General features: G+C 34.6%; 51 protein-coding genes and 1 tRNA gene (1 of these 52 only partly in view). 24 read left to right on the forward strand and 28 right to left on the reverse strand.

All coding sequences use genetic code 11. The features are described 5' to 3' along the window. From IRZ78_RS09630 to IRZ78_RS09660, 7 genes are all read left to right on the forward strand, one after another. Positions 1-573, forward strand: the 3' portion of a protein-coding gene (locus IRZ78_RS09630) for a sulfite exporter TauE/SafE family protein (RefSeq protein WP_194616332.1). 186 nt of this gene lie to the left of the window's left edge; 573 of the gene's 759 nt are visible here — the last part of the coding sequence; its start codon lies off the left edge, out of view; the stop codon is at positions 571-573. A 17-nt stretch (positions 574-590) separates the two neighbouring features. After that, on the forward strand, positions 591-1574 hold the full coding sequence (locus tag IRZ78_RS09635) for a glyceraldehyde 3-phosphate dehydrogenase NAD-binding domain-containing protein (RefSeq protein ID WP_194616333.1): 984 nt from the start codon (positions 591-593) through the stop codon (positions 1572-1574). 23 nt (positions 1575-1597) lie between these two features. After that, positions 1598-2212: a pyridoxamine 5'-phosphate oxidase family protein gene (locus IRZ78_RS09640; protein WP_194616334.1), complete on the forward strand. Its 615-nt coding sequence runs from the start codon at positions 1598-1600 to the stop codon at positions 2210-2212. A 132-nt stretch (positions 2213-2344) separates the two neighbouring features. Further along, a complete protein-coding gene (locus IRZ78_RS09645) occupies positions 2345-3283 on the forward strand; it encodes a ring-cleaving dioxygenase (RefSeq protein WP_194616335.1) in 939 nt (312 codons plus the stop codon). Between the two features lie 42 nt (positions 3284-3325). After that, positions 3326-4372 carry a proline iminopeptidase-family hydrolase gene (locus tag IRZ78_RS09650; protein ID WP_194616336.1) on the forward strand — a complete coding sequence of 349 codons (1047 nt, stop codon included), beginning with the start codon at positions 3326-3328 and terminating at the stop codon, positions 4370-4372. A 69-nt stretch (positions 4373-4441) separates the two neighbouring features. Then, positions 4442-4807, forward strand: a complete 366-nt coding sequence (locus tag IRZ78_RS09655) for a transposase family protein (protein ID WP_194616337.1) — start codon at positions 4442-4444, stop codon at positions 4805-4807. A 43-nt stretch (positions 4808-4850) separates the two neighbouring features. Beyond that, positions 4851-5771, forward strand: a complete 921-nt coding sequence (locus IRZ78_RS09660; protein ID WP_228520434.1) for a transposase — start codon at positions 4851-4853, stop codon at positions 5769-5771. 198 nt (positions 5772-5969) lie between these two features. Here IRZ78_RS09660 and IRZ78_RS09665 read toward each other — a convergent pair. The 16 genes from IRZ78_RS09665 to IRZ78_RS09740 form a co-directional block, all read right to left on the reverse strand. Then, positions 5970-6054 (reverse strand) — tRNA-Ser (locus IRZ78_RS09665). Between the two features lie 140 nt (positions 6055-6194). Further along, positions 6195-6593 (reverse strand): acyl-CoA thioesterase, encoded by a 399-nt coding sequence (locus IRZ78_RS09670; protein ID WP_065450764.1) that lies wholly within the window; start codon positions 6591-6593, stop codon positions 6195-6197. 3 nt (positions 6594-6596) lie between these two features. Then, positions 6597-7730 (reverse strand): 3,4-dihydroxy-2-butanone-4-phosphate synthase, encoded by a 1134-nt coding sequence (gene ribB, locus IRZ78_RS09675; protein ID WP_194616338.1) that lies wholly within the window; start codon positions 7728-7730, stop codon positions 6597-6599. 2 nt (positions 7731-7732) lie between these two features. Next, entirely contained in the window at positions 7733-9187 is a 1455-nt protein-coding gene (locus tag IRZ78_RS09680) for an LptF/LptG family permease (protein WP_194616339.1), read from the reverse strand. 8 nt (positions 9188-9195) lie between these two features. Then, complete coding sequence (locus IRZ78_RS09685; RefSeq protein WP_228520426.1) at positions 9196-9888, reverse strand: outer membrane lipoprotein carrier protein LolA; 693 nt, start codon at positions 9886-9888, stop codon at positions 9196-9198. A 7-nt stretch (positions 9889-9895) separates the two neighbouring features. Next, positions 9896-12343, reverse strand: a complete 2448-nt coding sequence (locus tag IRZ78_RS09690) for a DNA translocase FtsK (protein WP_194616341.1) — start codon at positions 12341-12343, stop codon at positions 9896-9898. Between the two features lie 18 nt (positions 12344-12361). Next, positions 12362-12736: a diacylglycerol kinase family protein gene (locus IRZ78_RS09695; protein ID WP_194616342.1), complete on the reverse strand. Its 375-nt coding sequence runs from the start codon at positions 12734-12736 to the stop codon at positions 12362-12364. 9 nt (positions 12737-12745) lie between these two features. Further along, a complete protein-coding gene (gene tpx / locus IRZ78_RS09700; protein ID WP_194616343.1) occupies positions 12746-13243 on the reverse strand; it encodes a thiol peroxidase in 498 nt (165 codons plus the stop codon). Between the two features lie 297 nt (positions 13244-13540). Next, positions 13541-13798 carry a hypothetical protein gene (locus IRZ78_RS09705; protein ID WP_017495510.1) on the reverse strand — a complete coding sequence of 86 codons (258 nt, stop codon included), beginning with the start codon at positions 13796-13798 and terminating at the stop codon, positions 13541-13543. Positions 13799-13883: 85 nt separating this feature from the next. Next, positions 13884-14192 carry a thioredoxin family protein gene (locus IRZ78_RS09710; RefSeq protein ID WP_194616518.1) on the reverse strand — a complete coding sequence of 103 codons (309 nt, stop codon included), beginning with the start codon at positions 14190-14192 and terminating at the stop codon, positions 13884-13886. Positions 14193-14437: 245 nt separating this feature from the next. Beyond that, the gene (locus IRZ78_RS09715; RefSeq protein ID WP_065450690.1) at positions 14438-15076 is read right to left on the reverse strand and encodes a peroxiredoxin; all 639 of its coding nucleotides are present in this window, start codon (positions 15074-15076) and stop codon (positions 14438-14440) included. Between the two features lie 138 nt (positions 15077-15214). Beyond that, positions 15215-16828 carry a glycoside hydrolase family 3 protein gene (locus IRZ78_RS09720; RefSeq protein ID WP_194616344.1) on the reverse strand — a complete coding sequence of 538 codons (1614 nt, stop codon included), beginning with the start codon at positions 16826-16828 and terminating at the stop codon, positions 15215-15217. A 2-nt stretch (positions 16829-16830) separates the two neighbouring features. Beyond that, positions 16831-17280 (reverse strand): GNAT family N-acetyltransferase, encoded by a 450-nt coding sequence (locus tag IRZ78_RS09725; RefSeq protein ID WP_194616345.1) that lies wholly within the window; start codon positions 17278-17280, stop codon positions 16831-16833. A 25-nt stretch (positions 17281-17305) separates the two neighbouring features. Further along, positions 17306-17647 (reverse strand): hypothetical protein, encoded by a 342-nt coding sequence (locus tag IRZ78_RS09730; protein WP_194616346.1) that lies wholly within the window; start codon positions 17645-17647, stop codon positions 17306-17308. A 20-nt stretch (positions 17648-17667) separates the two neighbouring features. After that, complete coding sequence (locus IRZ78_RS09735; RefSeq protein ID WP_194616347.1) at positions 17668-18936, reverse strand: MFS transporter; 1269 nt, start codon at positions 18934-18936, stop codon at positions 17668-17670. Further along, positions 18923-20494, reverse strand: coding sequence for a family 10 glycosylhydrolase (locus tag IRZ78_RS09740; RefSeq protein ID WP_194616348.1), 1572 nt, complete (start codon positions 20492-20494; stop codon positions 18923-18925). Before IRZ78_RS09740 ends, IRZ78_RS09735 begins: the two co-directional genes overlap by 14 nt. 372 nt (positions 20495-20866) lie before the next feature. On the opposite strand from IRZ78_RS09740, the gene IRZ78_RS09745 reads away from it, so the two are divergent. The 4 genes from IRZ78_RS09745 (at position 20867) to IRZ78_RS09760 (ending at position 26443) form a co-directional block, all read left to right on the forward strand. Then, complete coding sequence (locus IRZ78_RS09745; RefSeq protein WP_194616349.1) at positions 20867-21424, forward strand: LemA family protein; 558 nt, start codon at positions 20867-20869, stop codon at positions 21422-21424. After that, the gene (locus tag IRZ78_RS09750) at positions 21424-22380 is read left to right on the forward strand and encodes a DUF3137 domain-containing protein (RefSeq protein ID WP_194616350.1); all 957 of its coding nucleotides are present in this window, start codon (positions 21424-21426) and stop codon (positions 22378-22380) included. Before IRZ78_RS09745 ends, IRZ78_RS09750 begins: the two co-directional genes overlap by 1 nt. A gap of 231 nt (positions 22381-22611) precedes the next feature. Then, positions 22612-25881, forward strand: a complete 3270-nt coding sequence (locus IRZ78_RS09755; RefSeq protein WP_194616351.1) for a DEAD/DEAH box helicase family protein — start codon at positions 22612-22614, stop codon at positions 25879-25881. A gap of 22 nt (positions 25882-25903) precedes the next feature. Then, positions 25904-26443 (forward strand): hypothetical protein, encoded by a 540-nt coding sequence (locus tag IRZ78_RS09760; RefSeq protein ID WP_194616352.1) that lies wholly within the window; start codon positions 25904-25906, stop codon positions 26441-26443. Positions 26444-26513: 70 nt separating this feature from the next. Here IRZ78_RS09760 and IRZ78_RS26410 read toward each other — a convergent pair whose 3' ends face one another. After that, positions 26514-26915 (reverse strand): hypothetical protein, encoded by a 402-nt coding sequence (locus tag IRZ78_RS26410; protein WP_347349821.1) that lies wholly within the window; start codon positions 26913-26915, stop codon positions 26514-26516. Positions 26916-26976: 61 nt separating this feature from the next. On the opposite strand from IRZ78_RS26410, the gene IRZ78_RS09770 reads away from it, so the two are divergent. The 3 genes from IRZ78_RS09770 (at position 26977) to IRZ78_RS09780 (ending at position 28192) form a co-directional block, all read left to right on the forward strand. Next, the gene (locus IRZ78_RS09770) at positions 26977-27117 is read left to right on the forward strand and encodes a hypothetical protein (RefSeq protein WP_194616353.1); all 141 of its coding nucleotides are present in this window, start codon (positions 26977-26979) and stop codon (positions 27115-27117) included. 195 nt (positions 27118-27312) lie between these two features. Beyond that, entirely contained in the window at positions 27313-27762 is a 450-nt protein-coding gene (locus tag IRZ78_RS09775) for a hypothetical protein (protein ID WP_194616354.1), read from the forward strand. A gap of 208 nt (positions 27763-27970) precedes the next feature. After that, the gene (locus IRZ78_RS09780) at positions 27971-28192 is read left to right on the forward strand and encodes a hypothetical protein (RefSeq protein ID WP_194616355.1); all 222 of its coding nucleotides are present in this window, start codon (positions 27971-27973) and stop codon (positions 28190-28192) included. Positions 28193-28545: 353 nt separating this feature from the next. On the opposite strand, the gene IRZ78_RS09785 is transcribed toward IRZ78_RS09780, so the two are convergent. Next, positions 28546-29193: a mechanosensitive ion channel domain-containing protein gene (locus IRZ78_RS09785; RefSeq protein WP_228520427.1), complete on the reverse strand. Its 648-nt coding sequence runs from the start codon at positions 29191-29193 to the stop codon at positions 28546-28548. Positions 29194-29557: 364 nt separating this feature from the next. On the opposite strand from IRZ78_RS09785, the gene IRZ78_RS09790 reads away from it, so the two are divergent. Both IRZ78_RS09790 and IRZ78_RS09795 read left to right on the forward strand, forming a co-directional pair. Then, complete coding sequence (locus IRZ78_RS09790; protein ID WP_194616357.1) at positions 29558-32464, forward strand: FAD-binding and (Fe-S)-binding domain-containing protein; 2907 nt, start codon at positions 29558-29560, stop codon at positions 32462-32464. 225 nt (positions 32465-32689) lie between these two features. Continuing rightward, on the forward strand, positions 32690-34624 hold the full coding sequence (locus IRZ78_RS09795) for an amino acid permease (protein ID WP_194616358.1): 1935 nt from the start codon (positions 32690-32692) through the stop codon (positions 34622-34624). Between the two features lie 199 nt (positions 34625-34823). Here the strand turns inward: IRZ78_RS09795 and IRZ78_RS09800 are convergent, their stop codons facing one another. Next, on the reverse strand, positions 34824-36026 hold the full coding sequence (locus tag IRZ78_RS09800) for an aminotransferase class I/II-fold pyridoxal phosphate-dependent enzyme (RefSeq protein ID WP_194616359.1): 1203 nt from the start codon (positions 36024-36026) through the stop codon (positions 34824-34826). Positions 36027-36382: 356 nt separating this feature from the next. Between IRZ78_RS09800 and IRZ78_RS09805 the strand changes: the two genes are divergently transcribed. The 3 genes from IRZ78_RS09805 to IRZ78_RS09815 all read left to right on the forward strand — a co-directional run bounded on the left by IRZ78_RS09805 (position 36383) and on the right by IRZ78_RS09815 (position 39219). Beyond that, positions 36383-36841 (forward strand): Lrp/AsnC family transcriptional regulator, encoded by a 459-nt coding sequence (locus IRZ78_RS09805; protein WP_194616360.1) that lies wholly within the window; start codon positions 36383-36385, stop codon positions 36839-36841. Between the two features lie 269 nt (positions 36842-37110). Next, a complete protein-coding gene (gene lpdA, locus IRZ78_RS09810; protein ID WP_194616361.1) occupies positions 37111-38514 on the forward strand; it encodes a dihydrolipoyl dehydrogenase in 1404 nt (467 codons plus the stop codon). Between the two features lie 162 nt (positions 38515-38676). Further along, positions 38677-39219: a lipocalin family protein gene (locus tag IRZ78_RS09815; RefSeq protein WP_194616362.1), complete on the forward strand. Its 543-nt coding sequence runs from the start codon at positions 38677-38679 to the stop codon at positions 39217-39219. Positions 39220-39310: 91 nt separating this feature from the next. Here the strand turns inward: IRZ78_RS09815 and IRZ78_RS09820 are convergent, their stop codons facing one another. Then, complete coding sequence (locus tag IRZ78_RS09820) at positions 39311-39685, reverse strand: DoxX family membrane protein (RefSeq protein ID WP_194616363.1); 375 nt, start codon at positions 39683-39685, stop codon at positions 39311-39313. 208 nt (positions 39686-39893) lie between these two features. After that, positions 39894-40790: a DUF4349 domain-containing protein gene (locus IRZ78_RS09825; RefSeq protein WP_194616364.1), complete on the reverse strand. Its 897-nt coding sequence runs from the start codon at positions 40788-40790 to the stop codon at positions 39894-39896. A gap of 186 nt (positions 40791-40976) precedes the next feature. Between IRZ78_RS09825 and IRZ78_RS09830 the strand changes: the two genes are divergently transcribed. The 3 genes from IRZ78_RS09830 (at position 40977) to IRZ78_RS09840 (ending at position 45959) form a co-directional block, all read left to right on the forward strand. Then, the gene (locus IRZ78_RS09830; RefSeq protein ID WP_194616365.1) at positions 40977-42275 is read left to right on the forward strand and encodes an anthranilate synthase component I family protein; all 1299 of its coding nucleotides are present in this window, start codon (positions 40977-40979) and stop codon (positions 42273-42275) included. Positions 42276-42553: 278 nt separating this feature from the next. Continuing rightward, the gene (tilS, locus tag IRZ78_RS09835) at positions 42554-43873 is read left to right on the forward strand and encodes a tRNA lysidine(34) synthetase TilS (RefSeq protein ID WP_194616366.1); all 1320 of its coding nucleotides are present in this window, start codon (positions 42554-42556) and stop codon (positions 43871-43873) included. Beyond that, positions 43863-45959 (forward strand): thioredoxin family protein, encoded by a 2097-nt coding sequence (locus IRZ78_RS09840; RefSeq protein WP_194616367.1) that lies wholly within the window; start codon positions 43863-43865, stop codon positions 45957-45959. The genes tilS and IRZ78_RS09840 overlap by 11 nt, the downstream gene beginning before the upstream one ends. Positions 45960-46232: 273 nt before the next feature. On the opposite strand, the gene IRZ78_RS09845 is transcribed toward IRZ78_RS09840, so the two are convergent. The 3 genes from IRZ78_RS09845 to IRZ78_RS09855 form a co-directional block, all read right to left on the reverse strand. Next, the gene (locus IRZ78_RS09845; RefSeq protein WP_065448139.1) at positions 46233-47549 is read right to left on the reverse strand and encodes an ammonium transporter; all 1317 of its coding nucleotides are present in this window, start codon (positions 47547-47549) and stop codon (positions 46233-46235) included. Between the two features lie 339 nt (positions 47550-47888). After that, on the reverse strand, positions 47889-49196 hold the full coding sequence (locus IRZ78_RS09850; protein ID WP_194616368.1) for an amidohydrolase family protein: 1308 nt from the start codon (positions 49194-49196) through the stop codon (positions 47889-47891). A gap of 39 nt (positions 49197-49235) precedes the next feature. Continuing rightward, a complete protein-coding gene (locus tag IRZ78_RS09855; RefSeq protein ID WP_194616369.1) occupies positions 49236-52226 on the reverse strand; it encodes an amidohydrolase family protein in 2991 nt (996 codons plus the stop codon). Between the two features lie 129 nt (positions 52227-52355). Between IRZ78_RS09855 and IRZ78_RS09860 the strand changes: the two genes are divergently transcribed. After that, complete coding sequence (locus IRZ78_RS09860; protein ID WP_194616370.1) at positions 52356-53333, forward strand: Gfo/Idh/MocA family oxidoreductase; 978 nt, start codon at positions 52356-52358, stop codon at positions 53331-53333. Between the two features lie 78 nt (positions 53334-53411). Next, complete coding sequence (locus IRZ78_RS09865) at positions 53412-53633, forward strand: hypothetical protein (protein ID WP_194616371.1); 222 nt, start codon at positions 53412-53414, stop codon at positions 53631-53633. A gap of 57 nt (positions 53634-53690) precedes the next feature. Here the strand turns inward: IRZ78_RS09865 and IRZ78_RS09870 are convergent, their stop codons facing one another. From IRZ78_RS09870 to IRZ78_RS09885, 4 genes are all read right to left on the reverse strand, one after another. Continuing rightward, positions 53691-54386 carry a DUF1963 domain-containing protein gene (locus tag IRZ78_RS09870; RefSeq protein ID WP_194616372.1) on the reverse strand — a complete coding sequence of 232 codons (696 nt, stop codon included), beginning with the start codon at positions 54384-54386 and terminating at the stop codon, positions 53691-53693. 144 nt (positions 54387-54530) lie between these two features. After that, positions 54531-55604 (reverse strand): alanine/ornithine racemase family PLP-dependent enzyme, encoded by a 1074-nt coding sequence (locus IRZ78_RS09875; protein ID WP_194616373.1) that lies wholly within the window; start codon positions 55602-55604, stop codon positions 54531-54533. 36 nt (positions 55605-55640) lie between these two features. Next, the gene (locus IRZ78_RS09880) at positions 55641-56075 is read right to left on the reverse strand and encodes a GNAT family N-acetyltransferase (RefSeq protein WP_194616374.1); all 435 of its coding nucleotides are present in this window, start codon (positions 56073-56075) and stop codon (positions 55641-55643) included. A 589-nt stretch (positions 56076-56664) separates the two neighbouring features. After that, the gene (locus IRZ78_RS09885) at positions 56665-57033 is read right to left on the reverse strand and encodes a nuclear transport factor 2 family protein (protein ID WP_194616375.1); all 369 of its coding nucleotides are present in this window, start codon (positions 57031-57033) and stop codon (positions 56665-56667) included. Positions 57034-57671: the final 638 nt, after the last annotated feature.

Raw genomic sequence — 57671 nt, forward strand, 5'->3', positions numbered from 1 at the left:
ACCATTATAAAAACAAGGGAGATTTCTAAGAGGCATTTCAATTATATGGTTTTATCCTGTACAATTGGAGGAGTTACTGGAGCCTTTCTGCTCATAACCTTTTCGCATAAGGTGTTTGAAAATATTGCACCTTATTTATTGTTGTGTTCCTGGATTCTTTTTACTTTTTATAATCAAATACAGAATTATTTTAATTTGAAGTTTGCACTCAGAAAAGAGTTTAAATACTCACATACAAAACTAGTTCCGATATTTTTACTAGGTATTTATGGAGGATATTTTGGAGCAGGCATGGGAATGATCATTTTTATCCTGTACAGTTTTTACGGAATCAAAAGAAATGACACTCTGGAAAGATTAGCGTTTTTTTTAGTTGGAGCCAGTAATGGAATAGCGATTATTATTTTTATTTGTTCGGGGTTGATTTTTTGGCCTTTTGCGCTGGTAATGATAAGTGGGGCTATTTTGGGAGGTTATTTAGGAAATGCATGCAAAGAAAAAATTAATATAGCAAGGGTAAAAAAAAATGCAATTGTTATTGGGGCAACAGTCACCCTATATTTCTTATTATAAATTAAATACACTATCACATGAAAAGAATTGCAATTAATGGTTTTGGCCGTATAGGCAGGGCCGCGTTAAAAATTATTACTGATACGCCAAGTCAGGAAGTAGTAGGAATTAATGATCTGATGAGCATTGAAAATGCTGTTTTTTTACTGAAAAGAGATAGTATTTATGGCAAATATGAAAAAGAAGTATCGTTTAGAGAAGATACTATATTTATTGAAGAAAAGGCAATTAAATATACAACAATAAAAGATCCTTCAGAACTTCCCTGGAAATCACTCGGTGTTGATGTTGTAATCGAAAGTACCGGTTTTTTTACCAATAAACCCGATGCAGAAAAGCATTTGCAGGCAGGTGCTAAATTTGTAGTTATTTCTGGTCCTACAAAGGATACTCCTACTATTGTACACGGTGTGAATACAGAGGAAGGTAAAGTAGAAATCTTTTCCTGCGGAAGCTGTACAACGAATAATATTGGCCCAATCATAGAAATATTGGGGCGCCGTGTAGGAATAAAAAAGGCAATTTTAAATACGACACATGCTTATACTGCTTCTCAGACTTTAGTCGATGCTCCCTCTAAAAAAGAACCAAGAATGGGACGTGCAGCAGGGCTTAATTCAGCACCAGCTGCCACTGGTGCAGCGGTAGCAGTTACAAAAGCATTACCTGAATTTGTTGGCAAATTTGATGGTATTGCCGTGCGTGTTCCAGTACCAATTGGTTCAATATCTGATATTACATTCGTAACGCAAAGAGCAACTACGGTAGAAGAAATTAATGCGATTTTAAGCGAAGAAGCGCAAACGCCTCGCTACAATAAAGTCGTCGAAGTTAGTTATGAACAATTGGTTTCGAGCGACATAATTAAAAGTACTTATGCTGCAACTGTGGATCTAGAAATGACAAGAGTGGTCGATGGAGATTTGGTGAAGGTTATGGCTTGGTACGATAACGAATGGGGATTTACAAACCAAATGGTCAGACAAATTCAGGAGCTTTAAATATAATAAAAAATAAATTTGCAATGAATTATCAAGAACTAGCTTTCAGCGATGCCATAAAAGAAATTCAGGAAAAAAAAGGAAGTCGTAACAGCTATGCCCGAATGGAAAAAATGTCATATACCGATGGTCTTACAGAACAGGAGATAGCATTTATAGAAAATCAAGATAGCTTTTATATGGCTTCTTATGGTGAAAATGAATTTCCCTACATACAGCATCGAGGCGGACCACAAGGATTTGTAAAAATTATAGATGCAAATACGATTGGAATTATTGATTTTGTTGGGAATCGTCAATATATTTCGGTAGGAAATATTGCAAAAAATCCTAAAGTAGCCATTATTATGGTTTCATATCCTCATAGAGCACGTTTAAAAATTTATGCAGAAGCCCAAATCTTAGATGTTGAAGACAACAGTGATTTATATGAAAAGCTAAAACCTGAAGATTATAAGTTTAAGCCAGAACAAATAATGGTTTTTAAAATTAAAGCTTATGATTGGAATTGTCCTCAGCATATTACACAACGATATACAGTTGCAGAAATCAAAGAAGTTTTTGATCTTCAAAATAAACGTATTACTGATCTTGAACTGCAAATTAAAGATTTAGAGGCGCTTCTTTCAAAAAAGTAAAATAATACTAAAAACTATTTAAGAATAATAGATGTAAAACGCAATTTTTATTTCTTAATCTAGATCAATGGATGTTCGGGAATGTTAGAAGTAAATTTGTAATGAAATTACAACAACTAATATATAAATACCATGGAAAATAAAATTTTAGGTTTACATCATATTACGGGAATTGCAGGTGATGCAAAACGCAACTTTAACTTTTACGCTAATATACTGGGATTACGTTTTATAAAGAAAACGGTTAATTTTGACGATCCCGGAACTTACCACTTTTATTTTGGTGATGAGGTAGGAAGTGCAGGAACTATCTTAACTTTTTTTCCTTGGGGAGAAGGAATTCAGCAAGGCAGAAAAGGTTCTGGAATGGCAACCGAAATTGGTTATTCTGTTTCAAAAGGAAGCCTTGATTTCTGGCAGAAACGTTTTGAGAAATACAACGTAATTTATAATAAACCAGCTGAAAAATTTGGAGAAAAATACCTTACTTTTCTTGATCCTGATGGTTTAAAATTAGAATTAATTGAATCTAAAACAGCTGATAATAGAAAACCCTGGGAAACCGATGAAGTAAAAGAGGATGTAGCGACAAAAGGTTTTCATAACATTACTTTGACTTTAAATAACATAAAAGCAACTGCTGCAATCTTAACAGAAATTTTTGGCTACAAATTGATTGATCAGGACGTAAACCGCTACCGTTATGCAACAACTGCTGTAGAAAATGCTTCCATTGTTGATTTAGTGGAGCTGACTGATGAAAAAAAGGGTATCGTTGCCAACGGATCTGTTCACCACGTTGCTTTCCGTGTACAAAATGATGAAATTTTAATGCACTTCCGTGAAAAAATTGAAGCATACGGATTGTCAATTACACCACAAATAGACAGACAATATTTCCATTCTTTATATTTTAGAGAACCGGGAGGAGTTTTATTTGAAATCGCAACAGATAATCCCGGATTTACAGTAGATGAAAGTTTAGAAGAATTAGGTCAAAACTTAAAGCTTCCTGAGCAGTACGAATCTCAAAGATCGAGTATTGAAAAACATTTGGTTACAATTAATTAAATTAAAATTTTAGATAAACATAAATAAATTAAAACATTGCCCATGATTGCTTACAAAAATATTTTTTTACTGGCCTTAGCAGCATTCTTTTTAAATGCATGTAATAAAGAAAATACCGTAGGAAATAAAAATACGGATTTTAGTATTTATCTGGCAGACAATACTTCTGGTATAAAAACGGGAGGCGTAAAGGTGCTGCAAATTAATACACCAAAAGGTAAATTTAATGTATGGACAAAGAGAATTGGAAATAACCCAAAGATTAAGTTATTATTACTTAACGGAGGACCGGGAGCAACGCACGAGTATTTTGAGTGTATGGAAAGTTTTTTACCGGCAGAAGGCATTGAGTTTATTTATTACGATCAGCTAGGAACCGGTAATTCTGATAACCCAAACGATCCGGCACTTTGGGATTTGCCGCGTTTTGTTGAAGAAGTAGAGCAGGTACGTCAGGCACTAAAACTGGATAAGGACAATTTTTATTTATTAGGACACTCATGGGGTGGAATTTTAGCGGCGCAATACGCCCTTAAATATCAACAAAATATAAAAGGGCTTATTATTTCAAATATGATGATGAGTGCTCCAGAATATGATAAGTATGCCAAAGAGGTACTGGCAAAGCAACTAGATCCAAAAGTTTTAGCCAGAATCAGGGAAATCGAAAAAAACAAGGATTTTGAAAATCCGAAATATATGGAATTGCTTGTGCCTAATTTTTATTCGAAACATATTTTACGTTTAGATGCAAGCTTGTGGCCGGAACCTGTTAATCGTGCTTTTAGTAAAATTAACCAATCACTTTATGTTACGATGCAGGGACCAAGTGAATTTGGTCTTTCAGGTAAACTTGAAAAATGGGATGTTACAAAAGAACTTCCTAAAATTACAGTACCAACATTATCAATTGGTGCAAAATACGACACAATGGATCCGGAACATATGAAATGGATAGCGACAGAGGTTAAAAATGGAACCTATTTGTATTGTGACAAAGGAAGTCATATGAGTATGTATGATGATCAGCAAACCTACATGAAAGGTTTAATTAAATTTTTAAAAGATACAGATCATAGTAATAATTGAAAATGGATCAATGCGTATTGTTGTGGGGAAATATTAAAATCTCGATATTTGTATTTTAAGATCCCCCTAATGCAAGATTCTTTTATCGACCTTCTGAAGTTATTATTACCTGAGATAATAGTAGATTACTTTGAACTTACTTCTTATAAAAAGGAAGGCGAAACCCTACATCTTTATTTAAAAGAGATTAATTCGATACCTAAAGAATACCGAGAATCAAAATTGAGCTCAAAAGGATTCTTTGAAGAGATAACGGTTCAGGATTTTCCTATCCGTGGACATCAGGTATATCTTCATATCACTCGCAGAAGATGGCTAAATGAAGATACTGGAAAGATCGTTTTTAGAGATTGGAATTTAGTAGCAGACGGAACTCGTGTAACCCAGGAGTTTGCGTCTTTTTTAAAAGAGATCAATCGATTCAAGTCCAAATGATTGTAATACCATTGCCTCTTTCTACGGAGTTTCTGGTAGAAATCTGCAATGTCAGTACAAAGATTTTCTAAGTGATTTCAAAGTTTGGGATCAAATATCACATGCTAAAAAATGGCTTCTCTTTCCACAAAATATTGGAAAGCGTTTATCAATAGATGAAACTTCTCTTTCAAATGGTGAACTCTATACTATTTTAACCAACAAATCCGGTAAAGGTAGAAAAGGAACTATAGTGGCTATGGTTGCAGGAACTAAAGCAGAAACAGTTATCTCAGTTATTGAAAAAATCGCTCTTAAACAACGAAATCTAGTCAAGGAAATCACTCTGGATATGGCGGGAAATATGGGATTGATAGCTAAAAAGTGTTTTCCTAATGCTACTCGCGTTACAGACCGATTCCATGTTCAAAAGCTAGCTACAGAGGCCCTGCAGGAAATAAGGATTAAACATCGTTGGGAAGTTATCGATCTGGAAAATGATGCTATTGAAAAAGCCAAAAAATCAAAAGTAAATTTCGAATCTATACTACTTTCAAATGGGGATACCCTTAAACAATTACTAGCCAGAAGCCGCTATTTCTTGTACAAAACCAAATCGAAATGGACTCAAAATCAAACAGAACGTGCTGCGTTACTATTTGAATTGTATCCTGATATTCAAAAAGGATACAATCTAACTCAAGAGCTCCGTAGCATCTTTGAGAATACAAAAGACAAAATCATAGGTTTTGCAAAATTAGCCAAATGGCATGAAAAAGTAAATCAATCTGGGTTTAAGTCTTTCGGTACAATCTCTCGTACCATTATGAATCATTATCAAACCATATTAAATTATTTTGACAACAGAAGCACTAATGCCTCTGCAGAATCATTCAATGCTAAAATAAAAGCATTCAGATCAAAATTCAGAGGTGTTAGAAATATAGAATACTTCCTTTTTAGGCTAACTAATATTTATGCTTAATTTTTAATGCTCCTCAGGTTTTCGTGTTGATCCTTGAAAATTTATCGATTGATCCGATTTTGTTCGATTTTATAAATATTGAAAAGTGGTATAAAAGAAAAAACCCTGCAAATGTTTGGATTTGCAGGGTTTACATCTTTTTTTAGGCTTTTTTGAAAACTTTGAAAATCTTCTTTTTCCTTTGTTTTCGGGCCTTTGCGGAGAAAGAGGGATTCGAACCCCCGGACCTGTTACAGTCAACAGTTTTCAAGACTGCCGCATTCGACCGCTCTGCCATTTCTCCAATATGTCGCTGTCATTTGATGATTGCGAGTGCAAATATAGTGCGCTTTTCCGATTATAAAAACTTTTTTAGTGCTTTTTTTTACTTAATTTTTAAGTGTCTAATTATCAGTATTTCTGTCAAAGAGATTTTCGAAAAAATTAGTCTAAGTCGTCTAAAATTGGCGTTGGTTTTTTGTTTTCATCTACTGCAACAAACGAAAAAGTTCCTGAAACTACTGTTTCACGAAGTTCTGAATACATTTGTTCCATAAAAATATCAACATGAATTTTACAGCTTGTTCTTCCAACGCTATCTACTTTTGCCACTAATTCAATTAAAGTACCTGCAGGAATTGCTTTTTTAAAGTCAATTTGACCTGTGGATATCGTCACTACTTTTTTACGGCTGAAACGCGTGGCGCAAATAAAGGCCACTTCGTCCATAAGATGAAGGGCTGTTCCTCCAAATAAGGTATCATAATGATTGGTAGTACTGGGAAAAACAGCTTTGAATATACGTGTCTCAGATTTTTTAATTCTTTCTTCTAATGTTCCCATGTGTTAATAGCTTACGTATTCTGTAATTTCAAGTCCGTATCCAATCATTCCTACACGTTTTGTTTGTTCTGTGTTGGATACGAGTCTAATTTTTGAAATATCAATATCATGCAGGATTTGAGCTCCAATTCCGTAATCTTTGCTGTCAATGATCACTTTTGGTGCCTTCATTGTGCCTTCAGACTGTAATGTTTTAAGCTCAGCAATTCTGTTTAGTAGGTTTACGGCGGTCATATCCTGATTAATGAATAATACGGCACCTTTACCATTTTCATTAATTACTTTAAACATATCGTCTAGCTGCTGTTCAGCATTATTAGTCAAAGTGCCTAATAAATCATTATTTACCTGTGAAGAATTAATTCTTGTCAAAATTGGTTCTCCAAGATTCCAAGTCCCTTTTGTAAGAGCGATATGAATTTGTTTATTTGTGGTTTGCTCGTAGGCCCTTAATCTAAAAGTTCCAAAACGGGTCTCGATATCAAAATCTTCCTTTTTAACGATAAGACTATCGTGTTGCATTCTATACGCTACTAAATCTTCAATCGAAACTAATTTCAAATTGAATTTCTTAGCCACTTTTACCAATTCAGGCAAACGAGACATAGTTCCGTCTTCATTTAGGATTTCACAAATCACACCAGCGGATTTAAATCCTGCCAATCTTGCAAAATCAATTGCGGCTTCTGTATGGCCAGTTCTTCTTAGTACGCCACCTTGTTTGGCTACCAAAGGAAAAATGTGTCCCGGTCTTGCCAGTTCGTGTGGTTTTACATTTGAATCTGTTAATGCTAATACTGTTTTGGATCTGTCAGCTGCAGAAATTCCTGTTGTTACACCATGTCCTTTTAAATCGACAGAAACTGTAAAGGCAGTTTCCATATGGTCTGTATTATTGGTAACCATTGGTCTTAAATCCAGTTCCTTACAACGGCTTTCTGTTAATGGAGCGCAAATCAGTCCACGTCCGTGAGTAGCCATAAAATTGATCATCTCAGGTGTTACTTTTTCGGCTGCAGCCAGAAAATCACCTTCGTTTTCACGATCTTCATCATCCACTACAATGATTACTTTACCTTGACGAATATCTTCTATAGCTTCTTCAATGGTATTGAGTTGTATTTTTGTTGTTGACATAATTATTTTTGATTTTGAGCTGGAAAAAACCGCTCTGAAATTTTTTGAAACAGTTGTGAAATTGGAGTAGTAATGGCGTCAAAGTTGATTAATCCGTTATCGTTTGTAGCGCGATAGGTTAATAGTATAGCCAATGGCGATAATACGAAAGAGGACATCCATGAGCCCATAAAAGGAGACATTCCGCCTTCCTGGGAGAGCCTTTTTCCAAAAGTATTTATAAAGTGAAAAGTAATGAAAATTAAAACCGCAAAGACAATTGGCAAACCAAGTCCTCCTTTTCGGATAATAGCCCCTAATGGAGCTCCAATGAAAAACATTAAAAAGCACGCAAAAGCAATTACAAACTTCTCATACAAAGCCGTTAGGTGTTTGTTGATGTCTCGCTGTTTGTCTTTTAGGTCTTTTTGAGTAGTTTCGATCGAATAGATATTACTGGTCACGTTACTGCCGGCCATCTTCAGGATATCTGATTTTTGTTTAGTGGTATACAAAGACAAAATATCATTTGGTAAGGGCTTTTTCTTTTTATCGACCTTAATGGCAATTGGAGATTTTCGAATACCAACGCGCTGGTTGATATTCTCTGAGAAAGAAAGAATCTCATTGTCCAGATTCTTATTCAAAGAATCCAAGGTGTAGCGCAATTCGTTTACATTTAGCATGGCGTTTGTACTACCTACGCTTTCTTTGTCTTCGTCGACCTTATTTAGCTCGGATAAATCTATATTGATCACCTGTTTTTTAAAAGCTGCTTTTACAAAAGGCAATTTGGCCCGATCTTCGTATTTTGTAGGTGTAACGTCCTGATAGTAATAACCATCGTTTAGCACCAGTTTTAAGATGCTGGACTTCTCGCTGCTTATTAGTTTACCATCTTTTGCCTTAATAACGGTTTTGTTCTCACCAACGTTATTGGGTTTCTCGTGGATGGTAACGCCGGTTAGGATATTTCCGTTTTCACCTGATTTTTTGTTCACTTTTATATTATAAAAACCAACATCGCTGAATTGACCCTCGGCAATAGCCATTGCGGGCTTGGCCTGTGCGATGTTTTTTCTAAAATTCATGAATTTATATTCAGCATAAGGAATCACATTATTGGCAAACCAAAATGCAACGATGCTTAAAACAAAAATAAAGACAATCAAACCCCTCATGGCTCTCTGCAGGGATATCCCGGAAGATTTCATGGCGGCAAACTCGTAGTTTTCGGCTAGATTTCCAAAGGTCATAATCGAGGCCAATAAAACCGATAGGGGTAAAACCAGCGGAATGATTCGGGGCATGGAGAACAACAGGAATTTTACAACTAGGATCAAATCCAGATCTTTACCTGCAAGCTCTGAGATAAAGAGCCAGACAGTTTGAAGTATGAATATAAAAAAAAGGATTACAAATACCGTAGTAAATGTAATCAGGAATGTTTTTAGTAAGTATTTGTCTAAAATTTTCAACCTTGTAATTAATCTAATTTGTTGATGTAGTATTTTGGATATTTGCTCGCTACAAATGTAAATTGATTTTTTGATAAAGGCTGATTGGTTTTAAAAGAATTAACGGTTAAAGTGGTTTTTGTTCCATTTTTCCCAGTTTCGATTAAATTGTAGATGTGTTTTGTCTGAACATCAATACCTAAAAGGATTTCTTTTCTTTGATCTTTTGCACTTGTCGGAGCTAATTTAATGTATTGAATTTTTCTTCCCTTTACATTTTGTACAATATCCATATTGTATTTATAGCCGGAATTAAAAAACGTAAGCATTTTTGAAGGAGTAATGGCCGCGTTATCTTTCTCGTTTACTTTAGATACCGTAACTTCTTCATCTTCTGGAACAATGGTGTAGGTTTTCTGGCCATCAAATATTTTGGTAACCCCCATAAAATTCAATACATATTGATTGCCTTTCATAGTTACATTTCCTTTACTGTCCTGGTTGATGTTTTCTTTAGCGTTATTCAAAGAATATTTAAAATCAATAACAATATTGTTGTAACTCTTTATTTTAGCGGTTACTTCGTTCAATAAATCTTTAGCTTTTTTATCCTGAGCCTGAATAGAAGTGAAGCTCAAAAGCAATATAGTTGCCATTTGAAAGCACTTTTTAGTCAACTTAGTAATAGAATTGTTTTGGATTTGCTGAATTTTTGTTTTCATGATTGGATTAATTTTGTTCATTATTAAAAAATTGATCAAGAGCACTCAAATCAGATATGTTCACACTTCTTGCTTTACTGCCTTCAAAGGGTCCAACAATTCCTGCTGCTTCCAGCTGATCGATCAAACGACCGGCTCTGTTGTAACCTAGTTTTAATTTTCTTTGCAATAATGAAGCGGAACCTTGTTGTGCATTGACAATGATCTCAGCAGCTTCTCTAAATAAGGTATCTCTTTCGGAGATATCCATATCAAGATTGATGCCAGTTTCTTCTCCAACAAACTCCGGAAGCAAATAAGCTGTAGCATATGCTTTTTGCGAACCAATAAAATCCGTAATTTTTTCAACCTCAGGAGTGTCAATAAATGCACATTGTACACGAACCACATCATTTCCGTTGGTGTATAATAAATCTCCACGACCAATTAACTGATCGGCTCCTTGTGTGTCAAGAATTGTTCTTGAGTCAATTTTTGAAGTTACCCTAAAGGCAATTCTTGCGGGGAAATTCGCTTTAATCAAACCTGTAATAACGTTTACAGATGGCCTTTGTGTAGCGATGATTAGGTGAATACCAATAGCACGCGCTAACTGGGCCAGACGCGCAATGGGAATTTCAACTTCTTTTCCAGCGGTCATAATCAAATCGGCGAACTCATCGACAACTAGTATAATATAAGGCAGAAATCTGTGTCCTGCTTCAGGATTTAATTTTCTGGCTCTGAATTTTTCGTTGTATTCTTTAATATTACGCACCATTGCATCTTTCAACAATGAATAACGATTATCCATTTCAACACAAAGTGAATTTAAGGTATTGACCACTTTTGCATTGTCGGTAATAATGGCGTCATCCGTATCGGGAAGCTTGGCTAGATAATGTCTTTCAATTTTATTGAATAAGGTAAGTTCCACTTTTTTAGGATCGACCAAGACGAATTTTACTTCGGCCGGATGTTTTTTATATAAAAGTGAAGTTAAAACAGCATTTAGTCCGACAGATTTTCCTTGTCCTGTAGCACCTGCCATTAGTAAGTGAGGCATTTTGGCTAAATCGACAACAAATGTTTCGTTCGAAATTGTTTTTCCTAAAGCAATTGGAAGCTCCATTTCGGCTTCCTGGAACTTGGCAGATCCAATCACGCTTTTCATGGAAACCATTGTTGGATTCTTGTTTGGGACCTCAATACCAATTGTTCCTTTTCCTGGAATTGGCGCGATGATACGAATTCCTAAGGCTGAAAGTGATAAGGCAATATCATCCTCTAAACTTTTAATTTTAGAAATTCTGATTCCTGCCTCCGGTACAATTTCATACAAAGTTACCGATGGACCAACGGTTGCTTTAATCTGGGCAATTTCTATTTTGTAGTTACGAAGTGTATCTACGATCTTGTTTTTGTTTTCTTCTAATTCTTCCTGATTAATTGTAATTCCACCAGTGGAGTATTCTTTTAATAAATCGATGGTTGGGAATTTATAATTCGAGAGGTCTAAAGTCGGATCAAATAATCCAAAATCAGCTACAAGGCGCGAAGCCAGATTCTCTTCTATAATATCCTCTTCTTCAGCTTTTTCAATAACAAATTCCTCTGTGTGAACAACAGGCGCAACTGTTGCGGGTTTTATATCCATTTGAAGAGGTTTCACAACCGGATTCAAATCAATTTCAGAAGAATGATTTATGGTAGGTTTTAAAGCTTCTTTGTTGATCTCGAATTGCGTAACATCAGATTTTAGGTGAATGTTATCTAGTTGGGGATCTTCTTCAATTGCAAACTCTTCCAGATTATAAGCGCTTTCTGCCTGTTGTGGCTTTAAAGAGCCTAGTTCTGACTTGAATTCTTTTTTAGTAGAATCAAAATAGGACTGGATTTTCTCTGGAGATAATTTAATTTTAAAAATCAGATAGATGATTAACCCGAAAAGCAAGGTTAGTAAAGTACCTGTTTTACCGATGTAATCCTGAAGAAATAAATTCAGTTCATAACCAATGGTTCCGCCTAGTTCAGGTGCTGATGTGGCGAAAAACCCAAATAGTACAGAAACAATAATAATGGCAAATAAATCCCAGAACCAAATGCTTTTGAGTCTTTTGGTAGACATCTCTAATGCCAGAAATAATCCGGTTAAGAAAAATAAACGAACCAGTACAAAAGAAGCAAGTCCAAAACCTCTGTAAACGATTAAGTCGGCAAGAAAAGCGCCGAATTTTCCCAGCCAGTTTTGTACCACTTCAGAGCGATCACCAAGCTCACTTACGGCGCTTTGATCAGTCTGCCATTGTCCATTTACATAAAAAGAAATAAATGCAACTAATAATGCGATAGAAAATAGTACCAAAAGGCAACCCAAAACAAAACGTTGCTGTTTGTTGGGTCTCCAAGATTTTAGGGTCTCGGTTTTTGGTGCGTTTTTTTTGTCTACAGTTTCCTTTTTTGTTGATTTTGCCATTCTTGCGTTTCCTGTTGCCTAGATAAATTTTGGGATATAAATGATCAATCCTATTGCGATTGCTGTCATTGCGGCAAAAAATACCGCTCCTGCAGCAATATCTTTAATAAAACCGATTCGTTTGCTGTAGTCAGGGTGAATAAAATCGGCAATTTTTTCCACTGCTGTATTCAGTCCTTCAACACTTAAAACTAAACCTATGGCTAAGGTTTGACATAGCCATTCGGTTTGTGAAATATGAAAATAGAACCCGGCAATGGTCATTAAAATTCCCAATGAGAATTGAACCATTACGCTGTGTTCTGTTTTAATCAATTTTACAGCTCCGTTAAATGCATAGGTCATGCTTTTTAAACGGCCAGTAACAAAAGTATTATCTTTTTGAAATTCCATTTATAGGTATTATAGTGCTGCTAAAGCTGCTTCGTAATTTGGCTCATTTGCGATTTCAGCAACTTGTTCCGTATGAGTAATTTTTCCGTTTTCATCAACAACAATAATTGCTCTTGAGTGTAAACCCGCTAGTGGTCCGTCTAGGATTTCCAGACCGTTTGCTTTACCAAAAGTTCCTGCTTGAAAATCAGATAAGTTCACTACATTTTCAAGTCCCTCAGCTCCACAAAAACGTTTTTGAGCAAATGGCAAATCTCTTGAGATGCATAATACAGTTGTGTTTTCTAAACCGCTTGCGCTTTCGTTGAATTTTCTAACAGATGTCGCGCAAGTTCCTGTATCAACACTTGGAAAAATGTTTAAAACTAATTTTTTTCCTGCAAAGTTACTCAACGAAGCAACAGATAAATCGTTTTGTACTAATTTGAAATCAGCTAGTTGAGAACCAACTGTTGGTAATTCACCTGAAGTATGGATAGGATTTCCTCCTAATGTTATTGAAGCCATGATGTTTGTTTAAATTAATGAGGTTCAAAAGTAAGGATTAATATTTGAATCTAAAAGTATTTGTTAGCTGTTGTCATGACAATTAAGCTAGTTATAAGATAACGAATAATATGTGTATTTATGTTACAAATGTTACGATTTATCTTTATGTATCTATGAAATGCGGATCATACTGATTGGCTTTGCGAAAACACGGATAGCTCGCCCAGATGATTGTGAAAACTGAAAACAAAAAAAAACGCTCCCTTGGAATGAAAGCGTTTCTTAAGTCATGTTTTTTTAATTTGTAGTGCTCAATTATTTATCGATAGAGCCTAAAACACGTTTCATGAACGCATTTAGAGCTTCTTTTTTATCTGTGCCCTGAACTACCATTTTGTGTACTTCGAGTGCACCATACATATTGGATATTAGTTCGCCAATTACATCTAATTCTTCATCTTTTAGAGAAGGAATTTCAGTCATTGCCTCCAGAACTTCGATCGTTTCAATGATATAATCCTGATCGTTTTCTTCAATAAATTGAGTTAACTGCTTTATTACGGGTAATTTCATTTTTTCTGGATTTTTAGATTACTCGATTATTGGATTTTTAGATAAGATTCAAAAAATCTAATAGTCTAAAAATCTAATGATCTGTTTATGCAATTGCGTTTACCAAGTCGATTAAAACTTCTTGTTTGTTGGTTTGAGTTTCTCCAACTAATTTTCCGTTTACAAAAGTGGCGAATGTTGGCAGGTTGCTTACATTGGCTAATTTTCTTGATTCCGGAGAATTCTCAGCATCAACCAAAACAAAAGGGATAGCTTCATTCTCTGTTGCTAATTTTTTGAATTTTGGTTTCATAATACGACAATTTCCACACCATGAAGCTGAATATTGTACTACTACTTTTTCGTTTTTAGCAACTAAATCTGCTAATGTATCTTCGTTTAAGTCGATTAACATATCTTTTAAATTTAAATTCCAAATTTTTGTAAATTCCAAATTCCAAATTTTAGGGTTGGAGCTGAAATTTTTAAATTTGAAGGTTATTTTTTTAATGAAATTCCAGGATTATAAATTTCAAATTCCAAATCGTAAGATTGAAACTTAAAAAAAAATAAGGTTTGAAATGTGATTGGATTGTTGTGAGAAAAAAACTCCAAATCCTCAGGGATTTGGAATTTTAAAAAAATGTGGTATTCTATTTCTTAGTTTGCACTTAAGTATTCAGCTGTACTGATTCTGTCTGCGCTCATTGCTTCTTTTCCAGCTTCCCAGTTTGCAGGACAAACTTCTCCTTTTTCCTGGATATGAGTATAAGCATCAACCATACGTAAGTATTCGTTTACGTTACGACCTAATGGCATATCGTTTACACTTTCGTGGAAGATTTTTCCAGTTTCGTCAATAAGGTAAGTAGCTCTATAAGTTACGTTTGAACCTTCGATGATCACTGAGTCAGTTTCTTCGCTGTATTCTGTAGAATCAATATCTAAAATTCCTAAAATGTTAGATAAGTTACGATTTGTATCTGCCAGGATTGGGTAAGTTACACCCTCGATTCCACCATTGTTTTTTGGAGTGTTCAACCAAGCAAAGTGCACTTCGTTTGTGTCGCATGAAGCTCCAATTACGATTGTATTTCTTTTTTCAAATTCTGGTAATGCAGCTTGAAAGGCGTGTAATTCAGTTGGGCATACAAAAGTAAAATCTTTTGGGTACCAGAACAATAATACTTTTTTGTTGTTGTTTACTGCTTCTTCAAAGATGTTGATTTTTAAATTATCGCCCATCTCTGAGATAGCATCTACTGCAATACTTGGGAATTTTTTTCCTACTAAAGACATATTTTTCGTTTTAACGTTAAAAAATTTATTTCTGGTGCAAAAGTAGGTTATAAGTGCATGTTGAAGCAATAAGAAGTGATTATAAATATTTATAGATTGATAGTATTTGACTATTGAACTGGGTTTTGGTTTTGTAACTTATTGCAGGTCAATATTTACAGGTAATTTTCCATTGCAAGTTAAATTTTCAAGAAATTGAATTGCTGCATTTTTTTGGAATTCATTAAAATCCTGATAGACCTGAATTAATCCTGAAGCCTTTGTTAAATAAGGAATAATAGGCAATACATACGGATTTCCGAAAACGTAAACGATACATTTTTTACCTTGCAATAAGCTTGAAAGCAATTCTAAAACTTCGTCGTCGATTTCGAAATTGTTCATAGGTTTTGCTTTTGGAACAAATAAGGAAATAATAATGGTTTGGAAATTCTCTAAACTAGCTGCAATTGATTTGGCATCTGAAGTTTCTAAGCTTTCAAAAGCAAATTCAGGAGATTCTAATTTTGAATTTAAGGTTTGAAAAAAAGTATTCTCTACTCCTTTATATAAACTCAATTTTGCTAATTGATTGTTTTTTTGTTCTTCGAAAGCTAATTGAGTATTCTGGTTATCGATAATTTTTGTGATCGAATATTGCGCAATTTCAAGATTTAATACTGATGTTTTCTCGAAATCTAATGCTCCTGAAGTAAAATTGTTATCAGAGAGGATTCCCACTTTTTCTTTGGCTTTCATGATTCTGTTAAAGCTCTCTTCGATACGCTGCGGTGAAGCATTTTTAAGGATAGCTTCAATTCCTTCGGGAACATTTTCTGCAAAACATAAAACATCATTTCCTGCGTTGAAAGCTTCCCATTCCAGTTCTCCTTTGGTCTGGTATAATTTAGAAACACTGTGCATGTTGAGCGCATCAGAAATTATCAGGCCGTCGTAACCCAATTGCTCGCGCAAAAGCGTCTCGATAATAGGTTTTGATAAGGTTGCCGATGTATTTTTTCCATCGTTTAAACTCGGAACGGCAAGATGGCCTATCATTATAGAATCGACATTATTTTGGATTCCTTTAATGAAAGGATACAATTCATTTTCTAGTAATTCTTCAAGGGTTTCATTTAAAACAGGTAGCCCCAAATGCGAATCGACATTGGTGTTTCCATGTCCTGGAAAGTGTTTCAGGCAGCCTAAAACGCCAGCTTCGGACATTCCGTTTAGATATTCTATCGAAAAATCAGCGACTTTTTCTTTGTTTTCACCAAAAGAACGATAACCAATAACAGGATTGTTGGGGTTATTGTTAATATCTGCCAAAGGCGATAAATTATAATGAATTCCGGCAGCTTTCAGGTCTAAACCAATTTGTTTTCCAACTTCATAAACTAAATTGGATTTACTCTCAGGCAAAGCGCCAAGCGTAATGGCGTACGGATACTGCGGTGTTTTTTCGATACGCATCGCCAATCCCCATTCGGCATCAATACTGATTAAAAGTGGAGTGGAAGCGGCTTTTTGGTAGCGAACAATCAGGTCCTTTATTTTTTGATAACTATCGTCGTTAAAAACTATTTTTTTCTTGCTTTCGTAATTTGTTGCAGCGCTGGCCCGGCTGTGAAAAAAGGTCAGTCCGCCAATGTTATGTGTTGCTATTAAACGTTCTGTTTGCTGAATGTTTTCTTCGGTATCGTTTATAAAGACTGCAGGGAAAAAGAATTGTCCCACTTTTTGTCTTAATGCTTGAGCTGTCATTTTCATTATTATAAAGTCTTTTTCATACAGACACTGTTATCCATGTTTTCATAAGGCGGATAATTTGGAATTATGGTATAATTTAGTTTTTGATATAAGTTGATGGCTTCGGGCTGGTTTTTTCCGGTTTCGAGAATAGTATAGGTGTAACCTACTTCTTTCGACCAAATTTCTAATGCTGCTAAAACTGCAGAAGCAATACCTCTTTTACGATGATCAGGATGCACATACATTCGTTTGATTTCGACGGTATCTTCTTTTTTCTCCCGAAAAGCGCCGCAACCCAAAGCAATATCATTTTCGTAAAAAACGATAACATGTTTTATCGCGTCAGTTTTATTAAACTGATTGTAAAAGGCGTGATCTTCTCCGTCTCTGATCGCTAAGTCCTTGTCTAATAAGACTACCAGATTTATAAAATCGATATCGTCAGAGTTGGTTCTTTTTAAGCTGGTCATGATAAAATGCGGTAAAAATTATTCTTTATTTCAGCTTGCTTTTCTTTTGTTTGGCAAGCTGGGTTTTGGTATGCAAGGCTTTTTCGAGTCGGTTTTTGAAACGGAAGAGTTTAGGCAAACCTTCTAACCGGTCCTCGAGAGTGATTTCTTCGTAAATGATAATGGCTTTTTCTAAAACCCTGATCTCATTGTCCAGATCAAGTTGTTTTTTGTAGATTGTTGCCAGTCGGTCATAAGGATGATTTCCTTTAAAACCTTCGCTAATATTTTCTTCGTATAACGCAATTGCTTTCTCAATTTCTCCTGCTTTTTCCAATTCAATTGCTTTCAGGTTTCGTTCAACCTGGATGTTTTCATTGATTTCCATGGGCGTTATAGGTATAGCTGTTATTGTGTTTTTTTACCGAAATCTTTTGGAAACTCTAAAAATCGGGAAAGAATTAAACCCGGTATTGTAGCCAGAAGAACCCAAATAAAGAAGTTATCATAGCCTAAATATTTCTGAATATAACCACTGAGCATTCCCGGAAGCATCATTCCTAATGCCATAAAACCAGTTGCAATTGCGTAGTGCGATGTTTTTGATTCGCCTTCAGCCACATGAATTAAATACATCATAAAAGCTGTAAAGCCAAAACCATAGCCAAATTGTTCTAAAATTACCACGGCATAAATATAATAAATGGATGTGGGATGGAAAAAAGCCAGCAGAATAAAACCAATAATAGGCAGGTGCATGGTAAGGAACATCGGAAGCATCCATTTGGTAAGACCTTGTCTGGAAATAGCGATTCCGCCTAAAATTCCGCCCAGGGTCAAAGCTCCAACGCCGAAAGTTCCGTAGATTATTCCAACAGCTTCGGTGTCTAATCCCATTCCGCCTAATTCTTTTGTGTCCAGTAAAAACGGACTGAGCATTTTAAGCAACTGAGATTCTCCTAATCTGAAAACAAGGATAAAAGCTAAAATTAATCCGATTCGTTTTTTCTTAAAAAAACTGATAAATACAGTAGCGAAGTTTTGATTCTGATGCGCTTCTTTATTATTTGCTACAGCATTGATTTCATTTTTGGGTGTAAAAATGAAATTATAAAGTGTTATAAAAGTCATTAATAAACCAACAGCAATCATCGTGTAGGACCATGCTTTGGTGTTATCTGAGTATTTATGCTCCAGATATCCGGCAAAAAGTACAATTAGTCCATTTCCGGCAAGTAAAGAGAGTCTGTAAAAAGTACTTCTGATACCCAGGAAAAAAGATTGTTTGTCTTCGGGTAAAACCAATAAATAAAAACCATCGCTGGCAATATCATTAGAAGCCGAAGCAAAAGCAGCCACCCAAAAAATGGCCAGAGTCATGATGAAAAAGCCACTGGAGGGAATGGTAAATCCGACCAGTAAAAAGGCAATTGAGATCAATAATTGCATCGATAAAAACCATTTTCTCTTAGTGCCGTGTAATTCTATAAATGGACTCCAAAGAGGTTTTATAACCCAAGGCAGGTATAATAAACTGGTATAGACACCAATATCTTCATTTGAAATTCCCAGATTTTTGTACATAATAACAGAAACTGAGATAATTACCGCATACGGTAAACCAGATGCAAAATTAAGAAGCGGAATCCAGAACCAGGGTTTATTATCTGTTTTCATTAGGCTGAGCAGGTGTATAAAGTTTAAATGTCTTTTTCAGGTCAATCGTAGTTGGGGTACTTTCGTTTGCAAAATAATCAATAAATGTTACAGCGCAAGCTTTATACTGATTCATTTTTTCGGCCGGGATAGAAAACTGAATTGTTCCTTCATTTTCATAAACCGTGATTTTGTCAATTATCTTGCTTGGATCGTTAATGTCTATTTTCGAGGTACTTTCTCCTCCGTAAAGGACCATATAACGCACCTTTGTATTCAGCGGCGCTTTTATATTAAAGGCATAATGTACACTGTCTTTTTGATATTCATTCACCACCGGAATATCAATTACGATGTGTTTTAGATTAGGAACCGGAGCAGGAAGCGCTGGATATTTATATTGGTTTTCTTCTAAGATACGAACCACATCAAAGTTTTTATCCATGAACCATTTTGAACTGAAATAAGCACTTCCGCCTACTTTTTTGAAACTTCTGGCAAAGTCAATCTGAGTTGGGATTTCGTTTACAAAGTTCCAGCTCTTGTCGCTATCACCTCTAATTTTATAGGTTGCATGACCAATATAAAGTGCGGTATTATTTGAATTTTCAGACCACCATTTCACCAGTTTTGAGTACGAAGCCCTTGGGTTATTCATACTCCAGTAGAGTTGAGGCAGGATGTAATCGATCCATTTTTGGTCCATCCATAAAATAGGATCTGCGTATAAATCATCGTAATTGGATGTCGATTGCGTCTCAGAACCTTTTGGATCCATCGATTTGTTGCGCCAAACCCCAAACGGGCTGATTCCGAATTGTACCCATGGTTTGCTGGCTTTTATCGTAGTTGAAATGGTATGCACAAAGCTGCTCACATTTGCACGACGCCAGTCGGCAAGACTTAAGCCGGCTCCGTATTTTCTGTATGATGCTGAATCGTTAAAAGATTTTCCAGGAACAGTATAAGGATAAAAATAATCATCAAAATGAATCGCGTCGATATCGTATTTATCAACAACTTCTTTGACAACTTTGGTCAGATGCTCCTGAACTTCAGGCAATGCAGGGTCATAATAATATTTTCCGGCATATTCGATCATCCATTCGGGATGTTTAAAAATGTCGTGATTGCGGCTTAAAAGATTTTTATTTAGATCGAAAGTAGCACGATATGGATTTAGCCACGCATGAAATTCAAAACCTCTTTTATGCGCTTCCTCAATCATCCAGGCCAATGTATCGTAATACGGGTTGGGAGCTACACCTTCCTTACCGGTTAAAAAACGCGACCAGGGAGCAAATTCGGAAGGATAGAAAGAATCCCCAACACTTCTAATCTGAACAATTACCGCATTATAGTTGAGTTTTTTATAGGTATCTAAGATTTCAAGATAATCAGCTTTTTCTTTTTCAACGCCGTCAATGGCAGTTTTGGGCCAGTCGATGTTGACCACCGTTGCAATCCAGACACCTCTAAATTCGTTTTTAGGGTAAATTATTTTTTCCTGTGCATTAGAAATTAATCCAAAGAAAAATAAAAATAGGATAGAGAAAAGTACTTGCTGATTTTTATGCATTTCAATCTTTTTTAACAGAAACCAAAAATAGTTTTTTTAGCGGACTATAATAAATAATTAATAAATTATAATTTGAACGGTATTTATTTGGTTTTCATATAATAGGTGATGTTTTTTATACTTTATGCTGTACTGAAAAATAATGACTGGGTTTACAAAGTAAAATTTAACCGTGAATTTCGCTATTTGGGTTTCAGTATTTTATGCCATAAACAGGATAAACTGCAAGCAAATCTGATGCCGAAAAGTTTTTTAAAGTCTGGCGAAGTGTTTTTTCTTGCTTTAGTAAAATTGATGTCAACGCATAAAAATAAAAAAGAATCATTTTGTTTTTTATTTATATTTGAACTCAACCAATTAAAACTAAAATTCATGTTTGTTATTTTACCTATCCTTATCCTCTTTATCTTTTTATGGATATTTTATTATAATTCCCTTATCGGAAAAAGAAATCAGGTAACGAATGCTTTTTCGGCAATTGATGTAATGCTGAAAAAACGTTTTGATTTAATTCCGAATCTTGTTGAAATCGTAAAACAATATACAGATTATGAACAAAGTACTTTAACTAAAATCGTTGAGCTTCGTGCCAAAGCAACTTCCGGTTCTGTTAGCGATACCGAAAAAGCCAGTCTTGATGCTGAATTGAGTACAACAGTAAGAGGTTTAATGGTAAATGTTGAAAATTATCCTGATCTAAAAGCAAACGCAAGCTTTACTAATTTGCAAACTACCTGGACAGAAAGCGAAGAGCAAATAGCGGCTGCCAGAAGAACTTATAATGCTGTGGTAACAGATTTTAATAATGCTATTATGATGTTTCCGGGTAATTTATTTGCCGGAATGCTTAGTTATACCCCAATTGCAGTTTTGGCAACAGCCGAAGAAGAGCGTAAAAATATCAGTGCAAAAGAGCTTTTTAATAGTTAATGGATTCAGAAATTAGTAATAATACGGCCTTTGAGGAGGTTTTGAATACATTAGAAGTCGACCGTAAAAAAATTGCCTCGACTTACACCGTTTGTTATACCGTATTTGGCATTGCAGCATTGCTTATCGTGGGCGGTTTGCTTGTAGGAGCCGCGACTGTGGCCATTATACTGAGTTTAATTCCAATAATTGTGGGTATTGTAATGCTTTTTCAGATTGATGGTGATGCCCGAAAATACAAAACAGCATATAAAACCAATGTTGTAGCAACAGCATTAAAAAAGATCAATGACAGTCTCACTTTTGTACCTCAAAGCGGACTTCCGGAATATGAATTTATAGATTCTGACCTTTTTACAACAGAACCGGATCGCTATAAAACACAGGATTTAATAAGTGGAACGGTCGATAAAACTTCTTTCTCGTTTGCCGAAGTTCACGCCGAATATAAAACAGAAACGCAAACCAAAAATGGAACCCGTACCGAATGGCACACCATTTTTAAAGGAATTATTTTTGTAGCCGATTTTAATAAAAACTTTACAGTCTCGACGGTTGTTCGCCCAAAAAGCTTTGGAAATACGGTTAGTGCATGGTTTTCTAAAAATGTTTTTAGTTTTGGAAATACCGAAATTGTACAGTTAGAAAACACCAATTTCGACAATCAGTTTGTTACCTATTCCAGAAATCAAATAGAGGCAAGATATATCTTAACGCCCGCCATGATGGAAAGAATTTTGGACCTAAACAATAAATCCGACGAAACGATTTCGATCTCGTTTATAAGTTCTAAAATGTATATCGCTTTCCCGTTAAGCAACAATTACTTCGAAGCGCCTATACATACGTCGCTTTTAGTGCCCGATTTACTTACCGATGATCTTTCGATTGTTCAGTTTATGCATGATATTGTTCAGGAACTGGATTTGAATACGAGGATTTGGGGGAAGGGGTAGATTTCTTTTTATAAAATATTTTAAACCGTCTAATAAAATTTGATTTATTAGGCGGTTTTGTTTTGAAATAATCAGGTATAAATACTTGGCTTTTTAGAATTGTTAATTGATATTTTTGATAAATGTATTTTTTTTTTGCAAAAAAAGGTTTTCCGTAAAAACGTAGTAAATCAGATGATTAAATTTGATTTTGGGTTAACTTAACTTTTTTACTAATTAGATATAAATAATATGAAGATAATATTACCTGAGCTAAAAGAAAGAATAAAAGTTTATAACAATTCTATTATTCATTTAAAAGATATTCAAAGAGAAATTGAAGTTGATCTAACTGAAATTAATAGAAGTTATGTCACATTCAATTATGAAAATAATCAATATTGTATTACAGGAAATAAAGATATATTTTCTACTGATGCAACGTTTGTTTTATTATCTGATAGTGCTCCTACAGAGGAAAATTTAAAAAATAAAAAGCTATTTATAAAAAAATGGTTAAAGCATCCAAAAGATTTAGATTTTGATCCAAAAATAGTATGTGCTTCTTGGGAAGATAGTTTTGTCTATAAGAATGATGAAATTTCTCAATTAGACAATAGTAAAAAAGAGCAAGGGGGATTACGCAAGCCACAGCTTGGAGCAATACATAATATTTTGGGGCACTTCACAAATTCGAAAGACGCAGGTATTGTTGTGTTGCCAACAGGAACAGGAAAGACTGAAACTATGCTTTCGGTATTAGTTGCAAATAAATGTGAAAAACTTTTAGTAATTGTTCCGTCCGATTCTTTACGAACTCAACTTTCTGAAAAGTTTATTTCACTTGGTGTTTTAAAGAAGTTTGGTATCGTTTCTGAGACTAGTTTATATCCAAAAGTAGGAATATTAGATAAAGGAATAAAAAATTTAAAGGAACTAAAGGATTTTTTTGCAAAATGTAATGTTGTAGTCTCAACTATGAGTTTGATTTCAAATATCCCAAATGATGATATTAAAATTATAGCAAATTTATGTTCTCATTTATTTGTTGATGAAGCTCACCACTCAAAAGCAAAGCAATGGAACAGGGTAATTGATTATTTTGATAAAGGTAAAATAATACAATTTACAGCAACACCTTTTAGATATGATGGGGAGCGACTTTCCGGAAAATTTATTTATAATTTTTCAATGAAAGACGCTCAGGAACAAGGATATTTTCAGAAAATTGATTTTATACCAGTTAGAGAATATGATAGAGATCTTGCAGATAAAAGTATTGCATTAAAAGCTGTTGAAAAATTAAAAGAAGATAGAGATGTTAAAAAACTAGATCACTTTTTAATGGCGCGGTGTCGAACAAATGGAAGAGCTGATGAAGTTTTTAAATTATATGAAAGTTATGCAGAATTTAATCCTGTAGTTATTCACTCTGGTGTTCTGAGTCGAAAAACTGTTTTGGAAAATATAAAAAAAAGAAAACATAAGATAATTGTCTGTGTTGATATGTTGGGAGAAGGTTTTGATTTACCTGAATTAAAAATTGCGGCATTACATGATATAAGAAAAAGTTTGCCCATAACATTACAATTTATAGGGAGATTTACAAGGGTTAGTAATTCAATTAATTTAGGAAATGCTTCGTTTATTGCTAATTTAAGACAGGAAGGGATTGAAGAGGGGATAGATCTGCTTTATAATAAAGAATCTAATTGGAATACTATTTTGCCAGATTTAAATCAAATTGCAACTCAAGATCAGATAGATTTTAGTGAATTCTTATCGGGGTTTAATAATATTGAAGAATCAAATATTCCATTTCAAAATATCAATCCTGCATTTAGTACATTAGTTTATAAAAATTCAAAAACTTCATTCAAAAAACTAAACGTAATTACAAAGGAAGATTTTGATGATTATCAACATAGATTTATTTCATATAATGAAGATGAAAGAACTTTAGTGATTTTATTAGGTAAAGAATTGAACGTTGAATGGGGTAGTTTTAAGGAATTTCAAAATTTTGATTGGCACTTAATGGTTATCCATTATGAGCCTCTAAGTAATTTACTTTTTATTCATTCCTCAGTAAAGAGAGATAGTTTTAATTTCTTAGTTGATAAAATTTTTGTTGACGGATATGTGAAAATTGCAGAATCTGATGTGTTTAAGATATTTCACAACGTAAAAAGATTATTACTATTTAGTGTTGGAATGAGAATGACTCCTGGAAAAGATAAAAGTTTTCAATCTTATTTTGGAAGTAATTTGCGATCAGCTATAACAAAAAAAGAATTAGATTCAGGTACTAAAAATAATATTTTCGGAGTTGGATTTGAAAATGGAGAAAAGGTTTCTTTTGGTGCATCGAAGAAAGGTAAAATTTGGTCATATCTTAGAGGGAATCTAAAAGAACTTACAAAATGGTGTGAAAGCGTAGGTGATAAATTGATTAATCCAGATATAGATGCAAATGAAGTTTTAGACACACTTGAACCTGAAATTATAGAAAAAAGGCCAGATTCAATACCTTATTTTATAGATTGGAGCCCTCTGCATTATAAGGAAATTGATAAGAAATATGCATTGAAGATTTCAGGTGTCTTATATAATTTATGGGACTGTGAATTACAAATTAAAAATCCAAGTGAAGTTGGGGATATAGTTTTTGAATTAATAACTCCAAAAGAAATAATAAGTTTTAAATTAATTATAAATAATGAAGGATTTAAAATAGAAAAAAATTCCACATTAGATGTATTTATAATTAAGGGTACTAACGAACCAAGTTCTTTACTTGATTATTTTAATGGAGATTATGTTCCGCAAATTGGATTTATCGAAAATTCAACACTTTTTGGAAATCGATATATAAAATTTAATGAAGAAATTTTAGATTTTCCAAAAGAGCAAATTATTTCGTTTGATTGGCAAGGAGTGGATTTAGCAAAGGAATCGATGGGATTTAATGAAAATAATTTTATAAAGGATTCTATACAATATAATTTATTTCAATTACTAAAAAATGAAGATTGGGATATAATTTATAATGATGATGATAGCGGTGAAATGGCAGATTTAGTAACTTTAAAAAATGATGTAGATAAAGTTTATTTGAATTTGTACCATATAAAATTTGTTAATAAGGGAAAAAATCAATTACAAGCCGTTCCAACAAATGATTTAGAAAAGTTAAACTTATATCAGCTATGTGGTCAAGTTCAGAAATCTATTAATTGGAAATATAAAGATTATAATTTTTTTAAAAATCATTTTAATAGAAGAGAAAATTTAAAGACAAGAATAAATAAAACAAGAATTTTAAAAGGTAGCATCGATTTAATTGATGAGATATGTAATGATATGAGAAAAAAGCCTTTGGAGATTCAGATTTTTCTTGTCCAACCTGGAATTAATAAAAAAACAGTAACTCCTAGTGTTTTAAAGCTTTTGTATGTAACTTCAAATCACCTAGAAATAACATCAGGAATTAAATTAAAAGTTATAGGATCAGAACTCTAAAATTTATTTAAGAAACAAACACATGATAAAAATAATTGATGAAGAAATAACAAAACAACTTGAACTCATTAATGTATTTACAGACGAACTCTATTTTACAGAAGTCTGTCAATTTGAATTAAATGACAGGCTTGCAAATATCCCATGGGAAATATTATCTCATTCTGGTATTTATTTAATTGAGGTAAAGAATAATGATAATTTTCCAATATTTGAAGACTGGGTAAATGATTTTAAATTTAGATGGGAGGACAAGGAATATCTAAGGAAGTTTACTCCTAATTTTAAGCTAAAAAGGATAAAGGCTCACAGTGAATTGCTAGAATGGATTCCTCTCTACATAGGTAAATCTAAGAATATTAAATCAAGATTACATGGTCATATATATAAAGATTTAAGCAAAACAACCTTTGCAATGAAACTTTTGGCAAGAGAAAATATGAAAAAGGAAATTTTTAAAATTAGCGTAATAAATCTTGATTTAAAAAATTATGATGCTATAATTCCAGTAATAGAAAGTAATTTAAGAAATCGTATCAATCCACTTATTGGAAAACAATAATCTGAATAATTAAACAGAAAACCTCGACTTTTTAAGATCGAGTTTTTTTGTAAAAATGATTATTTAGCAATTACTCCACATCCAAATAAGGATTTAAGATCTCGGCTAATTCATTGAGCCAATAAAAGCTGGTTTCTAATTTGATAATTTCGTGTTGAAGGGTTTTATCTTCCCGCATGGTTTCCAAAGCGAGGATAAAATTTACCTGCCTAAGCGCTTTTGCCAATTGTTCTGGCTCAACGGTATGGTTGAAAAAAAATCTTAACCGGATTTCGGATTCTTTTGAAAGGTGTTGGTACTCATAATCTTTGTGTTTAGGAAAAGAACCCGCACAGCTAGGGTGTGCTGCGCCACAAAGTGCGTTGCGGTTGTTTCCAATACTGCCACCAATACCGTAAGGGCAAAAAAATATTTTAAATAAGAAAAATATTACATTCAGAAAAACAAGAATATTGTTAATGGGAGAAAACATTATCTGATGGTAAGTATAAAACGTTATTTTTACAAAAGAGAATATTTAAATAAATCAAATAATGAAAAATAGAGTTTTGATTCGTATTGCCATGATTTTTATAGTAATAACAGGAAGCTATTTAGCTTATAGTTGTTACGAAAAGAGTAATGCAGTACCTATTTATGGGGAAATACCAGATGCAAACTTTAAACTTTATTAAAAAAAAATAGTACCCCTGGCTTTTACTCCTGATGGTAAATTTATTTCAAATCATCCTTCTGTTGTTTCTTACGATGAGATAATGAGTATTAGAAATTAAAAAATATCTACTTTATCAGGTATTGAGTATTTTAATTCTTTAAAGAAACTTGATTGTATTGATAACCAGCTTATAATTCTTGATGTAAGTAAAAATTTGGCTTTAACAAATCTTTATTGTGGGTATAATCTGCTTACGAATCTTGATGTAAGTAAGAATACAAATTTAATAAAACTTGATTGTAGTAATAATAAACTCATTACTCTTGATGTTAGTAAAAACATTAATTTAAAAGAACTTTTATGCTATGCCAATTCAATTACGGGTATTCAATTAAGCAACAATGAAGTTTTAAGAAAAATTTATTGTCCCGCTAATCGACTAGCTGTTTTAGACGTTAGACGAAACAAGGGATTAACAGAACTTAATTGTAAGAATAATCTGCGTAATAATGTCATTATTGTAGATCCAAATAGCAAACTTACCAGACTTTATTTAGATAGTTTTATTATGTGTAATCATCCTAGTATAAAGGATTTTAAAGATAGAGGTGGTGAATTATATGGTACTTTTTCTGAGGTACTGCCACCATTTACATGCAAATGAGATAAGAAGTAAAAAATCCCAGCTCTGCGAAGTCTCCTCGAAACGTGAAATTTTGCTTCGCAGAGCGGTTACGCGATGCAATCGAGCACCACAAGAAGACATAGATTTACTACTCCATATTTCGCTAATCAATTAGGATAAAATGAATATTATAATCTGATTGAAAAATATTTTTCTTAAATTAGAGAAACAATTAAATTCAAAAAACATGAATTCATCAAAAATAATAGGAATAATTCTAATCATTATTAGTCTCGGTGTGGGATATATAGGTATCAACAAAATAGCTGATAATACAAAAGAAATCAATTTATTAGGACTAAAAATTAATGCGTCAAACGAATCCGGTAAACAACAGGGATACCTTTATTTAGGGCTGGGCGTCATTTTACTTGTGGGCGGAATTTACACTGTCAACAAATCAAATTAAAGTGCTGTAAGTAGGGATTGTAAATGTTGAATGAGGGCATTGCTGGATAACTATTTCGTGTCAATTATTTTACAACAAAACTTCTTGTAAAACCTACAGTCCTAACCTTGATAGAAGTGGAAATCCTTTTGTGTCCGCCGCGGCGGACACAAAAGATTACTTTGTCAGTTCGCTTTCGCTTGTGTGGAACGGATAGCAGGAAATAGCTCCCTATTAAAATTCCAAACTCCAATTTTGCGTTTTTGGTTTGAGTTTTGTTTTCAAAAGCATTCGACTTCGCCCAGGATGACAATCGTGTAGAGAAGAAACCTCTGTCCCTTTGCTACTTTGAACCTTCGGCCCTTAAAAAAAAACTATTTCAAGACAAATCCATTTTCTTTTAAAGAATTTAGCACTTCAGAAATAATTTTGGAGCGGTTTTCGGCTTTGTTGGTTGCGGTGCCGGTTTGCACCCAGTAGCGAATGTTGAGTTGGGCGACGCCGGCGGTGACATCGGTAATTATAGCCGAATCGTTATGCTCTTTGTCGGTTACCTCGTCGTTGCGCTCGAGGACTTCTTTTACAAGTTCGATGGCACGATTATAATCAGAACCAAATTCGAGTCCTACGGTAAAAGTCTGCAGGAGAAATCCGGCGCTGTTGTAATTGATAAGGGTGTTTTTTATTAAAAGTGCGTTGGGTATATAAATGATTTTCGAGTCGCTTTTAACTTCGGTATCACGAAGATTAAGGTTGATGACTTCGCCTTTTACCCCGTTGCTTTCGATAATATCACCAATGGAAAACGGACGTTTGAAGGCGAGCAGAATTCCGGCAAGGAAATTCTCGCCAATATCCTTAAGGGCAAAACCAATCACGAAAGCCGAGATTCCGGCGCCGGCAAGCATACTTTGCGCGATTCCGTCAAGACCAATAATCTTGAACATGATCAGAACGCCAATAATAATAAGGACAGATTTTATCAGGCGCGCAATAAAAGTGGCCAAAAGTCGGTCGTGCATTCGCACCTTGAGTCGATTTCCAGCAAAAATACCTACGCGGGTGGCGATAAACCAGGAGACCAGAATTACGGCGACGGCCAGAATAAATTTAGGAGTTAAATCGACAATGCTGTAATAGTAGGTTTCTAAATGTTTGAGGACGTCTTGCAGAAAATTTTCCATAATTGTAAAAGGCGTAAAAATGTAAAATCTTAAAATTAGTGATTTGGGTATTTCGGCGTTTTACAGCATTAGGCTTTAATTTTATAAAATACAAGGGAAGCGATTACATAAATTGCCAATTTGTACCATTTTACCATGCTATATATTTATATTTGTTGTCTCAGTTTTTGAGGAAATATTTTTTTTAAAACGGACCATTTACATGTTGACCCAATCTCAGTTAGAGCAATTCGCCGGTACGCTCGAAGGCGCACTTTTATATGATGATCTTCATAAAACGCTTTATTCGACCGATGCCTCGGTATACCGGATAAGACCTAAAGCAGTTGCCGTGCCTAAAACGATTCAAGATATTAGTAAACTAATCAGGTTTGCCGCCCAGCATCATCTATCCATTACGCCAAGAACGGCTGGAACTTCGCTTGCCGGACAAACAGTTGGTGAGGGAATTGTGGTGGATGTTTCGAAAAACTTTACCAAAATCCTGAATTTTGACCCAATAAAAAAAACAGTTACGGTTCAGCCCGGTGTGATTCGCGATGAACTGAATTTATTTCTGAAACCTCACGGCGTATTTTTTGGTCCTAATACTTCGACTACAAACCGTTGTATGATTGGGGGAATGGTTGGGAATAATTCATCGGGGACAACATCGATCAGATATGGTGTTACACGCGATAAAATTGTAGAGATCAAAGGACTTTTGAGCGATGGATCTCAGGTAGTTTTTAATGAACTGACTTCGGCTGAATTTATCGAGAAAACCAAAGGTGATACTTTAGAAAATAAAATATATAAAAGTCTTTATGATGAACTTTCTCTTAAAGCAACGCAGGACGAAATTATAAAAGAGTTTCCAAAACCGGAAATTCACAGGCGAAATACGGGTTACGCGGTTGATATTTTACTGAAATCGGATTTATTTGGAGGAACGGAACCGACAATAAATGTTGGGAAATTACTTTGCGGAAGCGAAGGAACTTTAGTATTTACAACCGAAATTACCTTAAAAGTTGATGATTTACCGCCGGCTAATAATATTATGGTAGTGGCGCATTATCATAGCATTCAGCAGTCGCTGGAATCTGTTGTGGTAGCGATGAAACATCATTTGTATACTTGCGAGATGATTGATGATACGATTTTAGATTGTACCAAAACAAGTCGAGAACACATTAAAAACAGATTCTTTTTGGTTGGAGAACCAAAAGCGATTATGATGTTTGAAGTGGCTTCGCACGATCCGCAAGATGCCGAAAGGCAAGCGAATGCTTTGGTAGCTGATTTGGAGAAAAATAACTTTGGTTATGCCCTTGTAAAGATTTACGGCGCGGATATCGAAAAAGTAAACGAACTTAGAAAAGCCGGCCTTGGACTTTTAGGAAGTATTGTGGGGGATGATAAAGCAGCTGATTCTATAGAAGATACAGCAGTTGAGCTGAGTGATTTACCGGCTTATATTGCGGAGTTTTCAGCCATGATGCTGCGTCACGGGCAAGGCGCCATTTACTACGCGCATGCTGGGGCGGGAGAACTGCATTTGCGTCCGGTTTTGAATTTGAAGAAAACATCTGACTTAAAACTCTTTAGAACCATTGCAACCGATGTGGCGATTTTGGTCAAAAAATACAGAGGTTCGTTGAGTGGGGAACACGGGGATGGAATTGTGCGCGGAGAATTTATTCCCTTTATGATTGGTCAGACTAATTACGAATTGCTCAAAAGAATCAAATTGGCCTTTGACCCGAATTCGGTTTTCAATATTGGCAAGATTGTAAACGCCTTGAAAATGGATGAAAACCATCGTGTGGTTTCAGGAAGGGTAGAGCCCGATATTAAAACATTTCAGGATTTCTCAGACAGTTTAGGAATTTTGCGCGCTGCCGAAAAATGCAACGGATCGGGAGATTGCAGAAAATTGCCATCGGCGGGAGGAGCGATGTGCCCGAGTTATCGCGCCACTAAAAACGAAAAAGAAACCACGCGCGCCAGAGCCAATGCATTGCGCGAATATTTGACCTATTCTGAGAAAGAAAATAAATTCGACCAGAAAGAACTTTACGAAGTTTTTGAGTTGTGTGTGAGCTGTAAAGCCTGTGCGAGTGAATGTCCCAGTAATGTGGATGTGGCAACCCTAAAGGCGGAATTTCTATACCAATACCAAAAAGCAAACGGGTTCTCGACCCGAAATAAGATTTTTGCCCATAACGCAAAACTAAATAAAATGGGAAGTAAGTTTCCCTTGATTACCAATTTCATTTCCAATCAGTCCCTTGTAAAGAAAAGCATGGGAATTGCGCCGCAAAGACAAGTACCGCTTTTGGCGAGAAAGACTTTCAAGAAATGGTACGAGAATCATAAACCAGAGCAAAATAATTTCCCTAATGGACAAGTGTACTTGTTTAATGATGAATTTACCAATTATTATGATGTGAATATCGGGATTGATGCTTTCGAACTATTGACCAAATTAGGTTACCAAGTTTTGGTCGTGAACCATGAAGAAAGCGGAAGGACTTATTTATCGAAAGGATTTCTGGAAGAAGCCAAGAAGATTGCCAATATCAATATCAATATTTTTAAAGATCTAATTTCGGCAAAAGTGCCTTTAATTGGGATAGAACCTTCGGCAATTTTGACTTTTAGAGACGAATATTTGCGTTTGGCAGATAATAAAGAAGCGGCTGAAAAAGTTGCTCAAAGCGCTTTTACGATCGAAGAATTCTTTAAAAAAGAAATCATCGAGGGAAAAATAAAACCGGATTCTTTCTCAGAAGAAAAAAAAGAGATCAAAATTCACGGACATTGCCATCAGAAATCATTGAGTTCTGTTGAAGCAACTTTCGCAATGCTAAATTTACCAACCAATAATACTGTTACGATTTACAATTCGGGATGTTGTGGAATGGCGGGATCTTTTGGTTATGAAAAAGAACATTACAAGGTAAGTATGCAAATGGGGGAAGATACGCTATTTCCAAAGGTTCGCGCTACTGGTCAAGACGTAAAAATTGCCGCGGCGGGAACCAGCTGTCGCCATCAAATTTTTGACGGTACAAGCAGAGAAGCGCAGCATCCGGTAAGTATTTTAAGAAGCTCTCTGAAGTGAGAGGTTTAAGTGCAGAGAGTTCGCCAAGATGTAAAACTTTTGCCAGAGGTTAGCAGATTAAATTAATTAAAATATGCTCCCTAAATGATTCTAATCTCTGGCAAAAAAATAATTCACAATAAAACAAAATGGTTTTATATATTTGAAATCAGGATATTTTTTGCATTATTTGCAAAATAAAACCGCAAAGACCGAGTTAAATTAATTTTAAAAGCAAAACCATATATGGCATTATCAGGTTTATTCCGAAAAAAAACGGTACAAGATATTCTGAAACAAGTTGCAAAAAACGAAGCAGACGGTCATAATGCATTAGGAAAACATTTAACGACCAAAGATCTAACTGCTTTTGGGATTGCTGCTATTGTAGGGGCAGGAATTTTTAGTACTATCGGAAAAGCCAGCGCAGATGGCGGTCCGGCGGTAATCTTTTTATTTTTATTTACTGCATTGGCCTGTAGTTTTGCGGCTTTTGCATACGCTGAATTCGCCTCAATGGTTCCTGTTTCAGGAAGTGCCTATACCTACTCATATGTTGCTTTTGGAGAATTAATCGCATGGATAATTGGCTGGGCTCTAATCATGGAATATGCCGTGGGAAATATAACGGTCGCCATATCGTGGAGTGATTATTTTACCGGACTTCTCCAGAGTGGGGGAATTCATCTCCCGCAATGGATACAGATGGATTATCTCACGGCTTCAACTGGTTTTGCAGATGCAGAAGCTCTGATGCAAAGCGGGAAATCTTTTGATAATTTAAGCGCTTCATTACAGACAGCACATACTGCCTGGACAACAGCGCCAACTATTGGTTCTTTTCATTTCGTGGCTGATTTACCAGCATTGTTTATCATTGTTTTAATTACGGCCTTGGTCTATAGAGGTATGAAGGAATCTCGTAACGCGAGTAACTTAATGGTGATTGTAAAGCTTTGCATAGTACTTTTAGTAATTGCCGTTGGTGTGTTTTATGTAGATACAGCCAATTGGGATCCTTTTGCGCCAAATGGAGTAAGTGGAGTTTTAAAAGGAGTTTCGGCTGTTTTCTTTGCTTATATTGGTTTTGATGCTATTTCAACAACTGCCGAAGAATGTAAAAATCCGCAACGTGATTTACCACGTGGTATGATGTGGGCGATCATTATTTGTACGATCTTATATATTGCTATTGCTCTGGTTTTAACCGGGATGGTACGCTATAACGAATTAAATGTTGGAGATCCTCTGGCGTTTGTTTTCGATAAACTAAACCTAAAATGGATGTCAGGAATTATAGCCGTTAGTGCTGTAGTGGCTATGGCGAGCGTTCTTTTGGTTTTTCAGATGGGGCAGCCTCGTATCTGGATGAGTATGAGCCGTGATGGTTTATTGCCAAAGAAATTCTCTACCGTGCACCCAAAATTCAAAACACCATCATTTGCAACAATTGTAACTGGTTTTGTAGTGGCAGTACCGGCCTTGTTTTTGAATCTTACCATGGTTACCGATTTATGTAGTATTGGGACATTATTTGCCTTTGTACTGGTTTGCGCAGGAGTTTTGGTTTTACAAAACAAACCAGAGATTCCAAGAGGTAAATTCAAAACACCTTATATCAATTCAAAATTTATTTTGCCTGTTTTAATGATCGCCGGATTGTATTATGCTTTCGCATTTAACAGTAAAGCTACAATGGCTTTTATTAATAATGATGCGCAAACAAACGATGCAACCACAATTATTACCTCTTTGGATAAAGAACAATCAGCAAAAGTTTTCAATTATTTACAAAGTATCGATATAGATAATAAAACTGCAAAAACGACCGATTTAGAACATTTATTGAGTCAGTATCAGGACAACGATGCCAAATATGCTCAGGTTGTAAAAGGATTGCCTATTAACGATTCTTTAAAATACGAATCAGGTTTTAGTTTATTTAAACACAAAATCCCAATGTGGATTTTCTTATTTGTTTTGGTAGGATTATCCATTTGGGCATTCAGAAAAAACTTGTCTTTAATTCCCCTTTTAGGGCTTATATGTTGTCTTTACATGATGGCTGAGCTAAGCGTTTGGAACTGGATTTATTTCACCATCTGGTTGCTCATCGGGCTTGTGATTTACTTTACCTATAGTAGAAAAAACAGTAAACTTAATTTCCCTGCAGAAGCATAGATGCTTGTAAAGTACAAATAGAAAAAGCCGTTCTGAAAAGTAATTCTCAGAACGGCTTTTATTTTTCATTGCCAATAATGGATTAAAAAATATTTTTTTTCACGTAGCATTATGCAGATTAAATCAAATTTAATTTTTGATTTTTTAGCTAAATAAAATCTACATGAAATAATCTTGGTAAATCTCTGCGAAATCCCCCCTATAAAACCCCAAGCTCCACCATACAGGCCTTCATCATTTCATATGTACGTTCAATATCGTTATCCAGCCCAATTGAAAAACGAATCAAGCCATCGGTTAATCCCATTTCATGTTGTTCCTCTAGAGGAATCTCACTAGAGGTCGAGGTTCCAGGCGCGCTGAATAGTGTTTTATAAAAACCTAAACTGACCGCGAGATAACCTAGGTTTCTGGCTTGCATTAATTCCATTAATTCATTGGCTTTAGCCAAAGTACCAACATCAATTGTCATCATTCCTCCAAAACCATACTCGGGATTAATCATCGTTTTGTATAATTCATGGCTTGGATGACTTTTTAATCCCGGATAAACCGTTTTAAGTCCGTCTTTTTCGAATTTATCCGCCAGAACATGCGCGTTATGACTGTGCTGTTTGATACGGATATGAAGGGTGCGCAGATTTTTCATCACAGAGGCCGATCGTAAACTATCCATAGTTGGTCCCAGAAGCATACTTGCTCCGGAATTTACATTTTTAAGTGAATTGATAAATTCCTTTGATGCGCAAGTCACCCCACCAACTGTATCGCTACTTCCGTTAATGTATTTGGTCAAACTGTGAATGACAATATCCGCTCCTAATTTAGCAGGAGAAACAGACAATGGCGAGAAGGTGTTATCGACCACCAGTTTCAAATTATGCTTTTTAGCAATCTTTGCCAAGCCGGCAATGTCAGCCACTTCGAGTAACGGATTACTAACAGTCTCGCAATACAAAACTTTAGTTTTTGTACTAATTGCAGCTTCTACAACATCGAGTTTTGTGATGTCTACAAAACTCGTTTCAATCCCGAAGCGAGGCGTGAAATTCTTTAAAAAAGCATACGTACCACCATAAATTGTTCTGCTCGATACGATGTGATCTCCCGCACCACAAAGCTGTAATAGAGTAGGGGTGATCGCGCCCATCCCTGAGGCTGAAACATTTGCCGTTTCGGTGCCTTCCATTGCTGCCAAAGCCTGATCCAGATATAAGTTACTCGGCGAGGAATGGCGAGAATACAAATAACATCCTTCCATATTCCCCTCAAAAGTATCGAACATGGTTTTGGCCGAAAGAAAAGTATAAGTCGAAGAATCAGATATAGAAGGATTCACCCCTCCAAATTCGCCAAAGTATTGCAGATCCTGAATTTTGTCTGCTGGGTTAAAATTTTCCATAATAGTTGTTGAGTTGATATTTTATTGTTTTTTATCATTATCATTGCAATTTTCAGGACCTATTTTCTGGTATCTGTTCTGGGCGAGCAACAGCGAACCGGCAAAGTAATCTTTTGCATGGAAGCCCCACGCAAAATGATTTCCACTTCTATCAGGTCAGGAGCACTTATTTTCAAAATAAATTCTATTCAAAATAACGTTTATTGTGAAAAATAATCAACTATATAGCTTATAATTAGGTTTTAAAACTATAAATGTAGATTTATAGAGATTTTTAATCTAAATTTGATTCCGAAAGTATAACTCATTAGATTTTCTTTCACCTGCACAAAAAAAGGATAAGCAAAAAAAAGACTATGATATTAGACCCCACCGATAAAAAACTCCTGGTCTTACTGCAAAGCGATAGTAAAAAGACAACTAAAGAATTGTCCTTAAAACTCAATCTATCGGTTACGGCTGTTTATGAAAGAATTAAAAAGTTAGAGCGGGAAGGTATAATAAAAAATTATGTAGCATTAGTAGATAAAACCAAAATAGATAAAGGATTTGTGGTTTTCTGTCATCTAAAACTCATTCAGCACACCAAAGAATTTCTAACCAAATTCGAAAGTGAAGTCATCAAACTCCATGAAGTTTTAGAATGTCACCACGTGAGTGGTGATTACGATTATATTTTGAAAGTCTTAGTAAAAGACATGGAAGAATACAGGGAATTTCTGGTCACCAAACTAACCTCTTTACAGCATATTGGAAGTACCCAAAGCATGTTTATGATTAGTGAGGTAAAAAATTCTACCATCATCGGGTTTTAGAAGCCTCAAATGTTTTTGTTTCGTGTTTGATCTTGCTTTACTTTGGGTTCTTTACTTTGGCAGAAAAAGTCCAGACTCAGTTTTGCCAACCTCTCCAGATCTTTGTAAGCTTTACGATAAAATGTCCAATCCAAAAAAAACTTTTGCATCTTGGCGTCATTGCGGGCAAATTCTCAACCCAAAATTTCACGCAAAAAACATTGAGATTTAAACTTTAAACAAAACTTTATTGCTTAATTTTGTATCGCTAAAAATAAAATTTACAAACTATGAGTTCATTTGACGTAGTCATTATAGGTTCAGGTCCTGGCGGATATGTATCAGCAATTCGTTGCGCACAATTAGGTTTCAAAACAGCAATTGTAGAAAAGTATAACTCTCTTGGGGGAACCTGCCTTAACGTAGGTTGTATTCCTTCAAAAGCATTATTATCTTCTTCTCATCATTATGCCGAAATTGCACATTTTGCAGATCACGGAATTGAAGTTTCCGGTGATGTAAAAATCAATTTAGAGAAAATGATCGCGCGTAAACAAGCCGTTGTAGATCAAACCGTAGGTGGAATCAACTACTTGATGGATAAAAATAAAATCACTGTTTTCAATGGTTTAGGTTCTTTTGTAGACGCAACGCACATTGCAGTTGCTAAAGCTGACGGAACATCAGAAACTATCGAGACTAAATACGCTGTAATTGCTACAGGTTCAAAACCATCTTCTTTGCCATTTATCAAAATCGACAAAGAAAGAATTATCACCTCCACTGAGGCTTTGGCTTTAAAAGAAGTTCCAAAACATTTAGTAATCATTGGTGGTGGAGTTATCGGAATCGAGCTAGGACAAGTTTACCTTCGTTTAGGGGCTCAGGTTTCTGTAGTGGAGTTCATGGACAGAATCATTCCTGGAATGGATAGTTCATTGTCTAAAGAATTGACTAAGGTATTGAAAAAACAAGGAATGAAATTCTATGTTTCTCACAAGGTAAAATCAGTGGAAAGAAACGGTGATGCGGTTGTTGTTCAGGCTGAAAATGCAAAAGGAGAAACAATCACTCTTGAAGGAGATTATTCATTAGTTTCTGTTGGTCGTCGTCCTTACACAGACGGATTAAACGCTGATAAAGCAGGAGTAAAAATTTCAGATAGAGGACAAGTAGAAGTAAACGATCATTTACAGACTAATGTTCCAAATATTTATGCAATTGGCGATGTTGTTCGTGGAGCAATGCTGGCACATAAAGCAGAAGAAGAAGGAACTATGGTTGCTGAAATCTTAGCGGGTCAAAAACCACATATCGATTATAACTTAATTCCTGGTGTAGTATACACTTGGCCGGAAGTTGCTGCAGTTGGACAAACTGAAGAGCAGGTTAAAGCTTCAGGAACTCAATACAAGGTAGGAAGTTTTCCTTTCAAAGCATTAGGTCGTGCAAGAGCAAGTGGAGATCTTGACGGATTTGTGAAAATCATCGCTGATGCTAAAACAGATGAGGTTTTGGGAGTTCACATGATTGGAGCGCGTACAGCAGATTTAATTGCTGAGGCAGTTACAGCAATGGAGTTCAAAGCTTCTGCTGAAGATATTTCAAGAATGAGCCATGCGCATCCAACTTTTGCCGAAGCAGTAAAAGAAGCAGCATTGGCCGCTACAGATAATAGAGCTTTACACGTATAATCTGCGTTAAATTATATTTAAACCGCCAGCTTCTTGGGAACTGGCGGTTTTGTTTTATGATAGATTTATTTAAAGGTTTGTAAAAATGTAAAAAGCAATTATAATTCTGTAAAACAATTGTTTTGATTTCGGCTTATCTTTACAGGTCTAAAAGATAATGTTATGAGAAATAGATATATAGCTCCGGTTATCCTGGGGGCAGGAGTAGCACTTGCACTTTATTCCTGTGGAGCAAAAATTCCGCAAAAGGCAAAAGCAGTAACTAATTTTGATAAATCGAAATATTTAGGAAAATGGTACGAAATAGCCAGGCTGGATTTTAAGTATGAAAAAGATCTGAACAACGTCACGGCGGAATATTCTCTAAACGATAACGGAACGATAAGAGTAGATAATAAGGGCTATAATGTCAAAAAAGACAAATGGGAAGAAAGCATAGGAAAGGCCAAGTTTGTCAAAAAAGACAATATTGGTATGCTTAAGGTCTCATTTTTTGGTCCTTTTTATGCAGGATATAATGTAATTGCTGTTGATGAAAATTACAAGTACGCACTTGTTGCAGGTGAAAACTTAAAATACATGTGGATACTCTCTCGAGAAACCACTATGCCAGAGAGTATAAAAGCGGATTACCTTATCAAGGCTCAGGAAATTGGATATAAGGTCACTGATCTGGTTTGGACAGAACACAATAAGACAAATTAATAGAGATTATAACGTTGAGTCTTTATTAAATAAGAAACCCGGTACTCAAAAAAGTATCGGGTTTGTTTGTTTGTTTTAAAAGTAAACTGGATTATCTGGTAAAAACTGATTTATAATTATCCCAATATCTGTAGATCAAAAATAAGTTAGCCAGGAACAATAAAACCGCAATTGGTAAACCCTCAGGGGCTAAAAAATAATTGATAAACAAAATGTTTACCGTAATGGGTAAGATCAAAATATTGGCCAGTGTTACATAACGCCCCGTTACAAAAGCAATTCCGCAAAGCAATTCAATCGACTTTGCTAAAGGCATAATATAGGTTGAGGCCATTAAACCAACATTAAAAGCTTTAAAGTTTCCTGTTGTTTCCGGTTCAGGTGCTAGATGAAAGAAATAACTTATAGAAGCAAAAAGCAACAAAAGACCAATTAAAACGCGGACAATAATGGTAGCGATTTTCATAATACTAGATTTAATAAGGTTAAAATATATAATTTAATTGCTGATAAACATCTTAAATCTGAATTCCTTAATAAAATGAAAATCTGTTTTTATTGTTATTTTATTGAGGATTCAATAATCATTATAACTGTAAATTGTATTTAATTTAATGCTATATCAAATATAGCGAATTTTTCATTATCAAATCGCTAATTTATTAACACTTTTCTTATTTCTTTGCGTATTTTTTGTAAAGAAAAAATCCGCCTAAACCAATTAAAATAAATGGCCAAAGATTAATTAAGAAAACAAAAACTGATTCGAGAATATACCAGCCATTTTTAAGCGAATCAAGAATCTGCAGGCTTAAATTTGGCTTGTAAGCATTGCTGTTTTTCTCACTTGCCATTGTCTCTTGTCTAATGGTTTCATTTTGATAAAGCTGCAAAGTAATAGTGCTAAAATTAACCTGATCTTTTAGAGATAAATTATCAATAATTCTGCTATCGCTAGCTTCTTTTTGGTTGGCCAGGGTATTTTCGGCTTCAATAACATCATTTAGTTTTTTGCCTTTAGCATCAATTGCATTTTCAACTCTTTTTTCGGTTGAAGCGCTTCTTTTTTGCGAAAGCTGATTCGATAATAATTTCAACGACACATCATCGGCTTTGATGACTCTAAAGTCAAGAAAATCAATCTGTTTGGCAATAGTTTTTATAACAGTATCAAGCTGGGTGTTAGGAACGCGAATCGTAATGTTATTCTCGACCGTGTATTTGGTGGTTTCAAGGGTACTATCCTGACTGATTTTGGTTTTAATTTGATCGTGAATATTACTTTGTAAATTGGTATAAGTTACAAAACCTCCAAATTTTTGAGTTGCGTTTTCAATTGCATAGGTAGACTTGACGACATTCTTTACCTTGAATTTAATATCGGCAGTTCGAATAAATTTTTGCTTACTGTTTTTATCGACTACCGCCGCCGACGATGAAACAGCAGTGCTATCTGCTGAAACACTCATATCGGCTGATTCTCCATACGAAGAGTTATCAGCTTTCTTACAAGAAAATAGTAATGCAATGATTACTACAGAGGTCAATGATAATTTTGCAATTGTTTTCATAAAGGTTTTAAAATTTTATTAATAAATAATGTTTTTTAGAATTATTAATTTTGATTTTATGTTAAAAATCTGTTTAGTTAATAAGTCTTAATTCGGTGTACTAAAAAGTGTGCCAATATTTTTTGAGTATTATTTTATTGAAGGATTTTTTTTGTCGTAATTTTGAAATCTAAAAATTATACTTTTTTGAGAGTTTCCATTCATAAACATATTTCAAATCCAGGGCACTTTAAACAACAACTTTTAAGCTGGTCGCAACAATTTCGCGAAGTAGTTTTTTTGGATAGCAATTCTTATCCGCAAGAATATTCCAGTTTTGATTGCGTGTTGGCTGTGGATGCTTTTACGTCTTTAAAAACTGATTTTCATAACGCTTTCGACGATTTAAAACAATATCAGCAAACGACCAAAGACTGGCTTTTTGGTTATCTTACCTATGATTTAAAGAATGATCTTGAAGAGTTAAAATCTTCCAATTTTGATGGTTTAAATTTTCCGGATCTGTTTTTCTTTCAACCCAAAAAGATTTTTTTATTGAAAGGAAATCAGCTTGAAATTCAATATTTATTACTTTGTGATGATGAGCTTGAAGATGATTTTCAAGAAATTGTTCAAACTCAAAATGATTCTTTTATCACCCTAAGCGGAGTTGAAACGGGCGGTGAAGTGAAACAAAGAATTTCAAAAGAATCTTATGTCGAAAAAGTAACAAAAATGCTCGACCATATTCATAAGGGAGATATGTACGAAGCGAATTTTTGTATGGAATTTTATGCTGAAAACGCGATTATAAATCCGCTTGAAAAATTTCAGAAACTAAATAAAATATCACAGGCGCCATTTTCGGTTTTCTTTAAAAATTACAAACAATTTTTACTTTCTGCCTCGCCTGAAAGATATTTAAAACGAGTAGGAGATACCTTGATTTCCCAACCCATAAAAGGAACCTCGAAACGATTTACAGATCCTGTCCAAGACGAAAGATCAAAACAGTTTCTGGAGTCAGACTCAAAAGAGCGTGCCGAGAATATCATGATTACAGATTTAGTGCGCAATGATCTATCACACACAGCTCAAAGAGGCTCCGTTGAGGTGGTAGAACTTTGTAAAATCTATTCGTTTTTGCAAGTGCATCAAATGATTTCCACGATAACTTCAAAACTAGATCCTCAATATTCGCCAATAGATGTTTTAAGAACTACTTTTCCAATGGGAAGTATGACGGGCGCTCCAAAGATTTCGGTTATGAATATTATCGAAAATCTCGAAGAAACCAAACGAGGTTTGTATAGCGGATCGATAGGGTATTTTACCCCTGAAGGCGATTTTGATTTTAATGTTGTAATTAGAAGTATTTTGTACAACCAGGAAAATAAATACGTTTCATTTTCTGTGGGAAGTGCCATTACAGCACAATCAATTCCGGAAAACGAATACGAAGAATGTTTGTTGAAGGCGAAAGCGATGCACGAAGTTTTGAAGTAAAAGTTAGCCAGAGATTAAAGGGTTAAAATGATTTTTTTTCATGCAGTCCATAACTATTGGGAGCAGATCAAAACAGGTTTAATTTAGATTTTTGTAAAATTAATCTACCTTTAAATCTTTTTAAATCTGCTTGAGTCCATATAGAGAATCTGTGCTAATCTTTTTGATGTGTGGCAGAAAAGAAATAATTCGTGCTAATTCATGCAATTCGTGGCAAAAAACATACGCTTAACAATTCATTTAAAAATAGATCGAATTTAATTTTTTACATTTATCGAATGTTTTCAAAATTTCAAAATCATATCATTTCAAGATTTCCATTTCTGGGAGATAAAAAACTTTTTCTTGCTGTTAGCGGAGGATTGGATAGTATGGTTTTATTTTATTTACTCAAGCAATTGCCGTATGAAATTGCGGTTTTACATTGTAATTTTCAGCTTCGTGGATTAGAAAGTTTTGGCGATCAGAGTTTTATTCAGGCCTATTGTGATCAGAACAATATTCCTATTTATACCACACAGTTTGATACCGAGGCTTTTGCTAAAGATTATAAATTGTCGACACAAGTTGCAGCACGTGAATTGCGTTACAGTTGGTTCTATGAACTTTTAGAAAAAGAGAATTTCGATTATATCTTAACGGCACATCATGCCGATGATAATCTGGAAACCTTTATTATCAATCTTACCCGCGGCACAGGATTAGAAGGCTTAACCGGAATTCCCCAACAAAACGATCGTATTATTCGTCCGCTTTTGCCTTTTTCCAGAGAAGAGATCCTGAAATATGCTGAAGATAATAATATAGAATGGCGGGAAGACAGTAGTAATGCATCAAATAAATATCTTCGAAATAAGATTCGCCACGATTTGGTGCCGATGCTCAAGGAAATCAACCCTAATTTTTTGAATGCTTTTCAGAAAACACAATCCTATTTGCAGCAGTCGCAGGAAATGGTTGAAGATGCTTCGATTATGATTTATCAGCAAATTGCCAAAGAGCAGGGTGACGATATTCATTTTGATCTAAATCAGCTTAAAAAATTACCCAATTATAAATCGTATTTATACCAGTGGCTGAACGAATTTGGTTTTTTGGCCTGGAATGATATTTATGATTTGGTTGATGGGCAATCCGGAAAACAAGTGCTTTCGGCAGAATTTCGCTTACTAAAAAACAGAGATACGTTGATTTTATCACCTATTTCTGAAATGTCAGAAAAGGAAGAATTTGAAATTTTTGCAAACGATAAAGAAGTTAATTTTCCCTTAAAATTAAAGCTTTGTAACGTTAGTCACATAACAATAGATTCAAATAAAGCTATCTTTGTGGACGCTGAAAAAATCCAGTTTCCTCTTGTTTTACGTAAATGGAATCAGGGAGATATTTTTCAACCTTTTGGGATGAACGGAAAGTCGAAAAAAGTAAGTAAGCTTTTTAAAGATGAGAAATTATCGCTGATCGAAAAAGAAAAAACGTGGATTTTGTCTTCAGATAATCAGATTGTATGGGTTGTTGGAATCAGACAGGATGAACGTTTTAAAATTGAAAATGCCACAAATAAAATACTTAAAATAGAATTAGATAATGAACTTTAATCAATACCATCAAACGATAATGTCGAAAAGTGTTTGGAATAAAATCATCATATTTTTCCTGTTTTTTGCTTTTGCAAAAGGAAATGCGCAAATCCTGGAACCGGTAAAATGGACTTCTAAAATTGAAAAAAAATCAGGAAATAACGCCGTTTTAATTTTTGATGGAACAATTGAAAAAGACTGGCATATGTATTCGCAATTCACGCCGGAGGGTGGGCCTCTTGCGCTGGAGATTGCATTTAAAAATCAAAAAGGGAACTATACTTTAGTTGGCAAGGCTAAAGAAGGTAAAACAAGAACAGCTTTTAATGATGTTTTTGGAGTAAACGAAACTTTCTTTGAAGGTAAGGCACATATCGAACAGGAAATCACCATCATAAATCCGAATTTAAAAACCGTTGATGTTGAGTTTGATTTTCAGGTTTGTAAAGAAGTTTGTATCAATTCCAATAAAAAATTCTCCATTGCAATTCCCTCAACATTTAAAATGGATGCAGTTGCCAGTGTGGCAGAAGTAAAAAAAGATGAAACTAAAGTAGAAGGTCTAGCTGTTGATACAGTAAAGCCTACAATTGAACCGCAGAAAACCGAAACTGCTAAAGTGGCTGTTGATGATGCTTCTTCTGCCAAAGAAGATGTTCCCGGGCCAGCTCCGGCAAGAAGTTTATGGTCTATCTTTTTTATTGCTTTTATATCAGGATTTGCAGCCTTGCTCACACCTTGTGTTTTCCCAATGATTCCAATGACGGTAAGTTTTTTTACCAAACAAAGTAAAAGCAGGGCAAAGGGAATCAGAAACGCTATTTTTTACGGACTTTCCATTATTGCTATTTATGTTATTTTAGGATTAATTGTAACTAAAATATTTGGTGCAGATGCATTAAATGCTTTATCTACAGATGTTTGGTTTAACTTAATCTTCTTTATTATATTGATCATTTTTGCTACTTCATTTTTGGGGGCTTTCGAAATTATGCTGCCAAATTCATGGGGAAATAAAGTAGATCAGCAAGCAGACAGAGGCGGAATAATCGGAATATTGTTTATGGCTTTGGCCTTGGCAATTGTATCATTTTCTTGTACAGGGCCAATTGTAGGGACATTATTGGTTGAAGCAGCTTCAAACGGAGGAATTGCTCCCGTTGTAGGGATGTTAGGATTTTCTTTAGCATTGGCTTTACCCTTTATGTTGTTTGCAATGTTTCCGGGTTGGTTGAATTCTCTGCCAAAATCCGGCGGATGGCTCAATACTGTAAAAGTAGTTTTAGGATTCTTAGAATTGGCCTTAGCATTTAAATTTTTATCAAATGCCGATTTAGTTTTGCAGTTGCATTTATTAGAAAGGGAAGTTTTTATCGCAATCTGGATTGCCATTTTTGCAGCCTTGACTTTATATTTATTTGGAAAAATTACTTTGCCTCACGATAGTCCCCTACAACATATTTCGGTTGGAAGATTGTATTTAGGATTACTTACATTAGTATTTACAGTATATTTAATTCCGGGTCTTTGGGGAGCACCATTAAAATTGATCAGCGCTTTCCCACCACCACCGCAATATAGCGAAAGTCCGTTTGGAGTAGGAGGTTCTGGTAATTCAGGCGGAACTGCCGAGTCTATAAAAGGATTGCCTGATGGGGCTGAATTAGGACCGCATGGTATTATGGTTTTCCATGATTATGAAGATGGACTGGCTTATGCAAAATCAATCAACAAACCAATTATGCTTGATTTCACCGGCTATGCTTGTGTGAATTGTAGAAAAATGGAAAACAATGTTTGGTCTGAGCCAACTATTTTACCTATTCTTAAAAATGATGTTGTTTTGATCTCCCTTTATGTAGATGATAAACGCGAGTTGCCAAAAGAAGAACAATTTGTAACAACATCCGGAGATAAAATCATTACTGTTGGTGATAAATGGACTGATTTTATGATCTCAAAATATAAAACCAATACACAGCCATTATACATTATCACTGATTTAGAAGGCAAGAATTTAAACACTTCAAAACCAACTATTAGTTATGTAAATGCTGATGAATATTTGCATTGGCTCAAAGAAGGAATTGGGAATTTTAAATAGAATTTGTTTTTTAGAATATAGAAGATAGATCTGAAATTATAATGACAAGGTTGAATTAATTCAAAATAAAAAGCACTCTGGGTAAAAAAACTTAGAGTGCTTTTTTATGTATACTGTAAATCCACAATCGCAGATATACATTCTACAATCTATGTTCAATTTTCTTTCTTCTATCTCCTTAATCTAAAGAAATGCTTAAAAGCAAAAAGCACTCTAAGTCAGACTCAGAGTGCTTTTTCAATTTTGGCTAGGTTTTGGTTTTGGTTTGTTTTTTTATAAAAATTCTCCGTGTTGAGAGATGTCTAATCCTAATTCTTCTTTTTCTTCAGTAACTCTTAGAGGTGTAATTTTATTTACAACAAAGAACAAGATGTAAGAACCTACGAAAGCGAAGATTGAAACGATTACCAGAGCAGTTAACTGGTTGATGAATAAAGTTGGAGTTCCGAAAATCAAACCTTGATTATCTCCAACAGCAGGATTAATTGCTTTAGAAGCAAAAACTCCTGTTAATAGCATTCCTACCATACCACCAACACCGTGGCAAGCAAAAACATCTAATGCATCATCAATTTTACCTTTAGGGAATTTACTCACTACTAGGTTACTAACAATTGCAGAGAAAGCTCCGATGAAAATTGCGTGAGGAATACTAACGAAACCTGCGGCAGGTGTAATAGCAACAAGGCCTACCACAGCTCCGATACATGCACCAAGTGCAGATAATTTATGTCCGATGATTTTATCAAGGAAAACCCATGCCATAGCAGCTGCAGCAGCTGCAACAGTTGTAGTTCCTAAAGCCTGTACAGCCAAGCCGTTTGCTCCAAGTGCAGAACCTGCGTTGAAACCAAACCATCCGAACCAAAGTAAACCTGTACCTAATAATACATAAGTAATTCTGGCAGGATTCACTTTTTGAATTTTTCTTTTTCCTAAGAAGATTGCTCCGGCCAATGCAGCCCAGCCAGCACTCATATGCACAACTGTTCCTCCGGCAAAGTCTAATACTCCCATTTTAAAGAAAACTCCATCGGGATGCCAGGTCATGTGTGCTAAAGGAGCATATATAAGTAAGATAAATAAAACCATGAATAATAAGTATGCCCAGAAACGTACACGCTCTGCAAATGCACCAGTGATTAATGCAGGTGTGATGATGGCAAATTTTGCCTGAAACAATGCAAATAACATAAAGGGAATAGTTGGGGCAAGACTCCATGCAGTGTTAGTGCCAACACCTTCAAAGAATAAATTAGTAGATGGATTTCCGATGATTCCTCCAATAGTAGGACCAAAAGCCAATCCGAAAGCAACAACAACCCATAAAATAGTAACAATTACCATTGCCATGAAACTTTGAAGCATTGTACTGATAACGTTTTTCTTACCTACCATTCCTCCGTAGAAAAATCCTAGTCCTGGTGTCATAAGCAATACAAACGCAGTTGCTACGATCATCCAAGCTGTATCTCCTGTGTCAAACTTTACAGCCTCTGCCGGAATAGGATTATCAGACAGGATAAAGTTGGATATAAAGGTTAGTACCAAAATAGTGATAAGGATCACACTTAAAATAATTTTTCGCATAGTTATTTAGTTTTAAATTTTTTATAAAAGTATAAAATCAATTGACACCCCTATGAAAAATAGAGTCAGATGTTTAATTTTTGTTAATTTTAGAATTTAACCCCCTGTATTTTGCGTGTATTTGTTAAAATGAACTTAAAATTTATAATTTATTAATGAGAAACATCAAAATTTGCCTCGGGGAAGATTTTATTAACAGAAAAATGAAAGAATAATTTTAAATTTAAGAGTAATTATGTTCAACTATTTAAAGATTTGATCAGAATGGTGATAATTTTAAATAAAAAAGGCATCAAATGAATTTCTCAAATGATGCCTTTTTTATAGAAAAGAATTTACTTATTTCTGGTTGTATTTCGCTTTGAATTTATCGCTGAGTTTGGTTTGAAAAGTTTCTAAATTAATTGATCTTCCCTGAATAAAGGCGCTCGTTAATTTATTTGTTCTCATATCCAGTGCATCACCATCAGAGATAAATAATGTAGCGTCTTTGCCTGTTTCCAGTGTACCGCAAGTAGCATCGATACCTAATAATTTTGCTGTATTTGAAGTAATAAGCTGTAGTGCTTTTTCTTTGTCAAGACCAAAAGCTGCACAGGTTCCTGCAAGGAACGGAAGGTTTCTTACACTCATACGTTCGTGATCGCCGCTGTTTTCAAGGCCTACCACAATACCTTTATCAGTTAGTATTTTAGCCATTTTGTAGGGAAGATTTACATCCTGGTCGTCACTTGTTGGCATATCGTGAACACGTCTTAGTAAAACACCAACATTGTATTTTTGCAATACATCTGCTGATTTATAAGCTTCGAATCCTCCAACGATAACAATCTTTTTGATCTGGTTGTCAACGGCCAATTGTATTGCATCTACAATCTGTTTTTCTTCGTCGGCGTGAATATAAAGTGTTTGAGTTCCGTCAAAAATACCTTTTGTAGCTTCTAAAACTACATTTCTTTCTTTGGAAGAAGCCTGATTGTATGCTTTTGAATTGATTAGAAACGCAGCGATTTCTTCAACCTGTTTAGGGTAATCTTTATTTGCCTCGATTATTCCGGGTTCAAACCATGATCCTGATCTTTTAAAGTTCGATGGAAAATTAAGATGAATTCCATCGTTTTCTTTTAAGATTGCATCCTGCCAGCTCCATGCATCCAATTGTACTACTGAAGAAGTTCCTGAAATTCTTCCTCCACGTGGTGTAATCTGAGCAATTAAAATACCATTTGGACGTACGGTTTCTACTACTTTCGATTCTGAATTATAAGCAATAATACTTCTCACATTTGGGTTAAAACTACCAATTTCTTCCTGATCGTCTGATGATTTTACAGCGTCAATTTCTACCAAGCCCAGTGTTGCATTTGGAACTATGAATCCCGGGTAAACATGTTTTCCCCTGGCATCAATAGTAGTGTCATAAGCATTGGCAGCAAGTCTTATGGTTGTTGCATCGGCCACTAAGGTAATTTTCCCATCCTTAAAACCAATTGCACTATTTTCAATAACAGTTCCGTTGCCTAAATGTGCAGTGGCATTTAAAATTAAAACCGATTTAGTTTGTTTTGGTGCCGGTATTTGTTGTGCTTTTATTTGTACCGAAGCGCAAACTGCGAGCAGCATTATATAGATGTTTTTATGTATCATATTGTCTTTTTTTAATCTTTTCGAATTATAACACCTTAATTATTGTTCTAAAGTATCACAGTGATATTCTGTTTTTTCCTTTTTTGTAGGTTGTTGCGTGCTCATGCCTTTGTTTTTTTCTTGTAGCATTTGCCCAATGAGCAAGCTTCTTTCTTTGGTAATAGCCAATTGTTTTTGGGCATCTTTTTCAATATCAAAATAAACAACACCTTCAATAATTGTTTTTTCGGCTTTAGCATAAATAGATAAAGGATTCTCGCTCCATATTACAACATCAGCATCTTTACCTACTTTAAGGCTTCCTACTTTATCATCAATATGTAATAATTTGGCAGGATTCAGCGTTACAAATTTCCAGGCATCTTCCTCGGAAATATTTCCGTATTTTACTGCTTTTGCAGCTTCCTGATTCAATCTTCTGGACATTTCGGCATCATCAGAGTTATAGGCTACGACCAATCCTTGGTTGTGCATAATTGGCCCGTTGAACGGAATTGCATCATTTACTTCAAATTTATATGCCCACCAGTCAGAGAAAGTCGAAGCTCCAACTCCGTGTTCTTTCATTTTATCAGCTACTTTATAACCTTCAAGAATATGGGTAAAAGTGTTTACTTTAAAATTGAATTTCTCTGTAACATTCATAAGCATCAAAATCTCTGATTCTACATAAGAGTGACAGGTAATAAAACGTTCTTTATTGATGATTTCAGCAATAGTCTGTAGTTCTAAATCAACTCTTGGCGCTTTTCCTTTTTTCGATCCGGCGTTGAATTTTTTCCAGCTTTCGTCATATTCTTTTGCACGTTGAAAATAATCGGTAAAAACCTGTTCAACACCCATTCTGGTCTGAGGAAAACGAGTAGGATTATCAATTCCCCAATTGGCTTGTTTTACGTTTTCTCCCAAAGCAAATTTGATAAACTTGGGTTGGTTTTTGTATAACATTTCGTCTGGAGAAGCTCCCCATTTCCATTTTACAATTGCAGAACGTCCGCCAATAGGGTTTGCAGATCCGTGTAACAATTGAGAGATGGTGACCCCTCCGGCAAGATCCCTGTAAATATTAATATCTTCAGAATTCACAACATCCTGAATTGTAACTTCGGCAGTAGAGTTGTGCCCCATTTCGTTTACACCCTTAGATATAGCGATATGCGAGTGCTCATCGATAATTCCGCTGGTAATATGTTTGCCTTTGGCATCAATAACACTAGCAGATGCATCTGAAAGATTTTTACCAACAGCAGCAATTTTTCCGTTTTTAATTAAAACATCCGTTTGGGTTAAAACACCTTCTTTTTCATTTGTCCAAACTGTAGCATTTTTAAACAATAAGGTCTGAGCCGTTAGTTTTTTAGCATCACCAAAGGCCACGTTCGGGTAAGTTACAGGTAGAACAGGATTTGGTTTTTCTGGTTTTACAGTATCTTTTACAGCAACAAATGCACTTGTTTTTAAAGCTGTCCAAACTAGTTCATCTCCGTTTGCAAAAACCGCTTTTCCCGATAAACTTTCCGGTTTTTCTATAAATCCTGTCAAACGGGTAAAGTTAGCTTTGATAGTATCTGCAGGTTTAATTAAAAGGGAAATCCAATTTTTAGAAACCGCAAAAGTGCTGTTTACTTTTTTATCGTCAAGAGTAGTTATTTCAGATTTTGGAGCATTAGCAGTTCCTTCAATTTTCCATTTGTAGCTATCTTTTCCAACCGTTAAATTGTAGTTGCCGCGAATGTCTTTTGAATTAATATCATTTACAACATATTTAGTTCCCTGAACCCAGTTTTCGTATAAAACTGTTTTTTCGTCAAAGATTTCACCTGAGGTAATGACAAAATTGGCATAACTTCCAGTTTTTAAACTTCCAATTTCATTGCTTTTTCCAAGAATTGCAGCCGGAATTGTAGTGAGGGCTTCTAAAGCTTTTGTTTTATCAAAACCATATTTAATGGCTTTTAATAAATTAGGTTTAAAGTCTTCGGTCTTTTTTAGTTTGTCTGTCGTAAGGGCAAAAACAACACCATTATCAGATAATATTTTTAGGTTTGATGGCGCCTGATTCCAAAAACGCATATCGGTCAATTCGATTTGATTTGATAAATATGGATTTGAAACATCATAAGCTTCGGGAAAACTTACCGGGATGATAAATTTAGCATTCGTATTTTTGATTTCGTCGATTCTTTCAAACTCATTTCCACTGCCTTTTAGAATATAGTTTAAACCAAATTCCTTAGCAATTTTAGCCGCTCTCAAACTGTTTAATTTGTCTTCTGTTGTAAAGATTTGAACCAGCTTTTCGTTATTTGCCAAAGCTTCTAGTGATAAATCTTTAGTATCAGAATTTCCTTTTTTGTACCAATCCAGATCCAGATACATTTGACGCAGCAAAGCCATCATACCCATTAATGAACTCGGATAAGCCTGATTTGTTAGAACGCTTCTCGAAAAAGCAAGGTGATTGGTAATTTTACTGGCAATAATTTGTTTACTGTTTTCAGTATTATTCAGGGCAACCAAAATTCCGGTTCCCTGAGCAATTCCGTCAGCAATATGCGTTCCAACAACTCCAAAGCCAGCTTTTAGTAATTCTTCGGCTTTAGGCTGGTCGTACTTAAAAGTCTCATAAGTGTTTATTTCCGGTCTAACGCTTTCATTCCAATAATAACCCACTCTTTTTGTATCATACAAAGGATCGCGGAAACGGCCTAAATTGCTTTTTGGTTTTTCAATTCCAAAACTTGTGTAGATATCAATAAAGGAAGGATAAATTGTTTTTCCTTCAAGATCGATCGTAATACTGTTTTTAGGAATGGTGACAGTATTGCCAACTGCAACAACTTTACCATCCTGAACAAGTAAAGTTCCTTTTTCGATTTTTTGAGTTGGCGTAACATAAATGGTGGCATTTGTAAAAACAGTGTAATTTTTGTTTTTGTTTTGCACACTTTCATTAATAGGGAAATAATCCTGAGCATATGTTTTTGTTAAAAAAACGCTCAAAAAGAGTAAGAGTAGGGCTTTTTTCATAGTTAATTTGCAAATTTGTTGCTAAAATTATGAAATATATGTTGTCTATGATTTATTTTTATAAATGTTTTTTCTTTATTTACATTACATTTTAATTAAACCCTTGATAAGTAGCTCTTATAGAATAATATGAAAGACGATAATAAAATAAAATGGGGTATTATTGGCCTGGGAAACATTGCAAATCAATTTGCCACCGATTTATTGTTATTGCAAGATGCAGCATTATTTGCAGTAGCTTCCAGAGACCATAATAAAGCAATTGAGTTTGCCAAAAAGTACAATTGCGCAAAATCCTACGATTCTTATCAGGCGCTTTTTCTGGACGATCAGATCGATATCATCTACATTGCAACTCCACATGATTCCCATGCCGAATTATCTATAAAAGCACTAGAAAACGGAAAACATGTTTTATGCGAAAAGCCACTGTCGCTTTCTACTAAAGATGCAATGCGAATGATTGAAGCTTCAAGAAAACACAATAAGTTTTTTATGGAGGCATTCTGGACACGATTTATTCCGTCAGTTAAAGAGGTTTTAGAAAAAGTAAACCAGGGAGTAATTGGTGATATCAAATCCATTAAAGCCGATTTTGCTTTTTATGCAGATGAAAAACAGGGAGGCAGACTTTTTGATAAAAATCTTGGCGGAGGAGCTTTATTTGATATTGGCGTATATCCGTTATTCCTGTCTTATTTATTATTAGGTATGCCAAAAGAAATTATGGCAAAATCTATTTGTAATAAAAACGGAATCGATTTGCAAACTTCCATGATATTGCACTATGAAAATGCACAATCGATTTTGCATGCTTCGATAGTTTCTGAATCTGATATGAAAGCAACTATAAGCGGGACAAAAGGTCATATTCAGCTCAATTCTCCATGGTATATTGCTGATGGCTATTCTGTTTCTAAAAATAATAAAGAAGAAACTTTTAGTTTACCAAACTCAGGCATAGGATATACGCATGAAGCAATTGAATGCCATAATTGCATTAGAAACAACCAAATCGAAAGTAAGCTTTGGTCACATCAGAATAGTCTGGATTTGAGTAAGATTGTCCAGGATATTAAAAATCAGATTGGGGTGAATTTTTCTTAATACGATTCTATTCAAAAAAGAATAAATTTCTTCAGAATAATAAATAATACATTTACAAGTAAACTTTAAATAAATAAAATGAGTTTCAAAATTACAAAAATGCAAGATTTAAGTATTGCCGATTTAAAAGCTGCTTATGACTTTAATGAGATGAAAATAAAAAGTTTAAAGAAGTCATCTAAAAAAAGTGGTGCTGTTGATTTTAAGAAAAGTGAAGGTTATCAAGACTTATTAGTATATAAAGCAAATCTTTATAAAGAATTAGAAAAAAGAGTTAATTCTATTGAAGTAATATGGTAGCATTAAAAACAGCTTGAAATTGGATTGAATTTTTCTTAATCGAACACTTTATTTATTTTAATAAAAATCACAATAAAACACCCATTGTTGGGTCTTTCTATTTTTGGCTAAATAAATATTTCCGCTGTCTACAATATTTAAATTCGCTTTTTGATCGGAAGCAATTTGGAAAACAAATTCAAAATCTTCTCCAAAATCAATTCCGGATTGACAATATGTTGGATAACCGCCAATTTTGTGGCTATAATTGTTTTGGATAATATCGTAATAAGAATCAATAATTCCTGAGTCTTCAAGTTCATTGATTTTATCTGATATGTCATCTGGTATTTCAGGGTCTTCCCAAACCGGATAATCTTCTTCAATAAGTCTATTTGATAAAGGAAAAGGTTTTATAAATGAAGTATCATTTTTTAAATCCTTAACTACAACATTATCTACGCTTTTATATTCACGTAAAACCCAATTATTTCCATTAGGAGTTAAGTCCATTGGGAATTTTTTAGAAATGAAAACGGTAATGATTTTAGTTTCTTCTAAAATTTTAGGGACAAAAGGCAATTGATTTAAGCATAATTGAAAAAGGGGAAGCATCAATTCACTATCATTATCTAAAGGGATCTCTTCATTTTCGTGATATAGATAGACTCTTCCAATCCAGCTTTCTGAAATTGAGTTTGTTGGTTTAAATCCACCAGATACAAATTCGGTTGCTTTTTTTGCAAGGGTTAATTTTATTTGAGTTTCATCCATCATCTTCGTTTTATAAAAGAGAAATTAATAATTATTTAAATAACAGTTTTAAATGTAATAAAAAACCGCAAACCCGCTCTTTTCTCGATTATAAATCTATGATTTGCAATGAAGATAATTTGCAATTAAAATGTTGATCTTCTTTTACTCGATATTTTTATCAATATAATTTGAATTCAGCAAGTACAAAGCGCCCATGTATTTAATATTAAAAGAGATTAAATCACCCACTTTATATTTTTGTGTTGAAGATGAAATGTCAATTACCAGCATATCAGAACTGGCATCTACGATTGTGATGTTCTCATCGACAGCTTCCAGATACTGCGGTTGCATGTCCAGTAATCCAACATCTAGAATAGCGCGTAATGAGGTTCCTCCAAAGTTCTCGATTTCTTGCATAGAAAAACTATTTCCAGCCACATTTTCACCTAGCTCTCCAGTTGGTACGTCCGGTTTTTCGGTTATCTCGATAATTTCAGCAAAAAGTTTAAAGACGTCATTATGCATACCTTTGATAGTTTCTCCGGTAAATAAATCCTTTCCAAAAAACAATGCTTCACCAATTCGAAAATGATTTACAGCCATTGGTCGGGCATTCTTTAAAAGTAAAGGTATAGCAACAGATGTCCCGCCAGAAACCCACGGAATTGTAATATTAAATTTAGCCTCAATAAGTTGTTTGTACAAACTCAATTGTATTAGCTTATCCTGGGTTGGCATCACGCCGCTAAGGCAATTTAAATTCGTGCCAATTCCCCGAATTTCGATGTTGGGCATACTAATAATTTTACCGTAAAATTCGATTAAATCTTCGCCCATAACGCCTTCTCGCAAATCTCCCATTTCGATCATAATAATGATTTTATGCACTTTGTTTTGCTTTTGGGCTTCTTCTGAAAGGAGTTGAATCGTATAGAATTCAGTATTAAAACTTACATCGGCATATCTTACAATATTAGCGATACTTCGTTTAGCAGGCGGTTTTATATATACAGTCTGAATACTAGGATCGAGAGCTTTAATTTTCTTTAGATTACTAACTCTTGAATCATGTATTTCTTTAACTCCCAATGAGATAATCTCTTTTAAGTACAATTTGTTTCCACATAAAAGTTTGGAGACAACTCCCCATTGAATATTTTTAGATTCAAAAATTGAATCCAGGAAGTTGTAGTTTTCTTTTAATTTCTTTCTATATAATTTTATGAATGCCATTAGGCTTTATTTTTTATTGAATTAGTGAATTTGCGATTATCTTACTAAACGCATTTCGAGATATTTATTTGTAAAGCCCAGTTTTTCATATAATCCTTTCGCAGGATTGTCCGGTTCTACATGTAGCGCAATATTTCCTTCGACTACAGAAATTGCTTTTTCCATTAGTTTTTTCCCATAACCTTTTCCCCTTTCAGAATTGTCAACAGCAATATAAACCAGAATGTTTTCAGGAATATAATCCTTCATTCCGGTATTGTTTAAAACTACAGCTCCAACAATTTTATCGTCCTCCAAACCAATAACGATATTACCGCCCTTATCAGGATTCATGGCATAAGCAATAGCTTTTAGAATATCTTCTATTTCGTCTCCATATTGTTCTAAATGGGTATGTAAAAAAGTGGCAATTATTTTTGATGTATAGGTTGTGTCGTCTCCAGAAATTGGATTAATTAATTTAAATTCCATTTTTTAAATTTTAGATTATTTACGCTGATAGTAAATTTCAGCTATTAAAAAGATGCAAAATCAATTGCAGAAGATTTCCAGGATTAGAAATCGAAATTATCAACAGAAATCGATGATATTTTCGCAAGATAGGCATAAATACTGGTTTTATTGCAATGTTAGGCTACCTTTTAGCCTTTATGCTACCAAAAATTTCATCATTTCTAGTTTGTAAAAATATCGAACAGTACGGTTTTGAGTTTTTTTTTCAATTAAAAGCATTAAAGAAACTGCTAATATTGAAGTGTGTAGCTACTTTAGATTTAAAGAGAGCCATTTTTTTCGCAATCGCATCACACTCTTTAAATTTTTCAGTTCTGAATGCAGGAAGTAGCCTTGAGCCTAGCAAAAAAAACAGGTGGGCTATAATGGCGTTTTCTTGCTGGAAGAATTGCAAGGGTTTAAGGGTAAGGTTTCAGAGTCAGTGCATCAGCAGCCTTAAGAGGGTGGGTAAGTATTTCGCATGTTAAATTCTGTGAGAATCTCAGGGTCATAATCCATTGCTTTTAGTGGAAAACTTGATGAATCTTTTCAGTTATTAAGATTAATTTTATTCAAATTTTAAACTGGCATTTCTGGACATTAAATACGAAGTTAACTTCTTTATTTTTCCTGTTTCCATTTCAAAAACATCACAAAAAACGGCATCCAGTATATTTCCGTTTTTCATATTACCTTGCACGGCACCTTCTGCAATGACAATATTATTTTGCTCTATCAATTTTATAATCTGAATGGTAGGACTTCCAACAAAATTATCATTCTCAATTTCTTTATCAAAAGCTTCTTTACCAATATGTTGGTAAATACCCGGCATTTCCCAAATGACATCCTCGGTGAGACAGGCAAGTATTCTTTGATGATCGCTTACTCTAAAAGCGTCCATGTATTCATTTACAGTTTGTTTGTTTAATGTCATGTCTAAAACTAATAAGAGTTAATAATTTATTCACTGACTTTTTTATACTCAAAAGTTCCTATCTCTGGGGTTGTAATGCGTATGTTTATTAGAATCAAAATAATCAACAGAAAATTTTACAGGCATTAAAATGGCCATAATGGTAAGTTCAGAATTGTCCTTAGATAGTTTTCATTTTGCTTTGTGAGATTCATCTTTGACCAAACTTTCAAAATCCCCATTTTCCCTGAAAACCTGGTAAAGCTGATCTGTTTTATAATATTGCTGAATATTTTTTTCTTTTCCTTTTTTAGTCCATTTTACCAATTGCCATTTCTATAAGTTGATTAGCGGTTTGAGCACTTACCGAGATTCCTAATTATACAGATAATGATATTTTTTTTTATCATTTTAAGTATTAAGATTGAGATATAAAATTACTAATTAATCTGTTTTGCGCCTATTGATTCAGCGATTTTTCTATCTTAAATTACGGGATTATAAAGCGCTTTACCAACACAAAAACTCTAATATTATTTATAGACCAGGATATTTAATTGATGTTGCTTGAAATAAAGTATAGGCCATGGTTTGAGATCCATACCTAATACCAGTAGATAAAAAAAGGAGCAGAAATCTACAACAAATTTCTGCTCCTT

The organism is Flavobacterium sp. CSZ (assembly GCF_015350725.1).
In the GTDB taxonomy this organism is placed as follows: domain Bacteria; phylum Bacteroidota; class Bacteroidia; order Flavobacteriales; family Flavobacteriaceae; genus Flavobacterium.

Bases quoted from the DNA above. Each gene is read 5' to 3' on its own strand.
- IRZ78_RS09635 (WP_194616333.1), top strand. From the start codon at position 591: ATGAAAAGAATTGCAATTAATGGTTTTGGCCGTATAGGCAGGGCCGCG.
- IRZ78_RS09640 (WP_194616334.1), top strand. From the start codon at position 1,598: ATGAATTATCAAGAACTAGCTTTCAGCGATGCCATAAAAGAAATTCAG.
- IRZ78_RS09645 (WP_194616335.1), top strand. From the start codon at position 2,345: ATGGAAAATAAAATTTTAGGTTTACATCATATTACGGGAATTGCAGGT.
- IRZ78_RS09650 (WP_194616336.1), top strand. From the start codon at position 3,326: ATGATTGCTTACAAAAATATTTTTTTACTGGCCTTAGCAGCATTCTTT.
- IRZ78_RS09655 (WP_194616337.1), top strand. From the start codon at position 4,442: ATGCAAGATTCTTTTATCGACCTTCTGAAGTTATTATTACCTGAGATA.
- IRZ78_RS09670 (WP_065450764.1), bottom strand. From the start codon at position 6,593: ATGGGAACATTAGAAGAAAGAATTAAAAAATCTGAGACACGTATATTC.
- ribB (WP_194616338.1), bottom strand. From the start codon at position 7,730: ATGTCAACAACAAAAATACAACTCAATACCATTGAAGAAGCTATAGAA.
- IRZ78_RS09685 (WP_228520426.1), bottom strand. From the start codon at position 9,888: ATGAAAACAAAAATTCAGCAAATCCAAAACAATTCTATTACTAAGTTG.
- IRZ78_RS09690 (WP_194616341.1), bottom strand. From the start codon at position 12,343: ATGGCAAAATCAACAAAAAAGGAAACTGTAGACAAAAAAAACGCACCA.
- IRZ78_RS09695 (WP_194616342.1), bottom strand. From the start codon at position 12,736: ATGGAATTTCAAAAAGATAATACTTTTGTTACTGGCCGTTTAAAAAGC.
- tpx (WP_194616343.1), bottom strand. From the start codon at position 13,243: ATGGCTTCAATAACATTAGGAGGAAATCCTATCCATACTTCAGGTGAA.
- IRZ78_RS09705 (WP_017495510.1), bottom strand. From the start codon at position 13,798: ATGAAATTACCCGTAATAAAGCAGTTAACTCAATTTATTGAAGAAAAC.
- IRZ78_RS09710 (WP_194616518.1), bottom strand. From the start codon at position 14,192: ATGTTAATCGACTTAAACGAAGATACATTAGCAGATTTAGTTGCTAAA.
- IRZ78_RS09715 (WP_065450690.1), bottom strand. From the start codon at position 15,076: ATGTCTTTAGTAGGAAAAAAATTCCCAAGTATTGCAGTAGATGCTATC.
- IRZ78_RS09720 (WP_194616344.1), bottom strand. From the start codon at position 16,828: ATGAAAATGACAGCTCAAGCATTAAGACAAAAAGTGGGACAATTCTTT.
- IRZ78_RS09725 (WP_194616345.1), bottom strand. From the start codon at position 17,280: ATGACCAGCTTAAAAAGAACCAACTCTGACGATATCGATTTTATAAAT.
- IRZ78_RS09730 (WP_194616346.1), bottom strand. From the start codon at position 17,647: ATGGAAATCAATGAAAACATCCAGGTTGAACGAAACCTGAAAGCAATT.
- IRZ78_RS09735 (WP_194616347.1), bottom strand. From the start codon at position 18,936: ATGAAAACAGATAATAAACCCTGGTTCTGGATTCCGCTTCTTAATTTT.
- IRZ78_RS09740 (WP_194616348.1), bottom strand. From the start codon at position 20,494: ATGCATAAAAATCAGCAAGTACTTTTCTCTATCCTATTTTTATTTTTC.
- IRZ78_RS09745 (WP_194616349.1), top strand. From the start codon at position 20,867: ATGTTTGTTATTTTACCTATCCTTATCCTCTTTATCTTTTTATGGATA.
- IRZ78_RS09750 (WP_194616350.1), top strand. From the start codon at position 21,424: ATGGATTCAGAAATTAGTAATAATACGGCCTTTGAGGAGGTTTTGAAT.
- IRZ78_RS09755 (WP_194616351.1), top strand. From the start codon at position 22,612: ATGAAGATAATATTACCTGAGCTAAAAGAAAGAATAAAAGTTTATAAC.
- IRZ78_RS09760 (WP_194616352.1), top strand. From the start codon at position 25,904: ATGATAAAAATAATTGATGAAGAAATAACAAAACAACTTGAACTCATT.
- IRZ78_RS26410 (WP_347349821.1), bottom strand. From the start codon at position 26,915: ATGTTTTCTCCCATTAACAATATTCTTGTTTTTCTGAATGTAATATTT.
- IRZ78_RS09770 (WP_194616353.1), top strand. From the start codon at position 26,977: ATGAAAAATAGAGTTTTGATTCGTATTGCCATGATTTTTATAGTAATA.
- IRZ78_RS09780 (WP_194616355.1), top strand. From the start codon at position 27,971: ATGAATTCATCAAAAATAATAGGAATAATTCTAATCATTATTAGTCTC.
- IRZ78_RS09785 (WP_228520427.1), bottom strand. From the start codon at position 29,193: ATGCACGACCGACTTTTGGCCACTTTTATTGCGCGCCTGATAAAATCT.
- IRZ78_RS09790 (WP_194616357.1), top strand. From the start codon at position 29,558: ATGTTGACCCAATCTCAGTTAGAGCAATTCGCCGGTACGCTCGAAGGC.
- IRZ78_RS09795 (WP_194616358.1), top strand. From the start codon at position 32,690: ATGGCATTATCAGGTTTATTCCGAAAAAAAACGGTACAAGATATTCTG.
- IRZ78_RS09800 (WP_194616359.1), bottom strand. From the start codon at position 36,026: ATGGAAAATTTTAACCCAGCAGACAAAATTCAGGATCTGCAATACTTT.
- IRZ78_RS09805 (WP_194616360.1), top strand. From the start codon at position 36,383: ATGATATTAGACCCCACCGATAAAAAACTCCTGGTCTTACTGCAAAGC.
- lpdA (WP_194616361.1), top strand. From the start codon at position 37,111: ATGAGTTCATTTGACGTAGTCATTATAGGTTCAGGTCCTGGCGGATAT.
- IRZ78_RS09815 (WP_194616362.1), top strand. From the start codon at position 38,677: ATGAGAAATAGATATATAGCTCCGGTTATCCTGGGGGCAGGAGTAGCA.
- IRZ78_RS09820 (WP_194616363.1), bottom strand. From the start codon at position 39,685: ATGAAAATCGCTACCATTATTGTCCGCGTTTTAATTGGTCTTTTGTTG.
- IRZ78_RS09825 (WP_194616364.1), bottom strand. From the start codon at position 40,790: ATGAAAACAATTGCAAAATTATCATTGACCTCTGTAGTAATCATTGCA.
- tilS (WP_194616366.1), top strand. From the start codon at position 42,554: ATGTTTTCAAAATTTCAAAATCATATCATTTCAAGATTTCCATTTCTG.
- IRZ78_RS09840 (WP_194616367.1), top strand. From the start codon at position 43,863: ATGAACTTTAATCAATACCATCAAACGATAATGTCGAAAAGTGTTTGG.
- IRZ78_RS09845 (WP_065448139.1), bottom strand. From the start codon at position 47,549: ATGCGAAAAATTATTTTAAGTGTGATCCTTATCACTATTTTGGTACTA.
- IRZ78_RS09850 (WP_194616368.1), bottom strand. From the start codon at position 49,196: ATGATACATAAAAACATCTATATAATGCTGCTCGCAGTTTGCGCTTCG.
- IRZ78_RS09855 (WP_194616369.1), bottom strand. From the start codon at position 52,226: ATGAAAAAAGCCCTACTCTTACTCTTTTTGAGCGTTTTTTTAACAAAA.
- IRZ78_RS09860 (WP_194616370.1), top strand. From the start codon at position 52,356: ATGAAAGACGATAATAAAATAAAATGGGGTATTATTGGCCTGGGAAAC.
- IRZ78_RS09865 (WP_194616371.1), top strand. From the start codon at position 53,412: ATGAGTTTCAAAATTACAAAAATGCAAGATTTAAGTATTGCCGATTTA.
- IRZ78_RS09870 (WP_194616372.1), bottom strand. From the start codon at position 54,386: ATGGATGAAACTCAAATAAAATTAACCCTTGCAAAAAAAGCAACCGAA.
- IRZ78_RS09875 (WP_194616373.1), bottom strand. From the start codon at position 55,604: ATGGCATTCATAAAATTATATAGAAAGAAATTAAAAGAAAACTACAAC.
- IRZ78_RS09880 (WP_194616374.1), bottom strand. From the start codon at position 56,075: ATGGAATTTAAATTAATTAATCCAATTTCTGGAGACGACACAACCTAT.
- IRZ78_RS09885 (WP_194616375.1), bottom strand. From the start codon at position 57,033: ATGACATTAAACAAACAAACTGTAAATGAATACATGGACGCTTTTAGA.